Origin of the sequence: Amycolatopsis pithecellobii, assembly GCF_009707865.1 — a bacterium.
Classification (GTDB): Bacteria; Actinomycetota; Actinomycetes; order Mycobacteriales; family Pseudonocardiaceae; genus Amycolatopsis_E; species Amycolatopsis_E pithecellobii.
This window is the reverse complement of record NZ_WMBA01000023.1, coordinates 57,672-102,545: the sequence shown is the minus strand read 5'-3', so window position 1 is coordinate 102,545 and position 44,874 is coordinate 57,672. Positions and strand designations below refer to the sequence as shown.

Sequence of the window (44,874 nt, the reverse complement as noted above, 5' to 3'; positions counted from 1 at the left end):
ATACAGCCGCACGGCACGTTCCCGCAGCTCATCAGGGTACTTCTTGGGGGCAGCCACGATGACTTCCTTCCTCGGTTCACATGATCAAACCTGGGTTGGAAGTCTCCGGGCAACCGGGGGAACCTCAACCCACGGCGTCATACCGTTCCCCGGCGAAATCGACCCTGGCCACCATGGCGTGCGCTCCATCATGTACAGCCGTCCTGGCTACGGCGCATCGACACCCAAGCCGGGGCGCACACCCGCGGAGGCGGCAGGCGACGTTGCCGCCATTCTCGACTGTCTCGGCGTAAACACCTTTGTGACCGCCGGCTGGTCAGGCGGCGCACCGCATGCACTCGCGTGCGCCGCCTTGTTGCCGGGCCGATGCCGGGCCACCGCCGTGCTCGGCGGCATCGGGCCGTATGACCGGCATCAGTCCTTTCAGGACACGTTCATGCTCATCGATGAGGTGCGACCGGCGATGGAGGGCGACTGGGAAGGCTATGACCGCGCACTGGCGGACGCGGCTGCCTCGGTGCTCGGCATCGACGTCCACCAGGCCATCGCCTCGCTCCCGTCGCAAGCAGACAAAGACAGTGTTGACGCCGATCTCGCAGACTGGCTGGTGGACTCTCTTGCCTCGGGCTACCTCCCCACGCCGGCGGGTGTACGCGACGACTACCTGGCGTTCCTCAACCCATGGGGTTTCGACGTAGCCGACAGCCGAAACGTCGCTGTCTGGCACGGATCTGACGACCACATCCCGCTCATTCATCCACAGTGGATCTCCGATCACGCGCCTGAGGCCCGCTTGCACATCCTTCCCGGCGAAGGCCACTTCTCAATGCTGCGTCACCTTCCAGAGATCGTGGCCGATCTCCTCAGCCGAGCTGCCGACAACAGCCGTTAGCGCCGGCGGTCCGCCCGCCAGGTGTTGCGGGTCGCTACCGGCGCTACGGCGAGGCCGGTGCGCCCGGTTGAGCGAGGAATCGACGCTTGGTCCATCTCGGTGGGCGGCCTGGTTTCTTGCCGACAGGCAGCAGCGGCCCCACGATCGCCCACTGCGCGTCGGTCAGGTCAGCCCGATTGTTCGCAGATCTGTGCTCAGCCGGCGGAATACACCTCGAAGTCGTCGGCAAACCGGCCGGCGCGTGACCGGTTGTCGAGGAAGAAGCGCGTCGGACGCAGGCCCGCGAGGTCGGCAACCGGCACCCCGTCCAGCAGCTCGCTGGCCGCGGCGTCCGCCCACACCGGCGCCCAGCCGATGCCGCCGTGTGAGACGGCGAAATACAAGCCGCGAAGCCACGGTACCTCGCCGATCACCGGACCACCGGGCGGGATCGGCCGCACGCCAACCCGGACCCGAGCCGGGGCAGTGCCGGCCAGAACCGGGATCATCTGAGCAACCTCGTCGATGATCGCCTGTGCGGAGAACCCATTGCCTCCGTATCCCGCGCTCATCGGCACGCCGCGCCGGTGCAGCGCCAGGCCACCGGACGGATCGCGGCGCGCGAGCCAGGAAAGGGAGTTGATCACGGGAGCCGGCATGCCGTTTTCGAGCGGCTGCGTGTACACCATCAAACCTGGAACAAGGTCCAGCGGCACAGCCAGGCCCGCGAGTGCGGCCAGATGCGCCGACCAGCTACCTGCGGCGTTCACCACGACATCAGCGTCCAGCCTCGTACCGTCATCGAGTCCGACGCCGCGGATCGCGTCCGATGTCGTAGGCATCTCGACGACGGCCCGACCGGTGATCACCTGTGCACCGAGCCGCTTCAGGTTGCTGATCAACAGCGCGATCAGCGCGGGGGCATCGACCCACCCGCTGCCGGGTTCCCAGATCACCTCGTCATCGTCACTGAGGTGAAGTTCGGGTACCCGCTCCCGCACCGCCTTTCCATCGAGCAATTCGAGATCCAGTCCGAGTTCACGACAGGTGGCGTATGCGCTGAGCCACTGATCGCGCTCGTCCGGTGGCACCCAGTTGAGCCCGCCCGACCAGTGCAGCCAGTCGCCGCCGATTTCCTCATGCAGCTCGCGATACCTCGGCTGAATTTGGCGGCGCAGCCGCGCCCGGCCCTCGTCTTCCGGCCAACTCCAGTGCGGGAACGAAGACATCCAGGAAAACGATGCGGAACTGGTGCCCGATCCCGCGTTCGCGGCGTCGACGAGAACGACGTCCGCACCACGTGCAGCCAGTCGGTAGCCAATGTGCGCGCCAACTGATCCGGCGCCAACCACCACAATTTTCATGCGAGTGTTTCCGTCCTTCCATCGCCGGTGTATTGCTCGAGCGGTTTTCCGCTGCCGGCTGCGATCTGGTGGTAGGTGCAGGCCGGGACCCAGGGCTGTTCGGCGCGTCACGGCTCTTTCCTTCGCTCTCGAGCCTTGACGCCGAACGATCTACCGACAACTATATAGGACGTCTCTGTCCGACAGCAATGTCCGACAGATGATCTGGACGCGTCGCAGGTGGACCCTGGACAGTCCTCCATCTTCAGTGTAATGATGGCCGTATTCAATTTATAGAAGATTAGTGATAGGGGCACAATGCAAGTCCGCGAGACCGATGTCGTGATCATCGGGGCCGGGTCGGTGGGAAGCATGGCCGCATGGCAGCTGGCCCGCCGAGGGGTAAGCGTCATCGCGCTCGACCGGTTCTCGATTCCTGGGCCGCTGTCCGCCTATGCGGGCGAATCGCGCCTGTTCCGCAAGGTCTACAAGGAAGGCGGGCACTACACACCCCTGCTGCAGCGCGCCCAGGAACTCTGGCGCGAGCTTGAGGCCGAGGGCGGAGTCGAGCTGCTCGCGATGACCGGCGGGGTGACCATTGCCGGCGAAGGCCACCCCGATCTCGAGGCTCTGCTGGACGCCAGTGAGTCCTACGGCCTCAAACACGAGGTTCTCGACGGGGACGTAGCGCGCCGTCGCTTTCCCGGCCACCACATCCTGGACACCGACACCGTGTTCTTCGATCCCGAAGCCGGCTACCTGCGCTCGGAAAAGGCAGTCGTCACGGCGTTGAAACTCGCCGCCGCCAGTGGTGCCACCTTCCTCGGGAACCGAAAGGCCCTGGCCGTTGAGCCACAGGGAGATCGATGGATCGTCCGGACCGGCCAGGAGTCCGTGGTCGCGCAGAAGGTGATCGTGTCGGCCGGAACGGGCGCCTCGATAGTGACGCAGTCATTGGGGACGCATCTCGCGCTTCGGCCGCAGGTACTGACCTGGTTCCCCATGGCTCGCGAAAACGCTTACAGCGCGCCGGATTCGCCGATCTTCATCCGCCGGTCGAAGGATGCCGAGTTCTACGGATTTCCGAGCGCGGACGGCTGGACCGTCAAGGTTGCGGCGAGCGTGTATCTCGACGAGGTCGAGAGCATGGAACGGCCTCCGTCGTGGGAGCCCGCACACCTCGAGACCATCCGCCGCTGGGTCGGTACCTACCTGCCCGACCTGATCCCGGATCCCATCCGCACCCAGCTGTGCGCAGACGGCTACCTGGTCGATTCGACCGGCTTGCTGGGCGAGATTCCCGGCATGCCGGGAACGGTGGCCGCTGTGGGTTTCTCCGGTCACGGCTTCAAGATGGCACCCGCTTTCGGCGCTGTTGCCGCGGATCTGGTGATCTCCGGGGCGACCTCGACCGACGTCTCGTTCATGAGCCCGGCGCGTTTCCTCGACGAGGGTCAGACGCTCGACACGCTCCTGCTGGCCTGATGGAAGGGAGGCGCGCAACCATGCACAGCACGTTCATCCTGGGAAATCTCGAAGCAGCGGCAGGGAAGACGACCAGCGGATACTGCGAAGTCGACCTCGGAGCCGACGTGATCTCCATTCCCGTGGCGGTGATCCACGGCGCCGAACCCGGCCCCGTTCTCGCGGTGACCGCCGGAATTCACGGCGGCGAATACGTGTCGATTCTCGCGGCCCGCCGATTCCTGCACACGCTCGATCCGGCCACGGTCCGCGGCACGGTGATCCTTTCCCTCCAGTCCAGCCCCGTGGCCTTCCGCGACAGGGCCGCCTTTGTGAACCCGATCGACGGGGAGAACCTCAACCGCTGCTTTCCCGGCGACGCGGCCGGCATCCCGACTCAGCGTCTCGCCAACTGGCTGTGGGAGAACATCATCTCCCGCGCGGACTTCTACGTCGACTGCCACTGCGGCGACCTGCCCGAGAGTCTCGAAGCGTTCACCGGGCTGGTGCTCAGTGGAAACTCGAGCGTTGACGAGAAGTCGCTGGCGATGGCGAATTGCTGGAATGTCGAACGCAGCATCGTCACAGGCACCTCCGGGTCCACGATCTGGGCAGCCGCACAGGCCGGAATCCCAGCCGTCCTCGTCGAACTCGGCGAGCGTGGAGGGTGGACAGCGGGGGAGGTCGAGCGTCAACTCGCCGGTCTCACGGCGGTTGCGGGCCACGTCGGCGTCATCGACTCGCATCGACCCGCCTCCCCGGCAACTCACCCGCTGTTCGAGGTGGCCGCGGGTCTTTCGGCGGAGATCGACGGTCTGTGGTTCCCGAAGGTCAAGCCGGGGGAGACCGTGACTCCTGGGGCGACCCTCGGCACGATCGAAGACGCGTTCGGCACGACGGTCGCGATCATCACATCGCCGACGGACGGGGTGTATGTCTACGGCTTGACGAGCCTGGCTGTGCACGCCGGCGACTTCCTCGCGTGCATCGTCCGGCCGGCAGGAGGAGCCCGATGAGCGCCGACAGCCTCGTAGCCGAGAATCGGCTGGACCTACCGGGCGGGGGGTTCTGGAACGGCCACTGGCAGACAGACGGCCACTGGACCGACGTCGTCAACCAGGAGGACGGAGCTGTCGTGGGCCGCGTTATTGCGGCCACCGCAACGGAAGTCGACTCAGCGGTCCGCGCCGTGGCGGCCGAAGTCCGGCGTCGCGCATGGCCGCTGTGGCGGCGACGAGAGGCCCTCCGAGCCGCGAGCACGACGCTGGCCGAGCGCGGCGAGGTCTTCGCACGTCTCCTGTGCGCCGAATCGAGCAAGCCGATACGTGACGCACGAGCGGAGGTAGAACGGGCAGTCGAGACGTTGCGGCTCTCCTCCGAGCAGGCCGCACGCCTGGCGGGGGAGACGCTTCCCTTCGACGACACGCCGCGCGGTGCCGGACGTCGCGGTTGGTACACCCGGGAGCCGATCGGCGTGGTCGGCGCGATCACGTCCTTCAACGATCCGCTGAACCTCGTGGCGCACAAGCTCGGGCCGGCCTTGATCGCCGGCAACGGGGTGGTGCTGAAACCCTCGGACCACACTCCGTTGACGGCCCTGTTGCTCGCGGAGGTCCTGCTTCACTCCGGCGTTCCCCGCTCGTGGCTGGCCGTTGTCGCCGGCACGGGGCGAGAGGTCGGCCAGGCCCTGGTAGCGCACCCCGAAATCGACATGATCTCGTTCACCGGCGGCTATCACACCGGAGCCGCCATCGCCGCACTGGCCGGACCGAAGAAGCTGCTGATGGAACTGGGCGGCAACGGGCCGGTCATCGTCCTCGCCGACGCCGACCTTCAAGACGCCGCCGCCGCGATCGTCGATGGTGCCTTCACCAACTCCGGGCAAAATTGTTTGTCGGTTCAGCGGGTGTTCGCCGAGCGTTCGCGCTACGAGGATCTGACCTCGATGATCCGGGCGCGCACCGAATCGCTTGTCGTCGGGTCGAAGAGTTCCGAATGCACCGACGTGGGCCCGCTGATCGATGAGAAGGCAGCCATCCGGGTCGCCGGATGGGTGGACGAGGCTGTCCGCGACGGGGCGCGAGTACTGACCGGTGGTCGTCGCGACGGTGTCTTCTACGAACCCACCCTCTTGGCCGAGGTCCCGGGCCATGCGAAAGTCCTGCGGCAAGAGGTCTTCGGGCCGGTCGTCACAGTGCTGCCGTTCGACGGTGTGGAACAAGCGATCAAGCGCGCAAACGAGTCGCCCTACGCACTTCAGGCCGGGGTGTTCACCGCGGACCTGGACCTGGCCCTGCAGATGGCGGATTCGCTGGATTTCGGTGCGGTCATGATCAACGACACCAGCGATTTCCGGATCGACGCCATGCCCTTCGGGGGAAAGGGGAAGCGCTCAGGCCTCGGACGGGAAGGAGTCCGCTACGCGGTCGAAAGCATGACGGAGCCAAAGATCATCGCTATCAGGCACGGCGCACCCGGCTCTCGCAGCTGTGCCGATGCGGGTCACTTGAGCGTGGGCGGAGTGATGGCGGAGTAGAGGCTGGCGTCCGTGTCGCCGAGCGTGCGCCAGCCGTGCCGGAGCGAGGCGTCGAACGTCACCGTATCCCCCGCTTCGAGGATCACGGATTGGTCCCCGATCCGGCCTTCGAGACGGCCCTCCACCAGGACAATGACCTCTTCACCCACGTGCTGGAACGGTGCGTCGAAGTTGTCGAAGCCGACTCGGAAGACACTGTGCATGAGCAGCAGGGAACCATCGAGGTCGGGGCTGAGGATGTCGTATACCGGGCCAACGCCGGGGAGTGTGAGCCGCCGCCGTCCGTCTGCTCGCACCACGTCGACGCGGCCAGGCCTGGCGGCCGGTGTCCATGGCGCTGGGGGCGCATCTCCTCGTCCGTGGTGCGGGTCGCCGTTCGACATGGGCGGCGGACCGCTGGCGAACGCCGTCAGTGGTACGTCGAGAACGTCGGCCAGCTTGCGCAGTGTCTGAACAGTCGGGTTGCCCATCCCGCGCTCGTATTGACTGACCGTCCCGGCTCCGACGCCCGCGGCCTTCGCGAGCGCCTCGATCGACAGGCCTCGCGCCCGGCGAGTCGATCGCAGCTGCTTGCCCATCGCGCGAATGCCGTCATCATCGTGCTCGTCGTCGGGGCTGTTCTTCATCCAACCATGCTATCGACCACACGATTCTTCAGTAACATGATGCCGGTCTCCGGTGTGTCGCGGCGAACAGTCGCTATCGACACCGGGAGCCTTCAGTGTTACGGTGGTCGTCCTTCAGTTTATTGAAGATCGTTGCAGCGTTGCGACACCATCCTCGGAGGTCCCAGATGGCGCGATTGCCGAATCCCCAGTCGACCCAGCAAGGAGCTTCGCCACGGAAGCTCTTGATCGCTGTCGGTATCGGGAACGCACTGGAATGGTTCGACTTCTCGATCTACGGGCTGTTCGCACCGCAAATCGCCGCGAACTTCTTCCCCGGCAAGGCCCCGCTCACCGGCCTGCTGGCTACCTTCGCCGTGCTGGCCGTCGCGTTCCTCGCCCGCCCCTTCGGCGGCATTCTCTTCGGAGTCATCGGGGACCGGAAAGGCCGGCGATACGCCCTGTCGCTCGCGGTCGTTCTGATGGGTGCCGGGACCGCCGCGATCGGTGTCCTGCCCACACACGCGCAGGTCGGGGTGCTTGCCCCGGTGCTGCTGATCTGTTGCCGCATCGTCCAGGGCGTATCCGCCGGCGGTGAATACAACAGTGCTACCGCCTTCGTCACCGAGCACGCGCCGTCGGACCGCCGGGGTAAGCACGCGAGCATCATCAGCGCGACGGTTGCGCTCAGCACCGTTCTCGGCACGGCCATGTCCTTGTTCGTGCTCGGCTGGCTGAGCGCGAGCCAGATCCAGCACTTCGGCTGGCGAGTGCCGTTCATCGTGGTCGGACTGCTCTCCGTACTGGGCCTTTACCTGCGCCTGCGGATGGAGGAGACGCCGGTCTACCGCGAGTTCCAAGCCAAGCAGGAACGTGGCGGCGAGCAGGAACAGCAAGTGGTCAAGACCATTCCGGTGCGCAAGGCGCTGCGAACTCACACCCGTGTGCTGGTGACCATCTTCTGCGCGGCCGGCGTGGTCGGGCTGGTGACCTACATCTTCCTCGGGTACCTGGTTTCGCATCTGCAGGTGAAGCTGGACTACAGCCCCCGGCAGGCGCTGGCCGCGCTCATGATCGGGGCGACCGCTCAGTTGATAGCCCTCGTCGTGTTCGGACGTGTCATCGACGCGGTCAACCGCCGGCGTTGGTTCCTGGTCGCCGCTGGTGTCGCGGTGCTGGCCCCGTTGCCGTTGTACCAGCTGTTGCCGAGCGGATATGCGGCGGTTGTGTGCGTCATGTGTGTTCTCGGGACGCTCGTGGCCGCCTTGTCGGTTTGCTACAACTTGCTGACGGTGGAGATGCTTCCCACCAGTATCCGGGTGACTGGCGGTGCGGTCGCGTATAACGTCGCATACGTCGTCTTCGGTGGCACCGCACCGTTCGTCGCCACCTGGGTGACGAAAGTCTTCGGGAGCAGCTTGGCGCCGGCGCTCTACATGGTCGGAGTCACCGCTGTCCTCACCCTTGTCCTGGTGTGCACGCTCCCGGACACCAGCAATGTCGGCTCGCTGGACGAGCTGGACAATCTCGACGTCGCCGAGCGGGTCACCGGATGAGCAGTCTGCTGCTTCGCGCCGACTCCTTGTTCGATGGGGCGAACCTGCTGCCTTCCCCGCGTGTCCTGATCACCGGCGAGCTGATCACCGCGGTGCGGGCGCACGACGACCCTGCCTACGGGCCAGGGACAACGGTCATGGACCTGCCTGGAACGACCTTGCTCCCCGGGTTGATCGATTCTCATGTCCACGCGACACTGCGTGGCGGAATGTCCCCGCCGAACGGCCCGGAGGCGCTTTCCGACGTGGCTGCCGGAAACCTCCGTGTCGCCGCACAAGCCGGCATCACGACCGTCCGGGACTGCGGCAGCCCGGGCGACAGCATGATCCGGCTACGCGACACGGCCATGAGGGGACTTCCACACTGCGTGGTCGCGGGTCCAGCGCTGACGCCACCCGGCGGGCACGCCCACAGCTTCGGCCGGGAGGTCTCCGGGGTAGGGGAGTTGAGGGAGTCCGTCCACGACCTCGCGAAGGCGAACGTCGACTGGATCAAAGTGATCGGCTGCGGCGGTGGCACGCCCGGAACGGATCCGTTGGTCTCGACGTACACCGCCGACGAACTGCGGGCAGTGGTCCAGACCGCTCGCGAGCATGGGCTCCCAGTCACGGTGCACGCTCTCAACTCGGAGACCATTTCGCTGGGACTCGACGCCGGAGTACGTCACTTCGAGCACGGATGGCCGGATCAGGCGCGTTCCTCCATCGCGCACGGCGCACTGCTGGAGCGGCTCGCCACCACCGGTGTCGTTATCTGCCCGACAATCTGGGCTGTTGCCCATCGTGTCCCGCTGCTCCGTCGCCGGCTACGAGACTCGCCGTCGGACAGCCAGGCGCGCGCCGACCTCGACGAGGCTCTGCGGCGGACCGACGCGGTGATTCGCAGCGTCGGCGACTGCCATACCGCCGGCGTGCGACTCATCGCCGGCACCGACGCAGGCTGGCGAGACGTGGGATTCGCAGACCTGGTCGACGAGCTACTTCTGTTGCAGCGCTGCGGTTTGCCGGCCATCGACGCGCTTGCCTCCGCCACCCGGGTGGCAGCCGATGCGCTCGGGGTGGGAGCTCGGGCGGGGCGGATCGCTCCCGGATACACAGCGGACCTGATCGCCGTCGCGGGTGACCCCACCGTCGATCTCGAGGTCCTCCGGCGAGTCCGGTTGACCATCATCGGTGGTCGGCCACTTGACCAGCTATGACTGGTTGAGCAGCGAGCCGGGCGTGCGGCCGCTCAAGGCGAGGCAGGTGCGGATCAGATGCGCTTGATCGGCGAAGCCGGCGCGGGCCGCGATGGCCGCGGTCGCATGATGGGGGAGTTGGAGGAGCGCCTCGCGCAGCCGATACCAGCGGCGCAGCATGCCGAGCGGACCGCCCAACTGCTGCGCGGACAACTGACGCAACCGCCGCGACGAGACGCCCGCTTCGTCGGCCAGCGCATCCGTATCCAGGTCAGTGCCGAGCAGGGCCAGCACTCGAAGAAGTCGCGCATCCACGGAGGGGACTTCGCCGAAGATATCGCAGATGACGCGTCGCAACCGCGAGGCATCCAGGTCTCCGCCCGCGGCCGAAAGCAGTCGGCTGACGGTGGCAGGCTCGAGCGCGTAGAGGCTGGATATCGGTGCGGCAATCCGGTGCGGGTCGATCCATAGTGACGTGGCGCCTGAGGGGCAGGCCACCGCGCGCGGGATCCGGGGCGCGATCACGACTCCCGAACCCGCGACGGACGGCCCCCCGGGCTGGGTGACCGTCACCGGGCCGCCCCAGGAGAGCACCACCTGCCACGCAGGATTGCGGTGTGTGGCCACACTCTGCGCCGAGTCCTGGGTGTAGCGGCCGAATTCGGCACACGACGCGGCGGTCGAGGTAGTGCCGTTGCGTTCAATACGCCAGGTATTCGGCTCGGCGACCATCACCTCGTGATTCTCTCATGGGCTGCCCTCGCGCTCGCTGCGCTGCTTGCCGGCGTCGGCCTGACGCACTGGCTCCGACCCGCTCGGTTTCGCTCGCTGGTGCCGGACTGGATGCCGAGACCCGGTACGGTCATTGCCGTATCGGGGGCGGTGGAGATCGCTTTGGCCATTGGTTTGTGCGTGCCCCCGGTACGTGGTCAGGCTGCCGCAGCGGCTGGTTTCTTGTTTCTCGGCTACCTGGTGCCACACGCGGACGCGTTCCGGCACGTGTCCCATGCGGAGAAGCTCAACGACCGGCCCTTCGGCATCATCATGCGGCTCGCGGCGAACCTCGGTTATGCGGCACTGGCTTTCGCCGTGGCCCTGGCACATCGACACCGGCTGTGGGCATAGCACAACGTCAAGACCCGTCCGACAGCTCCCATCGCTCGCACGCGGACCGCAACATGCGGCCGATCAGCTCGGCAAAGGGGATACCGGCGAGTTCGCTCATCACCGGCAGGTCCGCATAGCCAGGGCGGAGCCCGGGAAACGGATTCACCTCAAGAAGATGCGGTTGCCCATGGGCATCTGACCGCAGATCGATCCGGCCTCCGTCACGGCCACCGACCGCCCGCCACGCCTGCAGCGCCACGTCCTGCGCTCGAAGCGCTTCGGCGTCGTTGACGAGCCGGCCAGGAAAACCGACATCGTATTTGAAGTAGACCGGTTCCTCGCCGAGCAGTTTCTCCATCACCCCGATGGAGGTTGCGTTGTCCCCCGTTCCGAGGATCCCGACTGTCATCTCGCGGCCGGGAAGAAAGCTTTCGATCAGAACCGGCTGCCGGAAGCGTGCGAGAAGCTGGCAACAGATCTCGCGAAGCGCCTCCGGCGAGTCGATTCTTGATGCCGGTGACACGCCCTTGCTATTGCCCTCGTGAACCGGCTTCGCCATCAACGGGAACGGCAGGTCCACCTTTGCCAGATCGCTTTCGGCCTCGACCAGGACGAAAGGCGCGGTGGGCAATCCGTGTGCGGTGAAGACGTGTTTGGTCGTGACCTTGTGGAGGCATATTGCGCTGGTAAGCGGGTCGGAAAACGCGTACGGCTGTTGCCAGGCGTCGAGAAGCGCAGGAACCTGCGCTTCCCGACCTGCGCCATGCAAACCGACGGCCATATTGAAGACAAGGTCCCACCGTTCACCGGCGACCAGCCGAGGTGCGAGATCCAGTACGGTCCCGATTCGATCGACAGCCACCCCTTGGCCGTTGAGAGCGGACTCGACGGCCTCGACGGTGTCGAGATAATCGAATTCGGCGATCTCTTCCGAGTTGTAGCCGAGAGCCTGATAGTGGTCCCGCAAGTCATAGGTGAAGCCGACACGCATCATAGGTGGCTCCGTACCTGGTTTGTGCACGACCTCACGTCGTCCTCCTGCCTGGTGGCCGTAAACGTCGCGTCGACCTCATGCGGATGGTTGCGCCAGCTTCAGCTGGAGCTTTCGCGCTTCGGACGTTGTCCACACGACGCCCAGTTCGATGAGTCGCTCGATCTCCGCGGCCGTGTCCGCAGCGCCTTCGCTCGTCAGCGTCGCGGTGCTGACCGGGCCTTCAGACAAACGACGGAAAAGCCAGGTCCAACGGCCATCGATGATGTGCCACCTCGCGGAGACGAAGTCGAGCACCGCCGCGGCCGGTTCGTCCCCGCCGGCAACCGTCCTCGCCACCACAAAGGGAGACAACACAAGTTCATCCGTCGCCGCCGGCGTGCCGCGATGATAGAGCCCGTTGCGAATATCGGGCAGTTCTCGCCGGGGCGGAACGAGGTGGAGGTCTTCGATCTTTTTCAGATAGCTGGTGAACGGCTCCCGCCTGAGCAGCGACGATTGCGAGCTTCTCCCGTACCCAAGACCGGAGGCGACCGTTTCGTTCTGTTTGAGACGTTCATATTCCGTTCGTTCTTCCCGCGTCAAGATCAGGCCATACATGAGCGCGTAGTCCGTCTTCAGCAGGCCCATGTACCACCCGTTCATCATCTCCCTGATCTCCAGCGCGCCGGTCGAGACCGCCTCACCTTCGTAGTACAAAAACGGATCCGGTTCGCTCGGGCTGGTCGCGGTCACCACCCGCGCTATCTGAAGTTCTCCCATCCGGTCGACCCCCTGGTTGGAGCCGTCGACCGAGCACAGAATATCGGAAGTGATCTCGGAGTATTGCCCGGCAATATCGAGATAGTCCGCACTCCACGGTTTTGACTCGAGTCCGTAGTTCTCCATTTCGTGATACATCGGTTGTTTCGGCGACATGACAAACGGCTCGACGTTGACCCGGAAGTGCCCCGGATAGCTGCGGTGGATGTTTTCCAGCGCGAGCGCCGTCTGTCCGAAGCGTTCTCGGGTATCGCCCGGAAACCCCGGTATGAAACCGGCCACGACCCGGTCGATGCCGGCGCCGAGAAGCGCGTGAAGCGCACCGAGATTGTCTTCCTCGGTCCGGTTCTTGTTCATCTTGGCCAGCGTCTCGTCCGACAGGGACTCCACACCGACAAAAACGAATTCACAACCAGCACGTTTGAGCAGGGCTGCGGTCTCACGGTCGACGTTGGCCCGCAAATATCCGCCCCATTTTATCCGGACATCTCGCCGGAGCAGCTCCTCGCCCAGCTGATACAGCCGGCTAGCTGTCGCGTTGAGCAGCGAGTCCATGAACCATATCGCCTCGCATCCGTACATCTGTTGCAGCCGTACGATGTTGTCCACAACGTGACTGATCGCGTCATTTCTTATTCGTTTCCAGAAGACCCATTCACTGCAGAAGACACATTTATCCGTACACCCGCGAGATAGCTCGTAGGTGATCGTGCGATGCGAGGTGGGGCGACGTTGATACGCCATCAGCGGGACTTTGTCGAAGGCAGGTAAAGGCAGTCCGGGCAGCTTGACCAAAGGCCGTCTTGCGGATTCGAATTGCCCCGATTGGCTGTTGTACCGCAAGGTGCCCGGCACAACGGTAGCGGGCTCACCTTTGGACTCCCGGAATTTTTCGTAGAGGTCGAGAAGGGTGGCCTCGCCTTCTCCGACAGCCACCACATCGGCCAACCCGCTGCGGAGTGCCAGCTTGGCCGAAGCTTCGCTCTCCGTTGTCTGTGGACCACCGAGAACGACATAGGGCGGGTTCTTGCGTCGTTTGAGATGAGCCAACGCCATCAGGGTGGTCAGGTAGTTGGAGCTCCAGACCGAGAAACCAATGAACTTCACGTCTGGAAGCTGCGCCATTGCCGACTCGAGGAACCTGTTCATGTCGGCCAGGTAATCGTACAACAACGACGGAATAATTCCCCGCTCGAGGCAGTAACGGGTGAACCGATCGTCGAGATCGGGAACCGGATCCTGTCCGTTGGCAAAATGTTGTAATACACCGAGTACCAATGGGAGGTCCGGTACGTCCATAATATATGTTTCGCCGAAAACACCGACCGGACGATAGGTCGGCGCGTAAGCATTCGGCACCCATAGGCGCAGGTCGAGGAACTGGAAGTCATCGTGCCCGTTCGCGCGGAGGTAGGCCAGCAGCGATGCAGGTCCCAGCGGTGGCGCGCCGCTGGTGAAATACGGCGGCACGATACAGAGGAAATTTTCCGCGGCTCTCACTTCACGACCTTCCTGTCAGCTGCTTCAACAGATTGAACAGTCGTTTCCCTGTCGACGGAGGACTGAAGAAAAAGAAGGTCCCCTCGCGCTTCCCCAGTACACCATTGACAATAAAACTGTTCAGCGTCGCGGCCCAGTACCGTGGGCCCAGTAACACCAACTGCTTCAGGTACTCCTGGGAGGCCATCCGCGGCCCGAACCAGTGGTTCAACGAAACTGACGGAGCGTGCGAACGTATATCGTGCCAGCATCCGCGGGGCAGGTAAACGGAATCGCCCGGGCGTAATACTCCAGAATACAGCGTGGCGTGTCGTAGCCGGGGAAACTTCTTGATGTCCAAATTGGCTAGATCGATACGACTGTTGGCGATGTTGTCCGGGAACGGGTACGCCGCACTGGTCTCGTCCCAGGAAAGGAGGACGATCGATTTTTCGCCGTATATCTGGCAAAAGAGATTATCTCGTGGATCCGAGTGGAGCAGAGCACGAGTCCCGGTTGACCCGATCCAGATGTACGTGCCGGCCTCGTACTGGTCGGGTTCGATGAGGGAGTCGAAGTCGTAATCCTCCGCTGGGAACAACTCTTTGGCAGGCGTGTAAGCGAGGTAACACGGGGCTGCGGACGTCGCGACCAGCATCTTGCGCACGAAGTCGCCGAAGGGAAGTGTGCGCTCGTAGTATTGCTGCTCTCGAGGGAATAACACCCCATCCGCGGGCAGATCCATCAGCGCGGTCACGAGCCGCTCTCCGTAATCGCTGATCAGGCGATCCGGTGTCCACGCTGCCGTTGCCGGCCAATCAGCGACCAGGCCGGGAAACAGCGTGGGCTCACGACGCCGGGTGGTGACCGCGCGCAGATCCTCTGTGGTCGGTTCCGCCCGGGGGAGTGGCCGCACATTCACGCCGGCCTCGCCGAGCGAAGCGGTCAGCCGCTTGAGGAATTCGGTGCCGGAACCGCTGTCCCACCTGTCGCTCCGTGGAATACCGATGTCGTGCCGCGTCATACTTTCTCCCTATTGCGTTACCATCACGACTGCGACCTTTGCGGATAAGTCATTTCTTGGCCCTTGTAATTGCGCAACCGCAAGCCGTCGCCGGTTTCCGTGTAGGCGGGCTTGGCGATCGGAATCTTGCCGATCTTTGTGGTCAACACGTACTGCGGAACGCCGAACCCGGTGATATGCCCTTGCAGTCCCTCCATGATTTCCCAGCCTTTTTCGATGGTTGTCATGAAGTGTGAGACGCCGGTGACGTTGTCGCAGTGGTAAAGGTAGTACGGCCGTACTCTGATCCGAAGCAGCTCGGTCATGAGCTTGCGCATTGTCGGGATGCTGTCGTTGATGCCCTTGAGCAACACGGTCTGGTTTCCTACCGGTATCCCGTGCCGGAGCAGCCGGTCGACTGCCGCAGCCGACTCATCGGTGATCTCGCGAGGATGGTTGAAGTGTGTGTTCAACCATATTGGATGGTAGCGCGAGAGCATCTCGCACAGCTCATCAGTGATCCGCTGTGGTAACAGTACGGGGAATCTGCTGCCGATGCGGATGATCTCGACGGTCGGAATCGATCTGAGCTGCGAGATGATCTCTTCCAATTTCGTGTCCCGGTAGCTCAGGGGATCTCCGCCGGTCAGTAGCACGTCCCTGATTTCCGGGTGATCGGCGATGTATCGCAGATCTTCCTCAAATGAGCCCCCCTCATTGTCCCGGAAGTACGTGCCGTTCACGTCCGTGGTGTGGAACTTGCGGGTGCAGTGCCGGCAGTAGACCGGGCAGGATTCGGTAATCATCATTATCACCCGATCCGGATACTTGTGCACTACCCGGTTGGTCTTGCGGTAGAACATGTCGCCGACGGGGTCGACATCGGCATCAGCGAAATCGAGGAACTCGCCCAGCGCAGGTACGGCTTGCTGACGGATCGGACAGGTTGGATCATCGGGGTCCATCAGCGAGGCGTAGTAGGGCGTGACACTCCACCGGTACTTCCCGCGCGAGTCGTTGACAGCCTTCGCTTCATCCGGCGTAACCCTCACCCAGCGAGATAACTGCGCCAAAGTTGTGACCCGGTGACGCATATGCCAACGCCAATCCGCCCACTGCTCCGCGGAGGCACCAGCGCCGGCACGAACCGCGGATGCAGGGTCTGCGGAGGAGATTGACGCAGGAACGTTCGACATCGACACTCCTTGTTTCCATTCGAGATGTTCCATTCGAATGAGGTGAAAGTTGGCACCTTGTCAATTACGGTCAGCTGTGCTCTGTGCACATTTGGTGAAGCCTGGCTACCCAGGCCTGATCTGTCAAGTTTCACCGGGTAATCCATGAGCCGGTTGCGGAAGACGATACCGTCCATTTTCCCAACGGCTTCGCAATTGCCGTAAGTACAGCTGGGCTGTTTGGTGTATTGCGGGACGGCGAGGGAAAATGTGGTGCCCGAAAGGGTGAATGTCGGCAACCCGGTCGGAGATGTGTACGAGTACCCCGCAGAAACAAAACTGTGAACATTGCGCCGGCGATCGTGGCGCGCAAAGCCGAACTGTGGTACCAAGGTGATCACCGTACTACTTCCACAGTGCTGGCAATTCTTCGCGTTCGCGTAAGCCAGCTTGCCCTGGAGCTGCCGTGTATTCTGCCCATAATCTGTCGATTCTGAATTCGGCAACCCGCATTGTGCGCGAAGATGACGACATGCTCGCGTCGACGAGATTTTATGATCGCTACCAACAGATGTTCATCGGCGCGAGTGTCGTCCAGGGGATCCTTGATCTTGACCGCCGGTACTCCGTCGACCCCGAATCCGCGATACGAGAATTTCGCCGCAAACGGCGAACTTGGGAAAGTTGCGGAGGATACCTTGAGCGCATCACCACCGAGGATATCCATCATTGGATTTCATCGGATTCATACATCGTGACCGAGGCCGCTGATCCGGATACGACGACAGCTGGTGCGTTCTCGCCGGTGGCGCAGTGCATCTATAAACTCCCGGCCGACGAGTGGGTTATTCCGCAGCTCGCTGATCCGCCGGATGAGATCTTTGACCATGAGCTCTATAAGACCATTCAGAATGACGGTCCACGGGCTAGTGCGTTGATTGACTATCTGGGCGTCCTGCCCAAGTGGTCGGACCGCAAGCTCGCCGGTTCCGCTCGTTTTGCGGGAATGCTGGAGCTGATCAGGCAGAACGCGAACCGGGCGAGCGACAGCCGGATACGGCACGTTATCGGCCTGACATTTGCCATTGAGGGTGTCATCGTCCCTGACTCGGCGGGAGCAAAGCCTCGAAAGTCCATCCGTCTCATGGAGAGATTTGGCCAGGAGGAAATCGTCAATCAGGCATCTACCAGGGCAATCACGACCAGCACACGCTGTCCCCCGCAAGCCCTTGGCAGGTGGAAAAGCGCGCCAGCGGTGCTTGTTCCCGTCAATGGCGTACCTTATTCTCTCCAAGTCTACTGGTACTGTTATGTGCGCACGGTAAGTGACGTGCTCGAAAGATTGTAATTTCGCTGGACTAGGGGTTCATTCTGTGATGACTATCCAGGGTTCCGATCTGCAAGGTTCTGGTTGGGCGCGATACCGCGAGTCGGATATCGTCGGCGCGAGCGGCGGCGAATCCGGTGCGCACTTCGAACAGATCCGCCGGTTCTTTGAGACTCTTCCACCTGATCGTTACGCACCGGATTCGCATCGCTATCGGCGGCATGCACGAGCGGTGTATTTACCTTGGGCCAGCCGGCTCAGCTGGCTTCCGAACATCGATGACCCGGAATATGGCGCGGTCGTGGACTATGACATGCAGGGGTACAACGAAGAGTTCACCGACGTGCGACGGCAGTATCCAGCTATCCCGACGGATATACAACGTAATCCGCTTCTGGAGCGAATGATACGGTTCGATCTCGAACAAACGATGTGGCTGGACGGCTTTCGGCAAAGTCCGCTGAACGTCGGTGTGGGCTGCGTCAAGCTCGGCGTTGACGACTCTTCCGGCGAAGCGGCGGCGACGCCCAATACGATACATCAGGACGGCGGCGCCCGGAGCTTTACGTTTATTCACCTCGTCACGCGCGAAAATGTTCACGGCGCCGTCAACTACATCGCCCCACCACGCTGCGTAGGTCTGTTGCCGTCAGAAATCTCAGCAGATCTGATTCACTCCGAGTTTATTTTGGAGCAGCCGCTGGACGGTTTCGCGGTGCATAATTCGCGGGTGAGCCACTACGTCAGCCCGGTGCGGAAGGGTGATCAGTCAGGTGCCGGTGCCCGCGGTGTGGTGCTCGTGGCCATCTCACCGCTGGTGAAGCAACTTTGATCGCGTTCAAGCGCTCGGCTCAGACGTACAAGTCCTTGGTGTCCAGGGTGGCCGCCGACTCGATGAGTGCGCGCCAATGGCGAACGAGAAAGCAGTAATCTTCGACCCCCTGGGCGACTTCGCCGACATAGTCCGGGCCGGCTTCGACCGCATCGGCGACGCCGTACAGCCGGGCCGCGACCTGCTTGTCGCCGACCGTTCGGGCGGCCGCACGGTAAATCGACACGAAGCGTTCAGGCAATTCCTTTATTACGGGAACAACGTCCTCCAGTACATCCAGCAGGTTCGCGGCGTACTGCTCAGAATTCAACTTCCCGTCCGGGGTGAGGAAAGAATTTGGTGCGCGTCGAAGTGTTTCGTGATGGCGGGTCAGAATTGGCCACAGAATAAGGTGCCGAAGGTCTCGTTGCGCGTAGTCATTCACCGCGCTCGGGTTTACTTGTTTGGCCCGGTCGTCATCGTACCGGTGGTGCACCTTGCGAGAATGGAAAATAATGGGATAGTGCAGGTTGCGGAGGAGATTCCTGCGCAGGTAGTCGGTGCCGAGCGTTCGATGAATCGGCATTTCGGGAAGTTCCAGAAACACGTCTTTCATCGCACAGGAAAGCATGACGGTACGGGCGGTGAGGTCCAGTTCGGCAAAATCGGTCGTGTACCGGATGCCCGGGTCAACCGTAAGGTACTGCCGTAGTTCCTCGAGAAGGTGATCGGGTGACTCGTCGGGCGCGGCGAGAAGCTCAAGTTCCACGAGGAAGTGCTCGCCCGCCAGCAGCAGATCGCGTCGATCGTGCGGGGAATTGCCGAAACTACTGGTGCCGACAAAATTGACGGTCTTGCTGGGGTCCGGATTTCGGGCCCCGTTCGGCTGGAGGGTGAGTCCAAGATCGGCGATCTTGCGGCCCAGCGCCTGGAGTTCAGGAACACAGGGGTAGGCTTTTCCCGTCGACCACTCGTCGACTCGCACATCGGAGTCGCGGCGATGCAGAGTATCGCAACCCAGGGCGGCCGCCAGAAGCGCTGCCTTATTGGGACCTGCCCCGTAGGCCAGCTCATCTGGGTTCAGTAACGCGAGCAATCGGTTCGAGTCGGCTGAGGGCAGATCCAGCCGGTTGATCACGGTGCGGAGAAAGTTGCCCGCTACGCCCGCGGTCAGGTGTATGACCTTTACGCCCTGGGACTTCCGTTGCTCAGCCAATGTTTTCCGATGCTGATCAACCCAGGGGGCGTCAGAATGCTCGATAAGCGCGAGAACACACGATCTACCGTCCGTGCCAATAAGGAGAGCTTCCCTCGCAAGCTCGCTGATCTGGTCCGCACAAGGTCGATTCGTCGGTACGTACAGCAGATTCGTCGGCATTGTGTATTACCTCTTCTCAACCGGTCCTACGTCGCTTTCGCTGGAACGGGCACGGCGCCCGTCGTCGATCGCCCGTCGTTCAAGGTGTTCGGCGAAGCGGGACCACGCCTGGGCGTGGGAGCGTGCGAGGTCCGCCACCGTACCCACTAGGTGCTCAGGGACCTTGTGCACAATGTCGTCCCAATGTGCCATTCCACCGATATGCACATCGAGCCATCGAAGAAGCACCCGCCCGGTGTCGCGGAAGCGCAGTGCAGGATCGTTCTTCAGATCCGCGAGCCTGCCGACTGGGTCACTCACAAACTGCGGCTGCAGCTCGCGCGAAGGTTCCGGCCGGACGGCGCCTGCGCCGCCGGTCCCGATTCGCTGCCGATCGCGAAGCGGATGCTCGCCGGCCCGTAGTCGCTGGCGAACGTCCTGCACGGTGGACGGAGAGACCCCCGCCTCCCGCGCGACGGCACGGAGCGAAGCCTCCGGCCGCTCGGCAAGGAGCTTGCCGGCCAGCAGCCGTCCGGCTGCGCTGTTGAGCGGCCGAACGCGGCCGTCCTGTCCGCGCCGGGCGTCCAACTGGTCGATCGAGTCACTCGAACGTTTTCGAATTTGCGCGACGGTGCTGGGGGAGAGGCCGGTGGCCGAAGCGATCATGCGGTTCGACCAGTCGGGATGCGAATCGACGATGCGCTCGGCTGCCGCAACGCGTTCGGCGCGACCAAGCGGGAGCCCGTGCTGAACATTGAGTTTCACCGCAATCACAAAAGCGTCTCGTTCGGTGCCGTCGTAAACCTTTGCCGCGATGTCACGCTGACCGCGCGCCTGCGCGGCGCGCACCCGGTGCATCCCGTCAACGACCCGCATGGTGGGCCCGTGCACGACTATCGGCGGTAGGGTGCCCTCTACTTCGGCAAGCAACTCCGCGTGACTGTGGCTGGTGCCCCCCTGACGAGGTGAATCGGCAGGCAGCAGCGCGTCGATCGGTAGGCGCGTCAACGGACAACTGCCCAGTTGAGCTGTCAGCCAGTGATCGGCCGGCAGTTCAGCTTCGCCATGATCGGCCAGCCGGGACGAACGATCATCACGAGCAGGCATGTTTCTCCCAACGTGCCCACCCTGTGCTCAGCAAAAAACAAACACAGTAGCGTCGCACCGGGTAACCATTATCGAATGTGCGCGCGCCCTCGCGCAAAGGCGAAAACCGGAACTCCGGATTATGAATAACCGGCAGCCGGCGAGCCGCGAATTATGGACACAACGAGACCCTAATTCTTATACGCGAAATTTCGCACCCCAGAGTTGTCAGCCTGCGTGAGCAGAGCGACAACTACGCTAGCACCGCGAGAGTTGATCGTCTGTGCGCCAAATAGGTGAGCAATTCGCGCGCGCCGGACTCGGCAAGAGGTGGTGCACAACGTCAAGACATGCGCCTGCTGGGCAAGCAGTGTCCGAAGGTGCCGGGATTTGTGCCCGAGGATGTCAGGTGCGACGTTTGGTGCGGTGATGGACTGAATCGCCACCTAGAATTCGCCTGACGCCTCCAGCCTTTGGCGGATCGATGTCCGAGGTGGTGCGAAACACGGCGGAATTGGGCCGATCATTCCGTCAGGTCGGATCCTCGGGGAGGTGGTGGCCCTGCTGCGAGCGCGTCGGTTTCGTCATCGGTGAGTAGCCGGGAGCGGATCAGGAAGCGCACGCCTTCCGGTGCTTCGAGGGAGAATCCGCTGCCACGTCCTTCGACGACGTCCACTGTCAGGTGCGTGTGTTTCCAGTACTCGTATTGGTCGGCGCTCATCCAGAACGGGACACCGTCTCCGACGTGGCCGAGCAGCACATCCACGCCCCCGACCCGGAAATCGTCGCGGGGGAAACACATGGGTGCGCTGCCGTCGCAGCAGCCGCCGGACTGGTGGAACAGCACCGGGCCGTGCTGTTCCACCAGTCGGGCAAGCAGAGCGTTCGCCGCCCCGGTCAGGGTGACCCGGTTGACCGAAGGTGTCATCTCAGAAGAACCCGAGCTTGTTCGGCGAGTAGGAAACGAGCAGGTTCTTGGTCTGCTGGTAGTGCTCCAGCATCATCTTGTGGGTTTCCCGGCCGATGCCGGACTTTTTGTAGCCGCCGAATGCGGCGTGCGCGGGGTAGGCGTGGTAGCAGTTGGTCCACACGCGACCGGCCTTGATGCCGCGGCCCAGCCGGTAGGCGGTGTTGGTGTCGCGGGTCCAGACCCCGGCACCGAGGCCGTAGAGGGTGTCGTTGGCGATGTTGAGTGCCTCGTCGACCGAGTCGTAGGTGGTGACGGACACGACCGGGCCGAAGATTTCCTCCTGGAAGATGCGCATGTCGTTGCTGCCCTTGAAGATGGTCGGCTGGATGTAGTAGCCGCCGGGCAGGCCGTCGACCTTGCGGGTATCCCCGCCGGTGAGGACCTGCGCGCCCTCCTGCTTACCGATGTCGATGTAGGACAGGATCTTCTCGTACTGGTCGTTACTCGCCTGGGCGCCGATCATGGTGGTGTCGTCGAGCGGGTGGCCGCCCTTGATGGCCTTGGTGCGTTCGATACAACGCGCGATGAACTCGTCATAGATCGACGAGTGGATCAGTGCGCGGGAGGGGCAGGTGCACACCTCGCCCTGGTTGAGCGCGAACATCACGAAGCCCTCGACGGCCTTGTCCAGGAACTCGTCGTCGGCGTCGGCCACGTCGGGCAGGAAGATGTTCGGGCTCTTGCCACCCAGCTCCAGCGTGACCGGGATGATGTTCTCGCTGGCGTACTGCATGATCAACCGGCCGGTGGTGGTCTCCCCGGTGAAGGCCACTTTCGCCACCCGCGAACTGGAGGCCAGTGGTTTACCGGCCTCGACGCCGAAGCCGTTGACGACGTTGAGCACACCCGGTGGCAGCAGGTCGGCGATCAGCTCGATGACCTTGAGGATCGAGGCCGGGGTCTGCTCGGCCGGCTTGAGCACCACGCAGTTACCGGCCGCGAGCGCGGGCGCCAGCTTCCACGTCGCCATCAGGATCGGGAAGTTCCACGGAATGATCTGCCCGACCACGCCGAGCGGCTCGTGGAAATGGTAGGCGATCGTGTCCGCGTCGACCTCGGCGATACTGCCTTCCTGGGCGCGGATCGCACCGGCGAAATAGCGGAAATGATCCACCGCCAACGGCAGATCCGCCGCCAGCGTCTCGCGCACCGGCTTGCCGTTCTCCCACGTCTCGGCCACCGCCAGTGCCTCGAGATTCTCCTCGAGCCGGTCCGCGATCTTGTTGAGGATGTTCGCACGTTCCGTCGTCGAGGTGGCGCCCCATTTCTCCGCCGCACGGTGCGCGGCGTCCAGCGCCCGCTCCACATCCACCGCGGAGGAGCGCGCCACCTCCGTGAACGCCTCACCGTCCACAGGAGACGGATTCTCGAAGTAACGCCCGTCCGCCGGGGCGACCCAGTCACCCCCGATGAAATTGTCGTAACGGCCGGCGAAGCTGACGATGCTGCCCGCGGTACCCGGCTTCGCGTAGATCATGCGACGCTCCTCGTTGAGTCTGGGGTGTGCTCAGGCACGGCGATGATCGCCGCGATGGTGATCACGGTGACTCACGAGGGTTGGCGCGAGGTTGGCGTCGCGAAGAGTTCAGTCGCGAGAAGCTGCTCGCAGGCGCGCGGTGGCGCCGGCCCGGCGCACATCGCCACTGGCCAGCAGCCGCAACGCGTGCTCATGCACCTCGACATCGTGAGGCGCGCTTTCGCCGTACCGCAACGCGTGTTCGGCGACGTCGCTCTCCAGGACCGCGGTGCGCACGCCGACCTCCAGGTACTCCCGCCATTGCGCGATACCCGGCGCGTCCGATTCAGGCAACAGCGGACCACGGTGAAGCCGGACCGCGGTCGCCGTGTCGCCGGATCTGATCGCGGCGAGCACGTCCACCGCATCGCACGAAATCGGCCCCGCGAGCGCGTACCGCCGACTGGTGATGTCACCACCGACGGCCCGCCGCAGGTGCGACACCTCGGCCTTGAGGGTCGTCGCGCTGACCTGCCGCTCGCCGTAGACCGCCTCGCGCAGGCGCTCGGGCGTGAACCCTTCGGGTTCCAGCGCCAGCAGGGCGAGGATCTCGACTTGCCTCGGTCGCAGGCGCACGGGAACGCCGTCGCGCAGGATTTCGGCCACGCCGAGGCAGTTCAGCTGGATACCGGCCCGCGCCGTGGGCACCGGGTTACGCAGCCTGGTCTGAATCGTGGTGATGAGGGTGCGCACGGTCGACATCGCCAGCGGATGCGAGCGGTCCCAAGTCGTGGACAGGTCGAGAACACCGAGCTGGTTGCCCCGTCGATCGCGGATCGGGGCGCAATAGCAGACCCAGCCGTGCAGCGCGGCGACCAGATGTTCGGCCGAGAACACCGAACTGGGCCGGCCCGTGCGGAGCGCGAGGGACAACGCATTGGTCCCCATATGCGGTTCGTCCCACCGCCCGCCGGGCGCGAAGTTCACCCGCTCGGCGCGCCGGCGCATCACCCGGCCACCACACGACCACAGAATTGTGCCCGTTTCATCAGTGACCGCGGCGATATACCCCGCGTCGTCGGCGATGCCGCGCAGTTCCTCGGCCAGCTCGGTCACCGGTCCGCGCAGCGGCGACTCCACCCACCGGGGTCCGACGTCGCCGTCGTCGATGGTCGGGGCGCTGTCCCGGGCCGGGTCGACAGTCCGGAGCGAGCGAGACCACGACTGAACGACCTCGGGGCGCAATCCGGGGGCCGCGGCTCCGCTGCCGGGCGTGGTCGGCGCCGGCACCCACCGCGCCCACTCTCGCTCCAATGCGGCCCTCCGATGCCAGAGGACACCTTGACCCTGTGCCATCCGCGAACCTCGTTGTCCTTGTGCTGGGGTGGATCCCCATCATGAACGACACGGCCCGCGCGCGCACCTATCCCTGTTCCTGACCGGCAGTGAGGGGCGCGGCCTGGCTCCATGGCGTATCGATGCCTTCGGCCGCGAGGCTTTCGCGGTAGTGGGCGACATTGGCGAGTTTGACCCCTTCGTAACCGCGGACGAGGTCGGGCAGGCTCGCGACACGGACGGCTCGCTCGTAGTTTTCGGGCGTGAGGCTCTCGGCGAGGCTGGTGACGACCTCCCGGTAATGCGCGACCAGGGCGCGCTCGAGCCGCCGGACGTGGGCGTATCCGAAGAGGTCCAACCGAGTTCCGCGCAATCCCTTCAGCGCGGCCAGCGAGCGCAGCACGCGGTGCGATGGGGGGCCGAAACGAACCTTCTTCTTCCGTCCGAGTGCACGGAGAATGGGCGGGTGGAGCTGGAAAGTCACTCGACCGCTCCCGGGGACCTCGGCCGTGGCCGCCTCGACGAAACCGGGGGCGGTGAGGAGGCGGGCGACTTCGTACTCGTCCTTGTATGCGGTGAGCTTGTAGAGGTAGCGCGCGACCGCTTCCGTGAAGCGGGTCTGCGGCGTGACGGCACGCTCGGCGTCCCACACTCGCTCGACGAACCGGATGTAGTTCTCGGCTGTCTTCACGTCCTGGTACCCGACGAGCTCGGCGGACCGCAGCTCGACGAGGCGGCGGACCTCGCCGTCGAGGGGTGACCCGGCCAAGGCCGCCGGCGGTACGGGGGCCTTCGCTCGTTCCGGCGGCGCGGTGGCGGCGGCAAAGCGGTCCGGTGCCGCAACGGCAGCACGGCCCCATCGGAACGCCGCGACGTTGGCGGATACGGCCACCCCGTTGATCCCGATCGCCTCCTCGATGGCGCCGGCGGGAATCTGCAAGGCCCCGCTCTGATACGCGGCACCGACGATGAGGAAGTTCGCAGCCGCGTTGTTCCCGAACAGCTTCTCCGCGGCGGCGAGGGCGTCGAACGAATGGAGCTCGGCAGTCACCGACTCCAGGCGCGTGACGAGCTCCTCCGCCGCCACATAACTCACGGCCGGGTCGTACACCATGTCGCCCGTCGGCGTCTCGCTGGTCGACGCCACGGCGATGGTCGTGGAGGGATCGCCGTAAGCGAGGTTGCGCGGTTCGGCGGCGGTGAGCAGGTCGAAGGCGAGGATGCAGTCCGAAGCGCCCGGTGACACCCGGTTCGAGGGCTCGAGTTTCACCTCCGCGAAACGGAGGTGACCGGTGACGGGCCCGGCCTTCTGGCTCAACCCGATCTGGTCCAGGGTCTCGACCTCATATCCGGCCAGTATGGCGGCGGTGGCGAGCACCTGGTTGACGGTGACGATGCCGGTGCCACCGATGCCCGCGAGGAACACGTCCTGGGGACCCGATCGTCCGGGCGACGGGGGAGCGGGGACCTTCGGAGGATCAGGGATCGTGTGCCGCGCCTGCCGGGCTTCGGGGTCGACCTCAACGGTGACGAAGGAGGGACAATCACCGTCGAGGCAGCTGTAGTCGGTGTTGCAGGACGTCTGGTCGATCCGCGTCTTACGCCCGTACTCGGTGTCGACGGGGCGCACCGACAAACAGTTGCTCTTCCTGCCGCAATCGCCGCAGCCTTCGCAGACGGCTTCGTTGATGACGACCCTGGTCGTGCGCGCGGGCAGCGTTCCGCGCTTGCGCTGCCGCCGGGCGTCCGCGGCGCAGTGCTGGTCGTAGATCAGGACGGTGACGCCCGGGGTGTCACGCAGCAGACGCTGGGCCTCGTCGAGCCGGTCCCGGTGCCACAGCAGCGTTCCCTTGGCGAGCTTGCGGCGGCGGTGACGGTCCGGCTCGTCGGCGCAAATGATGATCTTGCTGACGCCTTCGTGGGTGAGCTTGTGGGTCAGCGCCTCCACGGGGAGCGCGCCCTCGGCGTCCTGTGCGCCGGTCATGGCGACGACTTCGTTGTACAGGAGTTTGTAGGTGATGTTGACCCCCGCGGCGACGCAGGCCTGGACGGCGAGCTGTCCGGAGTGGAAGTAAGTGCCGTCGCCGACGTTCTGGAAAATGTGCCCGACATCGGTGAACGGCGCCTGACCGATCCACTGGGCCCCTTCGCCGCCCATCTGGGTGATCGCGACGACGGACGACGCTTGCCGTGCCTCGAGTGTCACCATTGTGTGGCAACCGATGCCGCCGCCGCCGATGGAGCCTTCAGGAAGCACGGTCGACCTGTTGTGCGGGCACCCACTGCAGAAATAGGGCGCTCGCGAGGTGCTCAATACGGGGAGCTGGATCGGGCCGGAGGCCGGGGCGGCCAAGGGGACGCGGTCGCGGAGCACGCGGCGCAGCGGTCCCGTCAGCCGCCCGGCGGTCAGCTCGCCGTCGTGCGGGACGAGCGGCTGACCGGCCGCGTCCTTCTTCCCGAGGACGCGGGGGGTGTGGGCGGTCCCGTAGAGCGCATCCCGGATGTGGGTTTCGAGGAAGGCGGTCTTGTCTTCGACGACGAGGATTTCCTCGAGTCCGGCGGCGAACTCCACGATGGCGGCCTGGTCGACGGGGTGGATCATGCCCATCCGCATGACCCGGATGCCGGATCGCTCGAGCTGGGCGTCGTCGACGCCGAGGTCGAGAAGGCTTTGGCGCAGCGCGTTGTAGGTGCTCCCGGAGGCGATCAAACCGACAGTGGGTGCGGGCGGGTCGACCTCGACCGGGTTGAGGTTGTTGGCCGCCGCGTAGGCGATCACCGCGGCGGTGCGCGGGCCGTACAGGTCGTCCTCGGCCGCCTGGATGCGGCCCGGGGCGAGGTCGACGGTGCGCTGCCGGTAGGTCCAGGGCAGTCCGTCCCATTTGGACGGTGGAGTGGTGGTCTGAACCTGGGAAACGGTGTCGTCGACGGTCCAGGCGCCGTCGGCGACATCGGCGACGATCTTGAGTGCGACGAGGCAGCCCGACGCCCGGGACATGGCGATACCGTGCAGTCCCAGTGTGACGATTTCGGTCGCGTTGCGCGGGAACAGCACGGGAATGCCGAGTGCGGCCAGTGACCGCTCACTGACCGCCGGAACGGTCGACGACTTGCTGCCCGGGTCGTCCCCGACGAGCAGCAATGCGCCGCCGTTCGGATTGACTCCGAACATGTTCGCGTGACGCAGCGTGTCGGTGGCGCGGTCCAGACCAGGTCCCTTGCCGTACCAGATACCCACCACGCCGTCGTAGGGTGAGGCACCGACCGGGAGATCCATCTGGGAACCCCAGACCGCGGTGGCCGCGAGTTCCTCATTGAGACCGGGCACGAAAGTCACGTCGTTCGCGGCCAGCGTGCCGGGCATCCCGCCGAGCAACCGGTCCACGCCCCCCAGCGGACTGCCTTGGTATCCCGAGACGAACGCGGCCGTGCGACGCCCTTGCCGCCGGTCGAGCTCGTGCTGCTCGACAAGCAGCCGCGCGATGGCCTGTACCCCGGTCAGCAGTACGGCCGGGGCGCCGGTGCGGTATCGGTCGTTCAGGTCGTACTTGGCCACCGCGTCGTGCTGGAGGGTGTCAGTCATCGTGTCTCTCCGTTCTTGCTGCCAGAGCGGCAGTTCGTCAGCGGGCGAGGCGCCGGCGGACCACGGCGTCGGCTGCGGCCGCTGTGGTGATGCCGCTTTCCTTGGCCTGGACCAGGACTTCGGTGACGGAGGCGCCGAGCGCCTCGATGTCTTCCCGGACGTCGTGGGCCGCCTTGCCCAGCCGCTCGCCGTTGCCCTGGATGAGGCCACCGGCGTTGGCGATGTAGTCGGGGACCCACGCGACGCCGCGACGCATCAGGGTCGCCGCGACGGCCCGATCCTGAAGCTGGTTGTTGGCGGCTCCGCAGACCAATCTCGCCTGGAGTGCGTTTGCCGACGCGGGAGTGAGTGTGCTTCCCAGTGCGCACGGGGCGTAGATATCGATGGGGTCCTCGATGACGGCTGGCGAGGTTTTCACCCCGGCATGGCTGGTGCGCACACGATGGAGCGCGTCGTCCGAAGGATCGGTGACAACGACCTCCGCGCCGGCCTCGGCCAGCAGGCCGATGAGGTGATATCCGACCTTGCCGGCCCCCTCCACTCCGACGGTCCGGCCGGCCAGGCCGGCGGTGCCCCACACCACCGCGGAGGCCGCCCGCATCGCCTGGAATACGCCGTACGCCGTGGACCACCCCGTGTCGCCGGAACCGCCGGCGCTTTCGGTGCGGCCGACCACGTGCGGGGTGACTGTCCCGACGACGTCCACGTCCTCGGCTGTCGTGCCCATGTCGGCGGCCGTGATGTAGCGGCCCGCGAGCGAGTCGACGAACTTGCCGTAGGCCCGCAACAGTTCCGGCGTCTTGTCGAGCAGCGGATCACCGATGATCACGCCCTTGCCGCCGCCGAGGGCGAGCCCGGCGGCAGCCGCCTTGTAGGTCATGCCTTCCGATAACCGCAGAACGTCGGTGAGTGCGGCCTGCTCGGAGCGATAGGGATAGAACCGGGTACCACCGAGGGCCGGGCCGAGGCCGGTGTGGTGGATGCCGATGATCGCACGCAGCCCGGACTGCTCGTCGCGGCAGAAGACCACCTGCTCGTGCGCGGTGCCCATGGCGGTCTGGCGATCGAAGACGCCGGCCTCACGATCGAGGACGATCTCTGTGCTCACGAGGACTCCATTGGCGCATAGGGAAGGTGGCATGACCTCATGGGATGAGTCACACTGTTGCGGTAACTCTCGATCTACAGGACGGATCGGTCAACTTGTCCGGCCTCAACTATGCATATCGACAAGATGCGTCGGATATGGGACTGAAGGAGTGACCGATATGGCAACCTTGGACCGGCTCGACGCGGAGATCATCGGGCGGCTCGAGCAGAGTGGGCGCGCGGGTATCGCGCAACTGGCGAGCGACCTCGGAGTCAGCCGCAACACGATTCAGGCGCGGATGAGGCGACTGGAGGAATCCGGTGTCCTGCGGGGTTTCCGGCCGGAGCTGGACCTTTCCGCGATCGGCCTGCCGGTTCAGGCGTACATCAGCCTCGAGGTCGATCAACGCATGATCCCCGAAATCATCGACAAACTCGAGGCGGTGCCAGAGGTCCTTGAGGCGCGTACCCAAGCCGGACGTGAGGACCTCGTGGTCCTCGTGGCCTCCAGTTCGGTCAGTGACATCCAGCGGATCTCCATCGATCTCGTGAACATCGCCGGAGTCAGGCACACCGATACGACCCTGATCGTCAACACGGTCGTCCCTTACCGCGTATGGCCGCTGCTGGACCGGCACACGTCGGCCAAGGGATGGGGGCGCTCCACGCCGCCGCCACGATGAGATATCCGGCGGTCGCTCAGCAAGCGCAGTCGTCGCGCTTTTTGGGGAACGTCAGTCCATTGACATTTCGCCGTCTGGTGCGCTGGTCATCGACGAGCGAACTCCGATCCTGCTCGGCTGGCTCCGCCCCGCCGTGGCCGCCGCGGACACCGCCGGACGGTGTCCGCCTTGGCGTTCAGGAGTTCATCCGCCGCGGCGCGGGGTTCGACATGATCCCCGCCTTGGCGCCGAGAACGACACCGGCTGGAACACCACCTGGATTGCGCACAACAGCTGAATCGCCTTGCCGGCTCGGATCTTGCGCACGGGCAGCTTCGAAGTAGCTCTGGTCGAGCTGGTGCAAACGGATGTGCCGCATCGCTTCGCCGAATGTGCAGGCGCCGTACCACAACCAGTTACATCCATCGCAATGGCTGTGCCACCGGCTGCAGTTGACGCAGTACCTGTTGTGCACGTGGTGTTTCATCTTCATGGTGGTGGTTCGCATATCGGTTCCCGGTGCGTGGCGGTTCAATGCTCGGAAACCAGCGTCTCTGGGAAAAGGGCGCGCGTCGTCACCGCGAGCGGGAGTCCCGCACTGCCAGCTAGCCGGTATCGGTGGGTAGCTCGGCGCACACCTGAGTGCCGTGCCCGGGGCGGCTGGTGATCGTGATCCGCCCGCCCAGCGCCTCGATACGGTCGATGAGCCCGATCAACCCGGAGCCCCGGTCCGCGTCCGCGCCGCCCACCCCGTTGTCACTGATCGAGATGGTGAGCCGGTTGTCGGCTTGGGCGGCCTCGATCCGGACCGCGGATGCCTCCGCGTGCTTGGCCGCGTTGGTCAACACCTCCGCCGCCAGGTAATACGCGGCGACCTCGATAGCGGCCGGCAGCCGGGCAAGGATGTGCACGTCGATTTCCACCGGCACGGCGGACCGCCGCGCCAGGGCGTTGAGCGCCGGTGACAATCCGCCCTCGGACAAGATCGCGGGGTGGATCCCGCGGGCGATCTCGCGCAGGTCGTCGAGCGCGCCGGCCAGCCCCTCGGCGATCTCCGACAGCTGTTGTTGAAGATCGGGCAGCTCGTCGGGCACCTCGGCCTGGAGGCTGCGCACGTCGAGTGCGAGGCTGACCAGCCGCTGCTGGGTGCCGTCGTGCAGATCCCGCTCGATCCGGCGCCGGGTCTGGTCACTGGCCGTCATCAAGCGCGCGCGTGAGGCCGCGAGATCCTCTCGGGCTTGTGTGTTGGAGACTGCGGCGGCCACCAAGTCGGTGAACTGTGCCAGCCGCGCCTCGGACTCCGCCCGGTGCGGACCGGCATGCATCCAGATCGCCAGCATCACGCCCCAGACCCGTCCTTCGATGAAGATCGGCGCGGCGACTCCCAGCTGAACACCATCTTCCAGGGCTATCTGACCGAGCGCGTGGTCAGGGCCAGAGACGGCGTCCGACCAGGTCGTCTTGCCGGTGCGGACCACGGTCGTCGCGATGTTGCGAGTGTTGGTCGACGCCTTCGCCCCGACCTGGAGCCGCAGCTGCGTGCCGCCCCAGGCCGCGATCACCAGGCAGGTGTCATCGGGCTCCCGCCGCAGCATCCGCGCGGCGTCGGCGCCGAGCACCTTGCCCGTTTCTTCGACCACCGCCGCGAAAACGGTTTCCGTCGGTTCCCCGTGGGCGACCAGAGTCGCCACCCGGCGCAACGCCTCCTGCTCACGCAGCAACTGGGCGAGGTGGTCGCGATCAGGTCTCGGGGATGGGGCCATGTCGTTGGCCTACTCGATTTCCCTGGGCGCCGGCACGGCAGTCGCGCCGATCGCGTGGACAGCAGGGTCGCACTGCACGGGTAAGCTCCAGGCCAACCGGCTCACCCGCCCAGCCTCAGCCGAGGTGGTGCTCATGACGACGCGCTCGCCCCAATCCGGAAGTCCAGAGCCAAGACCCGACGGTTCCCTTGCCAGGCGCGGGCGGGTGGTGGTGGCCGACGATGACGTGCTGCTCCGCGAAGGGATCGCCAGCCTGCTTGAACGTAACGGGTTCGAGGTCGTAGGACAGGCTGGTGACGGCACGAACCTGCTCGGCCTGATTCGCGAGCACACCCCGGAACTGGCCGTCGTCGACATCCGGATGCCGCCCACTCACACCCTCGAAGGACTCGAGGCCGCCCAGCAGATCCGCAAGAGCTTCGCGGATACCGGAATCGTCCTGCTGTCGGCCTACGTCGAGGTCGAGCACGCCGTGGAGTTGCTGGCCGGCGGGCGCCGTGTCGGGTATCTCCTGAAGCGCCGGGTGACCGACGTGAACGAATTCGTCGACGCCCTCGAACGGGTCATGAGGGGCGGCTCGGTCGTCGACCCATCGCTGATCCAAGAGCTCATGCGCGCACAACGCAAGGACGATCCGCTGGCCGTGCTCAGCGCGCGCGAGCGAGAGGTGCTCGCGCTGATGGCGGAGGGACGGTCCAACGCCGGGATCGCCCACGCGCTGTGGGTCACCGAGGGGACGGTCGAAAAGCACGTTCAACACATCCTCACCAAGTTGCAGCTGCCCGACAGCGGCGACGACCACCGCCGTGTGCTGGCGGTCATCACCTTTCTCGAGGCCCGCTAGCGGCAACCGCGGAGCAGTTCCTGGATGGCGCCGGCCGACAGGGACGCCTTCGCCAGGAATCCGATCGCCGGGCTGGCGTCGATGAGTTCTTCGAAGTCCCTCCCGGCATGCGTGGAAATCATTATAATTCTGGGGCCACCAGCCGACCAGCCCATTGTGCGCCCATACGCGTGCAGATTCTGCGCGAGCTGGAACCCGCTTTCATCACCGAAATCGATATCCAGCAGCACGACATCCGGCCGCTGCTCGCCGACTCGCTGTGCGGCTTCAGCGGCCGTCGAAGCGACATCGACCGCGAGCCCCTGGTGTTCGAGCAGAGCACGGGCCGACTTGAGGAAACGCGCGCTGTCGTCGACGAGGAGACAACGCAAGACCATGCCCTTGATCATGGCGCCGGACCACGCGCTTTGCATTCCAGCTAGCCCGAACCTCTCGTCGAAGGGTGAGTCCGGTGGAGCCGGCGGGGCGAGTCGCGGTCGCGAAATGGGACGCGAGGTCTCAGGAGCCTTACGCCGGCACGCCGACGCGGCTCCGACGGTGGCCGACCCACCTGCCGCGGCGTCGCCGACCGCAAGCAAGGACGCTATGGCCCGTCCTGCTCAAGCGGGTCGCTCCGATCGCCGCCGCCGGGTCGGCGATCGTGGCCCTTGCGGTGGTGCTACGCCGGCGCGTCCCTGCACTGACCCGTCCCGGCGCGAAATTGCGCTACCAGAGCCTCGATGCGGTCGGCGTGATGCTCTGGGCGTAGCCGCTCGGTGCGGCCGAGCATGACCAATCCGTGCAGTGCGGCCCAAAAGACCTCGGTGAGAGTGTCGACGTCGCGTGCAGCCGCAATGGTGTCGACCGCCCCGCGCAGTTCGCCGAATGCGTCGGTCAGCGGCGCCGGGATGTCCTCGGCTCCGAAGGGTAGCCGGGTGGGCCGGGTGAACATCGCGTCGTAGAGCGCGGGGTTCGTCGCGGCGAAGTCGCTGAAAGCGGCGGCAACGCGGCCGACCTCGTCGTCGGGTGTGGCGCTACTGCGACGGGCCGCGCGCAGCGTCTCGGCCAGTTCCCCCATGCCCTCCAGTGCGACAGCTTCGACGATGTCCTCCATCGACCCGAAATGCTTGTACAGCACCGGCTGGCTGTATTCGATCTCGGCGGACAACCTGCGCGTCGTGACCGCATCCCAGCCTTCATTCTCGGCCAAGGTGCGTGCTGTTGCCGTGATGAGCCGGCGACGGGCGATGCGCTCGCGCTGCCGACGGTCCTCGATAGCCATACCTCACTGTAGCACCGCTACCTTCGCTAGCAATGCTATTGACACGAGGAAGCGACAGGGTTAGCGTCGCTAGCGCTAGCAACGCTAACGCTATGGAGGCAGACCGAGATGACCACACCCGAACGCCGGCTCGCGGACCTTTTCGTCGAGATGACCAACACCCACAACCCGGACCTGGTGGACCGGTTCATCGCCGAGGACTACCTCAACCACAACGACTTCGTCGGCGACGGACGCGAGGCCAACCGCCAGTTCTGGACCGGGTTCTTCGCCGGCGTGCCCGACGTGCGCGTGACGATGGAAGACCTGGTCGTCTCCGGTGACCGGGTGGTGGGCCGGTTCACTTACCGCGGCACCCACACCGGGGAATTGGTGGGCATTCCCGCCAGTGGCAAACCCGTCGAGATGCGCAGCATCGACATCTGGCGTGTGCAGCACGGCATGTTTGCCGAGCACTGGGACGAGCTGAACCTCCTGCAGCTGTTCCAGCAGGTTGGCGCCCTGCCGATGCTCGGCGGCACGGAGGCCCAGGCATGACACTGCTCTCGCAACTCGCCGCGCTCCTGGCGATCGTCAGCACGGGAATTGTCTACGGCACCGATACTTTCTGCGCGCTCGTCCAACGGTCCGCACTGGCGCGAGTCGATGACACCACCCTCACCGCGATCATGGGCAACGTGCACCGCTTCGGTGACCGGCGCATGCCGGCTCCGGGAATCCTCGGGATCATCGCCGCCGCCATCGCATCCGTGCTCGCCGCGATGGCCGGCCACCCCGCCGCATCAGCGACCGCGGGAGCGGCATTCCTCCTGCTGGTGGTCTGGGTGCTGCTTTACCTGCGTATCAGTGCACCCATCAACCGCATCCTCACCGCGGCCGCCGACGCTCACGAAACTCCCGCCAATGCCCGCGCCTTGCAACGGGACTGGGACCGCATCATCGTGCCCAGGGCTGTCCTTCAGGGCATGGCGGTCCTCGCCCTGGGCGTAAGCCTCATCAGCTGAAGCCGGCACACTCTTCCCACAACAGATGTGAGGTCCAACCGGAATGAGCACCGGGATCATCGCTCCGCCCTATCACGTCCAGTCGACGGCCGGAACCGTGCGCGACGGATTTCCGTACTTCGCCCACCATGATTCGGTCTCGGCATTGTGGTCGCACAAGTGGCGTGCGCCATGCGCGGCCGGGATCTACCCGTTCACTGACGGGCGGGTGGCGGACTTCGACCCGATCTTCGCCGAACTGAGCAAGATTTCCGCCGACGACCCGGGAATCCTGTACCGCCCTGACGACTACGCGAAGCCGTTCTTCCCGGTTGCCGATCAGCTGGTCGCCGCCGCCGAGGAAGCGCTGTCGAATGGCGGCAGGGCCGAGGCGAGGGACCTGTTCCTGCGCGCGGCAGCGGTCTACCGGATCGCGCGGTTCCCGGTCAACCGGTCGCCGCTAGGCCAGGAAGCATGGGAGAACGGCAAAGCCGCATACCAGCAAGGCGGCCGGCTGCTCGACCCGCCGAGCGTCCCGATTGACATCCCGTTCACGCACGCCGATACCGCCGCGGGCGATCTCGACACCGGCATCCCGGCCTACCTCCGCCTGCCCCAGGGGGAGAGACCTGCGGACGGGTGGCCCGTGCTGCTGTTCATCTGCGGACTCGACGCCTACCGGACCGATCACACCCCGCGAACACAGGCACACGTCGACCGCGGCTACGCGATGATCAGCTTCGAGATCCCCGGCACCGGCGACTGCCCGGCGGCACCGAACGACCCCGCGTCACCGGACCGGCTGATGAGCAGCGTCCTCGACTGGGTGGCCGCCCATGCCTCCGAGTACGGGTTCAACCCTGGGCGGATCCTCGCCCGGGGCATCAGCACCGGCGGCTACTACGCGTTCCGCATCGCGCACACCCACGCGGACCGGCTGTTCGCCGTCGTGGCGCAGGGCGGCGGCTGCCATCACATGTTCGACGCCGACTGGATCGGCGCCCAGAACCAGATGGAATACCCGTTCGCCCTGTCCGACGCGCTGGCGTACAAGTTCGGGTACCGCGACCCGGACCCGGCGGTCGCGGTTGCCCGATACGCCGCCGAGGCCCGCAAATTCAGCCTCGTCGACTCCGGTGTGCTCGGCATGCCGGCGTGCAAGCTGCTCGTCATCAACGGCACGGAAGACTCGATCTTCCCGATCGAAGACAGCATCATCGTCGCGACCCAGGGCCGTGACAAAGACCTTGTGGCGCGGGGAGGTCGCGGGCATATGGGCAATCCCGGCGGCGAGGAGGTCGTCTACGAATGGCTCGACGAAGTTACTAGTTACTAACAAATAACGTGTAGGATCCTGGGCGTGACGAACGAAGAACCGGGCATGGATCGTGGCGGACCGAGTCGAACGGCATTGGCGACGGCATTCGGACGCGCGTACCACCAAATCGCCGACCATCCCCGCATTCTCACCGACCCAGTGGTGGCATCACTGATCGGTGTCACGACCGATGAGCTGGCGAACAGTGCCGAGCCGACAGAGGATCGACCTGGCAGCGGTGCCACGTACCGGCCTCGACGTCTGTTCTTTGCCGCTCGTGCGCGATTCGCCGAAGACCGGATAGCGGCGGCCGTAGCCGAGGGGGAGCGGCAGGCTGTCATCCTGGGGGCGGGGTTGGACACTTTCGCCTATCGCAACCCGCACCCGGGTCTGCACGTCTTCGAAGTCGATCATCCCGCCACCCAGGCGTGGAAGCGTGACCGCCTCGCCGAGGCCGGGATCGACATGGCACAGTCGCTGACGTTTGTGCCCGTGGATTTCGAAACGGACTCGCTGGCAACGGAACTGGCGTCTGCGGGATTCAGCCGCACCGAGCCGGCGGTTTTCGTCTGGCTCGGAGTGGTGTTCTATCTGACCCCGGCTGCCGTGCGAACGACGTTGACCTACATCGCCGGCCAGGCTCAGCCGAGCGAGGTTATCTTCGATTACCTGCAACCGGCGGACACCGATGAGGAGCGGCAGCAACTCCAAGAACGTGAAGCTCGCGTAGCCGCCGCCGGTGAACCCTGGTTCAGCTACTTCACGCCCACCGAAATCGCTGCCCGACTACGCAGTCTCGGGTTCACCGCGATCGAGGACTACTCCGCAGCACAACTCATCGACAGTTTCATTGATGGACCAGGAGAGTTCCAGAACCAAAATCCCCACGCGCTACGCGCAAGCCGCATTCTCCGCGCCAGGCACTGAATGGCTCGCATCAGCGGTTTGCCTCGGACGTGATGTGTGCGAACAACCCGGACTGGACCCGGGTGCGGACGCCGTCGGCCCACGGCGCGTCGACTCGTTCGATATCCATCGCGGCCCCAGCGTTCAGCAGAGTCCCGAACGCGAGGAACGCCTTGACAGTCAATGGTTCCAGCCCGGTGCCGCCTTGGGTCGTGTCCCACAGTCGTGCGAAGCACGCCCGCACCACGTCCCGGACTTCCGGATCCGCGCATGCGGCGAAGCCCTGAAGTTGCAGCAACAATGCGGTCTGGTCGGCAAGCAGGTCGAAGTACTGGGCGCCCATCGCCGAGAGTGCAGCCAGGCCAGTCTTCCCTTGGCCTGCGACTCGCATTGCGTTGCCGAGACGCTCGAACGCCTCTCGGACCAGTTCCAGGAACAGGGCCTTCTTCGTTCCGAACATCCGGAAGACATACGCTTGCGTGATCCCCGCTTCTCTCGCTATGGCTTCGGTCGAAGCCCCGTGCAACCCGTGTTCCGCGAACTCCCGAGCCGCAATGTCCAGCACCTGGGCACGCCGTGCGGCTCCGCTCATCCGTTCAGTCATGGTGACAAGTTATCAGTTACTAACTACCAAAGAACTCGATGAGGCTGTGCGGGGCGCGGTCACCGAAGCAGAGCTCCTGGATCTGGTGGGCGTCGACGGCCTCGGCATGGCTGCGGGCGAACATCGCCTTCTCGAAGGCGGTCAGCGCGGTTTCGGTGTCGTCGCGGTGTGCGGCCAGCGCGAGGGCGAGCTCGGCGCCGTCGAGCATGGCCAGGTTGGCGCCTTCACCGGACGGGGGCATCAGGTGGGCGGCGTCGCCGATGAGGGTGGCGCCCGGCGTGCGATCCCAGCTGTGATCATCGGGCAACGTGTGGATCGTCCGCTTGACCGGCGGCGTCTCGCCATCGGTGATGAGGGCGAGTAGCTTGGGGGCCCAGCGCTCGAACTCGGCGGCGATCCGTGCGGTCGCGGCGGTGGGATCGGCGAAGTCGATGTCCTGAAACCACTCCTCGGGCCGCGCCAGCTGGACATAGGTGTGGATCACCCCGTTCGCCTCGCGGTGTGCGGTGATGCCGGCGCCTGGTGTCAGCGCGTACATCGCGCCGGCGCCCACGGCGGCGGCTGTGGCGGGGTGGCGCTCGTCGACGTCGTAGAGGTAGGTCTCCACGACCGTCAATCCGGCATAGACCGGCTTTGCGGTGGAGAGGACGGGGCGGACCTTCGACCAGGCACCATCCGCGCCGACGAGGAGGCCGGTGGTGGTCACGGTGAAGCCGTCGTCGAAGTTCAGCTCGTGGCTGCCATCGCCCAGTGCTGTCACGCCGGAGAGTTTCCGGCCCCATTGCACCGTTCCCTCGGGCAGGGAATCGAGGAGGACACGGCGCAGCTCGCCGCGCAGCACCTCCGGGCGACCTCCGGTGCCGTCATCAGGCTCAGCGAACAGGACCGCGCCACCCGGGTCCAGGATCCGGCTCGCCTCGGCGCCCTCGTGGATGATCGCGCGGAACTCCGCGGTGAGCCCGGCGGCCTCGAGAGCCACCTGCCCGTTGTACTCGTGAATGTCGAGCTGGCCGCCCTGCGTGCGCGCCTCAGCCGATGGCTCCGCTTCGTGGACGGTGGCGGGAATGCCGTGCAGGTGGAGGACCCGGGCGAGGGTCAAGCCGCCCAGTCCGGCTCCGATGATGGTCACTGGCGTCGTCATGACGGGTTCCTTCCGGATCGGCCAAGAGTCTGGCACGGCGTACCAGTCCAGGTTGGTACGCCGTGCCAGTCATGTCAAGATGGGGGCATGACGACGAGCCGATCCTCGGGCACACGATCCGCCGCGCTCACCCGCGATCGCATCGTCGCTGCCGCGATCGAGCTGCTCGACGCCCAGGGCGAGGGCGGACTCACGTTCCGGGCTCTGGCGCTCAAGCTGCGGACCGGTCACGGCGCCATCCAGTGGCATGTCGCGAACAAGCGCGAGCTGCTGGCCGCGGCCACGGTGGCCGCGCTCACCCCGGCTCTGACCTCACCTGCGCCGGGGACACCGCCCCGCGTCGCCATCCAGACCGTCGCCCTCGGCGTCTTCACCGCCATCGACGAACATCCGTGGCTGGGCCCCCAGCTCCACACCGCGCCGTCACAGCCGGCCATGGTCCGGCTGTGGGAGCAGATCGGGCGCGGGGTCGAAGGGCTGGGGGTAGCCGAGAACTCCCTCTTCACCGCCGCATCGACCCTGGTGAGCTACATCATCGGGGTGGCGAGTCAGAACGCGAGCAACGCGCAGTCCGCCGCGCCGGGCGACAAACGCCACGAGATCGTCGGCGCACTCGCCGACCTTTGGGAAAGCCTCGACCCGGCCGAGTACTCATTCCTCCGACGCGCGGCAGGTCAACTACGCGTCCACGACGACCACGCGGAGTTCCTCGCCGGAATCGACATCATTCTGGATGGGCTGACAGCGGGGCGGTGACAACTCACGCGATTCCGAGCGTCGCGTGGACCACCGATTTGAGTTCCTGCTCGAAGTTCGGGCTCGACTGCAACCTGCGGTTCCGCACGCAGTCGTCGATCACCGTTCTGGCGACGTTGACCAGCACGGCGGCTCGCGGCGCTTCCAGGTCCGGACGGGCCTCGACGAGCCACCGCTGCCATTCCGCGAGGTTCTCCGAATACGCCCGGTGCAGGCGCTCGCGCACCTCCGGCGGCAAGAAGAGCCGTTCGGTCAAGGACAACGCGACGAGGTCCGGGAACTCGGTTGCCAGGCCCACATAACCGTCGATCAGGCTGCCGATCACCTTGTCCGATCGGGATTCCCTGGCGAGGGTCCGCACGGTCTCGAGCGCACGCCACTCGCTGAGCCGCGTTGCGGCCGCGGCCAGGATGTCGGCCTTGTTGTCGAAGTACCGATAGAGCGCCGGTCCGACGACGCCGACCTCGCTGCCGATGTCGTCGATGCTGACGCCGGCATACCCATGACGCCGGAAGGCATTCGCCGCCGCCGCGATCAGCTGTTCGCGCCGGGAACCGGGGGTACGTCGAACCTCCGGGACTCGACGTCGGGGCGAGCTTCGCGCAGGCTCGGCCAGAATGACCCGGTGCGCGGCGTCGACCAGCTCGCTCACGAGCTGCGCGCGAGAGATCGTGAAGTCGAAGTACGCCGGGCTGCTGACGATGCTGCCGATGGCCCACACCCGCAACTGGGCCGTGTGGGGGTCCAGGTCGGTTCGCTCGGGAAGGAGCAGCAACGGGATGTACTGGTCCGCGAGCATCTTCGTGCGCTCGCGGAGCAGGGTGAAGTCTTCGCCCTTGAGATGCCGGGCCTCTCGCTGCCACAGCACCGACAACCGCCGGTTGTCCAGGCTGACCTCGGCCAGTGCCGTGAGCCTGTCCTTGACGGGAACTCCGGTGGAGTCCTTCGAGAGCCGTTCGACCACCTCGATGACGGGCCGCTGCTCCCTCAGCACCACATGGGCCAGGAGCGCCTGCTTGTTCTCGTAGTGCCGGTAGATGGCGCGAGGCGTGATCCCCGCGGCCTCCGCGATGTCCTCCATCGTCACGGACTGGTAGCCCCGCTCGGCGAAGAGTTCGCTGGCGATGGTCGCGATCTGGGTTCCCCGATCCCGGGGACGACGTGAAGCCGGAGTACCTCTGGCAGCTGCAGATTTCAAGAAATCCCGCCCAGGACCATCGCGTTCTCCGCGACCCGGTCGGTATCGCGCTTTGCGACCCGATGCTACCAAGCCGCGGGGCACAACCGGAAAAGCGGGGCGGTGACATCCGCCCTCGCGAGCGCCACTCCGCGTTTGGGGGTTTCACGTGAACGCCTCTTCCCTACCGTGGCCCGATTTCCCGGATATTTCCTGCTCGAGGCCACTGTAGCTACTCCGAGTTCGAGTTAGTAGTGCTTGACACGCGGCTGAGCATCGACCTAATCTTCCGAGCCGAGAGACGAGCGAACCTCGTTAGTGATCAAGTACATGTGACCAGGCAAAGGTGCCGAACGTGTCCATGAACCGTGTACAGCGAAACCCATTGCAGGGGACGGCCGTGGCACGTGCCATCCGGCCCACCCCCACGCTTGTCATCACCGGTGCTGTCGTGCTGCTGACGGCTATCTCGCAGCTCGTCGTCACCGATGGCTTCTTCTCGCGGGGGTCACTGTCGACCCTGACTCCCTTGATCGGAATCCTGGTGCTCGTCGCCGTCGGGCAGGCGTTCGTGATCAGCACGGGTGGTATCGACCTCAGCCTGCCCGGGACGATGACGTGGGTCGGCGCGATCGTCCTCGAGCAGCCGAAGGGCGCGGACGGCGGGCTGTTCGGGGCCGTCGTCCTCTGCGCCGGGGTGTGCGTCCTGATCGGCCTCGTGAACGGAATACTGGTCGAGGGTCTGGGACTGAACTCGCTGGTGGTCACACTGGCGGTCGGTCAGCTCGTGCTCGGCTGCACGCAGCTCTACCGCGGTGCCGTTCCCCAGGTGCAGCGGGTGCCGGACAACCTCGCCGCGTGGGCGACCGCCGGCATCGGCGGGGTGAGCGGCATCCTGCTCGCCTCGGTCGCGCTGGCCGTGCTCGCGACGTTCTTCCTGCACCGCGTGGTGGCCGGGCGCCGCCTGGTCGCCGTCAGTACCGCCAAGCGGGCGGCGGTGCTGACGGGGATCCGCGCGTCGCTCTATCGCATGGCCGCGTACGTGGTCGCCGCGCTCGTATACGGCGTCGGCGGCCTGCTGGCCGCCGGGCAGACGGGCACCCCGGACCTGACGCTGGGGGAGCCGTATCTGCTGACCAGTGTGGTCGCGGTGGTGCTCGGCGGAGCCGCGCTGACCGGCGGGCGGGTCAGCCCCATCGCGACCCTGATGGGCGCCGTTTTCGTCACGGTGCTGGATTTCGACCTGCGGGTGCTGGGCCTGTCGGCGGGCGCCCGCCTCATCGTCCAGGGCGCCGTCCTGGCGCTCGGGCTGTCCCTCATCAACGTCGTCCGCCACCGCGCGGAGATCGGCCGCGCGCTGCGCCGCCTCGCCGCCTGACCGTCGGCCCCACTCACAGTTCCTGTATCTCCAGGAGGACGTATGTCGTTCATCGGAAGATCCATCGTGCGGCGGGGTTGGCCCGGCCTGACCGCGGCGGTTCTCGTCGTGCTCGTCGCCGGATGCGGTGCGGTGAAGCCTGGCGGCTCCGCGGCGCCGGTGCCGGCGGGCGCCGGCTCCGCAAGTGAGGTCAGCGTGCCGGAGGACGAGCTGCAGAAGACCGTCGACCAGGCGCTGAGCACGGGCGACATCAAGGCCTCGACACTGCCGCCACTCATGCGGGACGCGTTGGCACGGGCGAGTCGCACCCTCACGCCTGCCCAGATCGACAAGGCGTACGAGTGCTGGAAGGCGACCTCCTGCACCTTGGGCAACGGCCCGCTGACGCTGGGGCAGGCCGATCCGTTCGGTGGCAACACCTGGCGGCAGTTCACGAAGATGAACGTGATCCTGCAGGCGCTGACCCATCCCGAAATCGGGAAGTACATCTACACCGACGCGAACTTGGACCTGGCGACCTACCAGGCCAACCTGCGGACGCTGACCGCGCAGGGCGCCAAGGCGATCATCACCATCAACGAGTTCGGCCCGGCCGCATACACAGCGCTCGCCACGGCCCGACGGCAGGGTGCCGCCGTCTCGACCTACCTGGGCGACATGGAAAACGCCCCGGCCAACGCGTACACGACGCGGGTGCAATACGACCTGTGTGCGACCGGGAAGGCGATGGCGGAGACCGTCCAGAAGGCCGTTGCGGCGAAGGGGCCCATCGCCTACTTCGACGGCCTGGCCGGCAATCCACAGGACGCCAAGGTGAAGGCGTGCGTCGCGGATGCGGGGGTGGACACCGTGTTCAACGAGGCGACCGACTACACGGCAGCGGGGACACAGCGGGCGGCGTCCGCGCTCATCGCCTCGGGCAAACCCGCGAAGGCGATCCTCTACAGCTACGCGAACACCGTGCCGAGCATCGTCAACGCCTACCGGGCGGCCGGGAAGGACGTCCCGGCGATCATCACCACGACAGAGAGCAATGCGGCCGCCTGCCAGCGGGCGGAGAAGCCATACCCGCTGTTCTTCACGAACTCGGCGAACTGGTCCGCGCGGATCGCGGTCGACGCGAGCGTCCGGGCCGCGGGCGGGGAGAAGGTGGCGGATTCCGTCGTATTCCCCCTGCCGTTCTTCGAGGTCACCGACAGCGACTGCGACAAGAGCAAGCCGGCGGAGTACCCGGGTCCCGCGCTGGTGCCCGACGTGCTCACCGACAAGATGCTCGCGGCCAGGTAGGGGAGCGGTGACATGACGAACGAAACGACCCCGCTCCAGGGCACCCGGCCGGGTCCCGCCGCCGCACCGGCAGCGCCTGCGCTGCGCGTGACCGACGTCGGTAAGCGCTACGGCGCGGTCAGGGCGCTGGAGTCGGTGACCCTCGAGCTCGTACCCGGCGAGGTTCATGCCCTGGTCGGAGAGAACGGCTCGGGCAAGTCGACCCTGGTCGGCATCGTCAGCGGCACCGTCATCCCCGACACCGGCGGCGTCGAGATCGCCGGCGCACCCTGCCGGCAGCACACGCCGTGGGAGTCGCAGCGCCATGGTGCGCTGACGGTGTTCCAGGACGGGTCGGTGATTCCCGAACTCTCGGTGGCGCAGAACCTGTTCCTGGGCACGCCGCCGTCGGGGCGGCCGTCGTACCGCCAAGTGGGCGGATGGGCCGCGGAGCGGCTCGCGGCGTTCGGCCTCGGGCACCTGGCGCCCGGGCTTCAGGCCGGCAAGCTCTCGGCCGCCGACCGTCAGCTGTTCGACATCGCTCGCGCGATGATGGCGCGGCCGGCCGTACTGCTGCTGGACGAAGCGACGTCCGCACTCGACGCCGCGGGCGTCGACGTCGCTCTCGATCTGATGCGCGACGCCGCCGCGGACGGCTGCGCGGTCTTGCTGGTCACTCACCGCCTTTCGGAGGTCTTCCGCGTCGCGGACCGGATCTCGGTGCTGCGCGACGGCCGGTATCGCGGCACCTACGAACCCGCCGCGATCGATCAGGCCGCACTGGTGGAACTCATGGCCGGGCGCAGCATCGACATCGAGTTCCCCGCGCGGACCGGGGAGGCCGGCGAGGTCGTATTGGACGCTCGCTCGCTCAGCGGGACCGGGTACGGGCCGATCGACCTGCGGCTGCGCCGCGGCGAGATCGTCGGGATCGCCGGTGCCGCCGGCAACGGCCAACTCCAGCTGCTCGAAGGTCTCGCCGTGGTCGATGGCCCGCACGGCGATCTGTCGGTCGACGGCCGCCCTGTCAGCACGCAGAGCCAGGCCTGGTCCGCCGGCGTCGCCTACCTCTCCTCCGACCGGCGCGGCGCGTCACTGCACCAGAACCTGCCGATCCGCGAGAACCTCGTCCTCGGCGTGCTGGGCAAGCTGTCCCGCGCCGGGGTCGTCACCCGGCGCCGCGAGGACCGGCAGGTGCGGGAGAGCGTCGAGCGATACGGCGTCCGCCTCGGCTCGCCGGAGGATCCGATGACGTCGCTGTCGGGCGGGAACCAGCAGAAGGTCGCCATCGCGAAGGTGCTCGAGACCCGGCCGCGCGTGCTGCTGTGCGACGAGCCGACCCAGGGCGTCGACGTCCGCTCGCGCCTGGACATCTACCGGATGCTGCGCCGCGGCGCCGAGGACGGGCTCGCGGTGGTGGTCGTCTCGTCCGACGCGGCGGAGCTGGCCGGTCTCTGCGACCGGGTGATCGTCCTTTCCCGGGGCCGGATCGTCGCCGAGTTCGACGGCGAGCAGTCCTCCGAAACCCGGATCGTGCACGCGTTCACCGGCCACGCGACCGGGCCCGGCCTCGCCACGGCGCCCGGGCAGAAGCCGCCCGTGCCCGCCCTGCGCAGGGCACGGCTGCGCGCGGCGCTCGGCCGGCACCCGGATGCGACGCGGCTCGGGCTACTGGCGCTCGCCCTGGTCTTCCTCGGCGCCTATGTGCAGAGCCAGGAGAGCAGTTTTCTC

General features: G+C 65.6%; 40 protein-coding genes (1 of these 40 cut by a window edge). 19 read left to right on the top strand and 21 right to left on the bottom strand.

Annotated elements, in window-relative coordinates; genetic code table 11:
• A partial coding sequence (locus GKO32_RS16695; protein WP_208024434.1) for an alpha/beta fold hydrolase occupies positions 1-892 on the top strand: 892 nt, incomplete at its 5' end.
• A 194-nt stretch (positions 893-1,086) separates the two neighbouring features.
• Here GKO32_RS16695 and GKO32_RS16685 read toward each other — a convergent pair.
• The gene (locus GKO32_RS16685; RefSeq protein ID WP_154757789.1) at positions 1,087-2,235 is read right to left on the bottom strand and encodes an NAD(P)/FAD-dependent oxidoreductase; all 1,149 of its coding nucleotides are present in this window, start codon (positions 2,233-2,235) and stop codon (positions 1,087-1,089) included.
• Positions 2,236-2,532: 297 nt separating this feature from the next.
• Here GKO32_RS16685 and solA point away from each other — a divergent pair, with 297 nt between their 5' ends.
• The 3 genes from solA to GKO32_RS16670 are packed head-to-tail and all read left to right on the top strand — an operon-like array spanning position 2,533 to position 6,214.
• Positions 2,533-3,699 carry an N-methyl-L-tryptophan oxidase gene (gene solA, locus GKO32_RS16680; protein WP_154757788.1) on the top strand — a complete coding sequence of 389 codons (1,167 nt, stop codon included), beginning with the start codon at positions 2,533-2,535 and terminating at the stop codon, positions 3,697-3,699.
• Between the two features lie 20 nt (positions 3,700-3,719).
• The gene (locus GKO32_RS16675; RefSeq protein ID WP_166459605.1) at positions 3,720-4,694 is read left to right on the top strand and encodes a succinylglutamate desuccinylase/aspartoacylase family protein; all 975 of its coding nucleotides are present in this window, start codon (positions 3,720-3,722) and stop codon (positions 4,692-4,694) included.
• A complete protein-coding gene (locus GKO32_RS16670; RefSeq protein WP_154757786.1) occupies positions 4,691-6,214 on the top strand; it encodes an aldehyde dehydrogenase family protein in 1,524 nt (507 codons plus the stop codon). The genes GKO32_RS16675 and GKO32_RS16670 overlap by 4 nt, the downstream gene beginning before the upstream one ends.
• Here the strand turns inward: GKO32_RS16670 and GKO32_RS16665 are convergent.
• On the bottom strand, positions 6,181-6,840 hold the full coding sequence (locus tag GKO32_RS16665) for a helix-turn-helix domain-containing protein (protein WP_208024433.1): 660 nt from the start codon (positions 6,838-6,840) through the stop codon (positions 6,181-6,183). The two genes, GKO32_RS16670 and GKO32_RS16665, sit on opposite strands and share 34 nt — an antisense overlap.
• A gap of 224 nt (positions 6,841-7,064) precedes the next feature.
• Here GKO32_RS16665 and GKO32_RS16660 point away from each other — a divergent pair, with 224 nt between their 5' ends.
• Entirely contained in the window at positions 7,065-8,375 is a 1,311-nt protein-coding gene (locus GKO32_RS16660; protein ID WP_166459604.1) for an MFS transporter, read from the top strand.
• Positions 8,372-9,574 carry an amidohydrolase family protein gene (locus GKO32_RS16655; RefSeq protein ID WP_154757784.1) on the top strand — a complete coding sequence of 401 codons (1,203 nt, stop codon included), beginning with the start codon at positions 8,372-8,374 and terminating at the stop codon, positions 9,572-9,574. Before GKO32_RS16660 ends, GKO32_RS16655 begins: the two co-directional genes overlap by 4 nt.
• Here GKO32_RS16655 and GKO32_RS16650 read toward each other — a convergent pair.
• On the bottom strand, positions 9,569-10,285 hold the full coding sequence (locus tag GKO32_RS16650; RefSeq protein WP_246243921.1) for a helix-turn-helix domain-containing protein: 717 nt from the start codon (positions 10,283-10,285) through the stop codon (positions 9,569-9,571). The two genes, GKO32_RS16655 and GKO32_RS16650, sit on opposite strands and share 6 nt — an antisense overlap.
• Positions 10,286-10,291: 6 nt before the next feature.
• On the opposite strand from GKO32_RS16650, the gene GKO32_RS16645 reads away from it, so the two are divergent.
• Positions 10,292-10,678: a DoxX-related protein gene (locus tag GKO32_RS16645; RefSeq protein WP_154757782.1), complete on the top strand. Its 387-nt coding sequence runs from the start codon at positions 10,292-10,294 to the stop codon at positions 10,676-10,678.
• Between the two features lie 7 nt (positions 10,679-10,685).
• Here GKO32_RS16645 and GKO32_RS16640 read toward each other — a convergent pair whose 3' ends face one another.
• The 4 genes from GKO32_RS16640 to blsG all read right to left on the bottom strand — a co-directional run bounded on the left by GKO32_RS16640 (position 10,686) and on the right by blsG (position 16,091).
• Positions 10,686-11,651: a D-alanine--D-alanine ligase family protein gene (locus GKO32_RS16640; protein ID WP_154757802.1), complete on the bottom strand. Its 966-nt coding sequence runs from the start codon at positions 11,649-11,651 to the stop codon at positions 10,686-10,688.
• Between the two features lie 78 nt (positions 11,652-11,729).
• Positions 11,730-13,913 (bottom strand): B12-binding domain-containing radical SAM protein, encoded by a 2,184-nt coding sequence (locus GKO32_RS16635; protein WP_154757781.1) that lies wholly within the window; start codon positions 13,911-13,913, stop codon positions 11,730-11,732.
• Position 13,914: 1 nt separating this feature from the next.
• On the bottom strand, positions 13,915-14,916 hold the full coding sequence (locus GKO32_RS16630) for a cupin-like domain-containing protein (protein WP_154757780.1): 1,002 nt from the start codon (positions 14,914-14,916) through the stop codon (positions 13,915-13,917).
• Positions 14,917-14,939: 23 nt separating this feature from the next.
• The gene (gene blsG / locus GKO32_RS16625; protein WP_154757779.1) at positions 14,940-16,091 is read right to left on the bottom strand and encodes an arginine 2,3-aminomutase; all 1,152 of its coding nucleotides are present in this window, start codon (positions 16,089-16,091) and stop codon (positions 14,940-14,942) included.
• A gap of 445 nt (positions 16,092-16,536) precedes the next feature.
• Here blsG and GKO32_RS16620 point away from each other — a divergent pair, with 445 nt between their 5' ends.
• Complete coding sequence (locus GKO32_RS16620) at positions 16,537-17,418, top strand: hypothetical protein (protein ID WP_154757778.1); 882 nt, start codon at positions 16,537-16,539, stop codon at positions 17,416-17,418.
• A 28-nt stretch (positions 17,419-17,446) separates the two neighbouring features.
• Positions 17,447-18,229, top strand: coding sequence for a 2OG-Fe dioxygenase family protein (locus GKO32_RS16615; RefSeq protein WP_166459603.1), 783 nt, complete (start codon positions 17,447-17,449; stop codon positions 18,227-18,229).
• A 19-nt stretch (positions 18,230-18,248) separates the two neighbouring features.
• On the opposite strand, the gene GKO32_RS16610 is transcribed toward GKO32_RS16615, so the two are convergent.
• From GKO32_RS16610 to GKO32_RS16580, 7 genes are all read right to left on the bottom strand, one after another.
• Complete coding sequence (locus GKO32_RS16610; RefSeq protein ID WP_154757776.1) at positions 18,249-19,586, bottom strand: DUF6271 family protein; 1,338 nt, start codon at positions 19,584-19,586, stop codon at positions 18,249-18,251.
• Between the two features lie 6 nt (positions 19,587-19,592).
• Positions 19,593-20,672, bottom strand: coding sequence for a ParB/RepB/Spo0J family partition protein (locus GKO32_RS16605; protein WP_154757775.1), 1,080 nt, complete (start codon positions 20,670-20,672; stop codon positions 19,593-19,595).
• A gap of 502 nt (positions 20,673-21,174) precedes the next feature.
• On the bottom strand, positions 21,175-21,579 hold the full coding sequence (locus GKO32_RS16600; protein WP_154757774.1) for a DUF779 domain-containing protein: 405 nt from the start codon (positions 21,577-21,579) through the stop codon (positions 21,175-21,177).
• A gap of 1 nt (position 21,580) precedes the next feature.
• On the bottom strand, positions 21,581-23,098 hold the full coding sequence (gene adh / locus GKO32_RS16595) for an aldehyde dehydrogenase (protein WP_154757773.1): 1,518 nt from the start codon (positions 23,096-23,098) through the stop codon (positions 21,581-21,583).
• A 108-nt stretch (positions 23,099-23,206) separates the two neighbouring features.
• Complete coding sequence (locus tag GKO32_RS16590; RefSeq protein WP_154757772.1) at positions 23,207-24,433, bottom strand: sigma-54-dependent transcriptional regulator family protein; 1,227 nt, start codon at positions 24,431-24,433, stop codon at positions 23,207-23,209.
• Positions 24,434-24,500: 67 nt separating this feature from the next.
• Complete coding sequence (locus tag GKO32_RS16585) at positions 24,501-27,995, bottom strand: indolepyruvate ferredoxin oxidoreductase family protein (protein ID WP_154757771.1); 3,495 nt, start codon at positions 27,993-27,995, stop codon at positions 24,501-24,503.
• 37 nt (positions 27,996-28,032) lie between these two features.
• On the bottom strand, positions 28,033-29,046 hold the full coding sequence (locus tag GKO32_RS16580) for a Glu/Leu/Phe/Val dehydrogenase dimerization domain-containing protein (protein WP_208024435.1): 1,014 nt from the start codon (positions 29,044-29,046) through the stop codon (positions 28,033-28,035).
• Between the two features lie 217 nt (positions 29,047-29,263).
• Between GKO32_RS16580 and GKO32_RS38030 the strand changes: the two genes are divergently transcribed.
• Positions 29,264-29,767, top strand: a complete 504-nt coding sequence (locus tag GKO32_RS38030; protein ID WP_166459602.1) for an Lrp/AsnC family transcriptional regulator — start codon at positions 29,264-29,266, stop codon at positions 29,765-29,767.
• 175 nt (positions 29,768-29,942) lie between these two features.
• Here GKO32_RS38030 and GKO32_RS16570 read toward each other — a convergent pair whose 3' ends face one another.
• A complete protein-coding gene (locus GKO32_RS16570) occupies positions 29,943-30,254 on the bottom strand; it encodes a hypothetical protein (protein WP_154757768.1) in 312 nt (103 codons plus the stop codon).
• Between the two features lie 97 nt (positions 30,255-30,351).
• The gene (locus GKO32_RS16565; protein ID WP_154757767.1) at positions 30,352-31,509 is read right to left on the bottom strand and encodes a GAF domain-containing sensor histidine kinase; all 1,158 of its coding nucleotides are present in this window, start codon (positions 31,507-31,509) and stop codon (positions 30,352-30,354) included.
• On the opposite strand from GKO32_RS16565, the gene GKO32_RS16560 reads away from it, so the two are divergent.
• Entirely contained in the window at positions 31,508-32,353 is an 846-nt protein-coding gene (locus GKO32_RS16560; protein WP_312868007.1) for a response regulator, read from the top strand. The genes GKO32_RS16565 and GKO32_RS16560 overlap by 2 nt on opposite strands.
• Here GKO32_RS16560 and GKO32_RS16555 read toward each other — a convergent pair.
• Positions 32,350-32,766: a response regulator gene (locus GKO32_RS16555; RefSeq protein WP_208024432.1), complete on the bottom strand. Its 417-nt coding sequence runs from the start codon at positions 32,764-32,766 to the stop codon at positions 32,350-32,352. The two genes, GKO32_RS16560 and GKO32_RS16555, sit on opposite strands and share 4 nt — an antisense overlap.
• 245 nt (positions 32,767-33,011) lie before the next feature.
• Entirely contained in the window at positions 33,012-33,614 is a 603-nt protein-coding gene (locus GKO32_RS16550; protein ID WP_154757766.1) for a TetR/AcrR family transcriptional regulator, read from the bottom strand.
• A 108-nt stretch (positions 33,615-33,722) separates the two neighbouring features.
• On the opposite strand from GKO32_RS16550, the gene GKO32_RS16545 reads away from it, so the two are divergent.
• Genes GKO32_RS16545 through GKO32_RS16530 form a run of 4 tightly spaced genes read left to right on the top strand, consistent with a single transcriptional unit; the run spans position 33,723 to position 36,842 of the window.
• Positions 33,723-34,151 carry an ester cyclase gene (locus GKO32_RS16545; protein ID WP_154757765.1) on the top strand — a complete coding sequence of 143 codons (429 nt, stop codon included), beginning with the start codon at positions 33,723-33,725 and terminating at the stop codon, positions 34,149-34,151.
• Positions 34,148-34,618: a DUF1772 domain-containing protein gene (locus tag GKO32_RS16540; protein ID WP_154757764.1), complete on the top strand. Its 471-nt coding sequence runs from the start codon at positions 34,148-34,150 to the stop codon at positions 34,616-34,618. The genes GKO32_RS16545 and GKO32_RS16540 overlap by 4 nt, the downstream gene beginning before the upstream one ends.
• Before the next feature lie 43 nt (positions 34,619-34,661).
• On the top strand, positions 34,662-35,933 hold the full coding sequence (locus tag GKO32_RS16535) for an alpha/beta hydrolase family protein (RefSeq protein ID WP_154757763.1): 1,272 nt from the start codon (positions 34,662-34,664) through the stop codon (positions 35,931-35,933).
• A gap of 24 nt (positions 35,934-35,957) precedes the next feature.
• The gene (locus GKO32_RS16530) at positions 35,958-36,842 is read left to right on the top strand and encodes a class I SAM-dependent methyltransferase (protein ID WP_312868006.1); all 885 of its coding nucleotides are present in this window, start codon (positions 35,958-35,960) and stop codon (positions 36,840-36,842) included.
• Between the two features lie 10 nt (positions 36,843-36,852).
• Here GKO32_RS16530 and GKO32_RS16525 read toward each other — a convergent pair whose 3' ends face one another.
• Both GKO32_RS16525 and GKO32_RS16520 read right to left on the bottom strand, forming a co-directional pair.
• Positions 36,853-37,425: a TetR/AcrR family transcriptional regulator gene (locus GKO32_RS16525; protein ID WP_246243888.1), complete on the bottom strand. Its 573-nt coding sequence runs from the start codon at positions 37,423-37,425 to the stop codon at positions 36,853-36,855.
• 19 nt (positions 37,426-37,444) lie between these two features.
• Positions 37,445-38,566 carry an FAD-dependent oxidoreductase gene (locus GKO32_RS16520; protein WP_154757762.1) on the bottom strand — a complete coding sequence of 374 codons (1,122 nt, stop codon included), beginning with the start codon at positions 38,564-38,566 and terminating at the stop codon, positions 37,445-37,447.
• A gap of 87 nt (positions 38,567-38,653) precedes the next feature.
• Here GKO32_RS16520 and GKO32_RS16515 point away from each other — a divergent pair, with 87 nt between their 5' ends.
• Positions 38,654-39,322 (top strand): TetR/AcrR family transcriptional regulator, encoded by a 669-nt coding sequence (locus tag GKO32_RS16515; RefSeq protein WP_154757761.1) that lies wholly within the window; start codon positions 38,654-38,656, stop codon positions 39,320-39,322.
• A gap of 4 nt (positions 39,323-39,326) precedes the next feature.
• Here GKO32_RS16515 and GKO32_RS16510 read toward each other — a convergent pair whose 3' ends face one another.
• Positions 39,327-40,604, bottom strand: a complete 1,278-nt coding sequence (locus GKO32_RS16510; protein WP_312868004.1) for a TetR/AcrR family transcriptional regulator — start codon at positions 40,602-40,604, stop codon at positions 39,327-39,329.
• A gap of 295 nt (positions 40,605-40,899) precedes the next feature.
• Between GKO32_RS16510 and GKO32_RS16505 the strand changes: the two genes are divergently transcribed.
• The 3 genes in view from GKO32_RS16505 to GKO32_RS16495 are tightly spaced (at most 42 nt apart) and all read left to right on the top strand, a layout consistent with a single transcriptional unit that may run on beyond the window.
• Entirely contained in the window at positions 40,900-41,877 is a 978-nt protein-coding gene (locus GKO32_RS16505; RefSeq protein ID WP_166459600.1) for an ABC transporter permease, read from the top strand.
• Positions 41,878-41,919: 42 nt separating this feature from the next.
• Positions 41,920-43,164, top strand: a complete 1,245-nt coding sequence (locus GKO32_RS16500) for a substrate-binding domain-containing protein (RefSeq protein ID WP_154757758.1) — start codon at positions 41,920-41,922, stop codon at positions 43,162-43,164.
• Between the two features lie 12 nt (positions 43,165-43,176).
• Positions 43,177-44,874 carry the 5' portion of an ATP-binding cassette domain-containing protein gene (locus GKO32_RS16495; protein ID WP_154757757.1) on the top strand. The gene runs 939 nt beyond the window's last position, so the window shows 1,698 of its 2,637 coding nt (coding positions 1-1,698); its start codon is at positions 43,177-43,179; the stop codon falls past the right edge of the window.

Bases quoted from the DNA above. Each gene is read 5' to 3' on its own strand.
- GKO32_RS16685 (WP_154757789.1), bottom strand. From the start codon at position 2,235: ATGAAAATTGTGGTGGTTGGCGCCGGATCAGTTGGCGCGCACATTGGC.
- GKO32_RS16615 (WP_166459603.1), top strand. From the start codon at position 17,447: ATGACTATCCAGGGTTCCGATCTGCAAGGTTCTGGTTGGGCGCGATAC.
- GKO32_RS38030 (WP_166459602.1), top strand. From the start codon at position 29,264: ATGGCAACCTTGGACCGGCTCGACGCGGAGATCATCGGGCGGCTCGAG.
- GKO32_RS16570 (WP_154757768.1), bottom strand. From the start codon at position 30,254: ATGCGAACCACCACCATGAAGATGAAACACCACGTGCACAACAGGTAC.
- GKO32_RS16535 (WP_154757763.1), top strand. From the start codon at position 34,662: ATGAGCACCGGGATCATCGCTCCGCCCTATCACGTCCAGTCGACGGCC.
- GKO32_RS16545 (WP_154757765.1), top strand. From the start codon at position 33,723: ATGACCACACCCGAACGCCGGCTCGCGGACCTTTTCGTCGAGATGACC.
- GKO32_RS16585 (WP_154757771.1), bottom strand. From the start codon at position 27,995: ATGACTGACACCCTCCAGCACGACGCGGTGGCCAAGTACGACCTGAAC.
- GKO32_RS16600 (WP_154757774.1), bottom strand. From the start codon at position 21,579: ATGACACCTTCGGTCAACCGGGTCACCCTGACCGGGGCGGCGAACGCT.
- GKO32_RS16550 (WP_154757766.1), bottom strand. From the start codon at position 33,614: ATGGCTATCGAGGACCGTCGGCAGCGCGAGCGCATCGCCCGTCGCCGG.
- GKO32_RS16580 (WP_208024435.1), bottom strand. From the start codon at position 29,046: ATGGGCACCGCGCACGAGCAGGTGGTCTTCTGCCGCGACGAGCAGTCC.
- GKO32_RS16590 (WP_154757772.1), bottom strand. From the start codon at position 24,433: ATGGCACAGGGTCAAGGTGTCCTCTGGCATCGGAGGGCCGCATTGGAG.
- GKO32_RS16665 (WP_208024433.1), bottom strand. From the start codon at position 6,840: ATGAAGAACAGCCCCGACGACGAGCACGATGATGACGGCATTCGCGCG.
- GKO32_RS16560 (WP_312868007.1), top strand. From the start codon at position 31,508: ATGTCGTTGGCCTACTCGATTTCCCTGGGCGCCGGCACGGCAGTCGCG.
- GKO32_RS16520 (WP_154757762.1), bottom strand. From the start codon at position 38,566: ATGACGACGCCAGTGACCATCATCGGAGCCGGACTGGGCGGCTTGACC.
- GKO32_RS16630 (WP_154757780.1), bottom strand. From the start codon at position 14,916: ATGACGCGGCACGACATCGGTATTCCACGGAGCGACAGGTGGGACAGC.
- blsG (WP_154757779.1), bottom strand. From the start codon at position 16,091: ATGTCGAACGTTCCTGCGTCAATCTCCTCCGCAGACCCTGCATCCGCG.
- GKO32_RS16555 (WP_208024432.1), bottom strand. From the start codon at position 32,766: ATGCAAAGCGCGTGGTCCGGCGCCATGATCAAGGGCATGGTCTTGCGT.
- GKO32_RS16500 (WP_154757758.1), top strand. From the start codon at position 41,920: ATGTCGTTCATCGGAAGATCCATCGTGCGGCGGGGTTGGCCCGGCCTG.
- GKO32_RS16650 (WP_246243921.1), bottom strand. From the start codon at position 10,285: ATGGTCGCCGAGCCGAATACCTGGCGTATTGAACGCAACGGCACTACC.
- GKO32_RS16515 (WP_154757761.1), top strand. From the start codon at position 38,654: ATGACGACGAGCCGATCCTCGGGCACACGATCCGCCGCGCTCACCCGC.
- GKO32_RS16605 (WP_154757775.1), bottom strand. From the start codon at position 20,672: ATGCCTGCTCGTGATGATCGTTCGTCCCGGCTGGCCGATCATGGCGAA.
- GKO32_RS16655 (WP_154757784.1), top strand. From the start codon at position 8,372: ATGAGCAGTCTGCTGCTTCGCGCCGACTCCTTGTTCGATGGGGCGAAC.
- adh (WP_154757773.1), bottom strand. From the start codon at position 23,098: ATGATCTACGCGAAGCCGGGTACCGCGGGCAGCATCGTCAGCTTCGCC.
- GKO32_RS16610 (WP_154757776.1), bottom strand. From the start codon at position 19,586: ATGCCGACGAATCTGCTGTACGTACCGACGAATCGACCTTGTGCGGAC.
- GKO32_RS16565 (WP_154757767.1), bottom strand. From the start codon at position 31,509: ATGGCCCCATCCCCGAGACCTGATCGCGACCACCTCGCCCAGTTGCTG.
- solA (WP_154757788.1), top strand. From the start codon at position 2,533: ATGCAAGTCCGCGAGACCGATGTCGTGATCATCGGGGCCGGGTCGGTG.
- GKO32_RS16640 (WP_154757802.1), bottom strand. From the start codon at position 11,651: ATGCGTGTCGGCTTCACCTATGACTTGCGGGACCACTATCAGGCTCTC.
- GKO32_RS16540 (WP_154757764.1), top strand. From the start codon at position 34,148: ATGACACTGCTCTCGCAACTCGCCGCGCTCCTGGCGATCGTCAGCACG.
- GKO32_RS16525 (WP_246243888.1), bottom strand. From the start codon at position 37,425: ATGACTGAACGGATGAGCGGAGCCGCACGGCGTGCCCAGGTGCTGGAC.
- GKO32_RS16675 (WP_166459605.1), top strand. From the start codon at position 3,720: ATGCACAGCACGTTCATCCTGGGAAATCTCGAAGCAGCGGCAGGGAAG.
- GKO32_RS16670 (WP_154757786.1), top strand. From the start codon at position 4,691: ATGAGCGCCGACAGCCTCGTAGCCGAGAATCGGCTGGACCTACCGGGC.